The 57,671-nt window shown below is 67.6% G+C and carries 43 protein-coding genes (2 of these 43 only partly in view); 25 read left to right on the plus strand and 18 right to left on the minus strand.

The annotated features are described in order from the left end of the window. Nucleotides 1-56, minus strand: the 5' end (the start) of a protein-coding gene (locus tag BUB76_RS09570; protein ID WP_139250835.1) for a hypothetical protein. The gene continues 2,554 nt to the left of window position 1, outside the view; only the first 56 of its 2,610 coding nucleotides appear in the window; it begins with the start codon at nucleotides 54-56; the stop codon falls past the left edge of the window. Between the two features lie 144 nt (nucleotides 57-200). Between BUB76_RS09570 and BUB76_RS09575 the strand changes: the two genes are divergently transcribed. Next, the gene (locus BUB76_RS09575; RefSeq protein ID WP_073128556.1) at nucleotides 201-854 is read left to right on the plus strand and encodes a thiamine diphosphokinase; all 654 of its coding nucleotides are present in this window, start codon (nucleotides 201-203) and stop codon (nucleotides 852-854) included. On the opposite strand, the gene BUB76_RS09580 is transcribed toward BUB76_RS09575, so the two are convergent. Continuing rightward, nucleotides 851-2,224: an L-serine ammonia-lyase gene (locus BUB76_RS09580; protein ID WP_073128557.1), complete on the minus strand. Its 1,374-nt coding sequence runs from the start codon at nucleotides 2,222-2,224 to the stop codon at nucleotides 851-853. The genes BUB76_RS09575 and BUB76_RS09580 overlap by 4 nt on opposite strands. 133 nt (nucleotides 2,225-2,357) lie before the next feature. On the opposite strand from BUB76_RS09580, the gene rpiA reads away from it, so the two are divergent. The 6 genes from rpiA to BUB76_RS09610 all read left to right on the plus strand — a co-directional run bounded on the left by rpiA (nucleotide 2,358) and on the right by BUB76_RS09610 (nucleotide 8,745). Further along, entirely contained in the window at nucleotides 2,358-3,146 is a 789-nt protein-coding gene (gene rpiA, locus BUB76_RS09585) for a ribose-5-phosphate isomerase RpiA (protein ID WP_073128558.1), read from the plus strand. A gap of 13 nt (nucleotides 3,147-3,159) precedes the next feature. Further along, entirely contained in the window at nucleotides 3,160-4,638 is a 1,479-nt protein-coding gene (locus BUB76_RS09590) for an FAD-dependent oxidoreductase (RefSeq protein WP_073128559.1), read from the plus strand. A gap of 75 nt (nucleotides 4,639-4,713) precedes the next feature. Beyond that, nucleotides 4,714-5,886, plus strand: a complete 1,173-nt coding sequence (gene hflK / locus BUB76_RS09595; protein WP_073128560.1) for an FtsH protease activity modulator HflK — start codon at nucleotides 4,714-4,716, stop codon at nucleotides 5,884-5,886. Next, nucleotides 5,886-6,902, plus strand: coding sequence for a protease modulator HflC (hflC, locus tag BUB76_RS09600; RefSeq protein ID WP_084140613.1), 1,017 nt, complete (start codon nucleotides 5,886-5,888; stop codon nucleotides 6,900-6,902). The genes hflK and hflC overlap by 1 nt, the downstream gene beginning before the upstream one ends. Next, a complete protein-coding gene (locus tag BUB76_RS09605) occupies nucleotides 6,902-7,096 on the plus strand; it encodes a DUF2065 domain-containing protein (protein WP_073128561.1) in 195 nt (64 codons plus the stop codon). Before hflC ends, BUB76_RS09605 begins: the two co-directional genes overlap by 1 nt. 227 nt (nucleotides 7,097-7,323) lie before the next feature. Beyond that, nucleotides 7,324-8,745 (plus strand): DegQ family serine endoprotease, encoded by a 1,422-nt coding sequence (locus tag BUB76_RS09610; RefSeq protein WP_073128562.1) that lies wholly within the window; start codon nucleotides 7,324-7,326, stop codon nucleotides 8,743-8,745. A 74-nt stretch (nucleotides 8,746-8,819) separates the two neighbouring features. On the opposite strand, the gene BUB76_RS09615 is transcribed toward BUB76_RS09610, so the two are convergent. From BUB76_RS09615 to BUB76_RS09625, 3 genes are read right to left on the minus strand one after another with little or no spacing between them, the layout of a single operon-like run. Further along, on the minus strand, nucleotides 8,820-10,199 hold the full coding sequence (locus BUB76_RS09615) for a S8 family serine peptidase (RefSeq protein WP_073128563.1): 1,380 nt from the start codon (nucleotides 10,197-10,199) through the stop codon (nucleotides 8,820-8,822). Beyond that, nucleotides 10,199-11,077 (minus strand): phosphatase PAP2 family protein, encoded by an 879-nt coding sequence (locus BUB76_RS09620; protein WP_073128564.1) that lies wholly within the window; start codon nucleotides 11,075-11,077, stop codon nucleotides 10,199-10,201. The genes BUB76_RS09615 and BUB76_RS09620 overlap by 1 nt, the downstream gene beginning before the upstream one ends. Nucleotides 11,078-11,089: 12 nt before the next feature. Beyond that, nucleotides 11,090-12,814, minus strand: a complete 1,725-nt coding sequence (locus tag BUB76_RS09625; protein ID WP_073128565.1) for an AfsR/SARP family transcriptional regulator — start codon at nucleotides 12,812-12,814, stop codon at nucleotides 11,090-11,092. 405 nt (nucleotides 12,815-13,219) lie between these two features. Here BUB76_RS09625 and BUB76_RS09630 point away from each other — a divergent pair, with 405 nt between their 5' ends. The 4 genes from BUB76_RS09630 (at nucleotide 13,220) to BUB76_RS09645 (ending at nucleotide 17,946) form a co-directional block, all read left to right on the plus strand. After that, entirely contained in the window at nucleotides 13,220-14,995 is a 1,776-nt protein-coding gene (locus tag BUB76_RS09630) for an Ldh family oxidoreductase (protein ID WP_073128566.1), read from the plus strand. 19 nt (nucleotides 14,996-15,014) lie between these two features. Next, entirely contained in the window at nucleotides 15,015-16,007 is a 993-nt protein-coding gene (locus tag BUB76_RS09635) for a sialic acid TRAP transporter substrate-binding protein SiaP (RefSeq protein WP_073128567.1), read from the plus strand. 94 nt (nucleotides 16,008-16,101) lie between these two features. Beyond that, on the plus strand, nucleotides 16,102-16,665 hold the full coding sequence (locus BUB76_RS09640) for a TRAP transporter small permease (protein ID WP_073128568.1): 564 nt from the start codon (nucleotides 16,102-16,104) through the stop codon (nucleotides 16,663-16,665). 3 nt (nucleotides 16,666-16,668) lie between these two features. Then, nucleotides 16,669-17,946: a TRAP transporter large permease gene (locus BUB76_RS09645; protein WP_073128569.1), complete on the plus strand. Its 1,278-nt coding sequence runs from the start codon at nucleotides 16,669-16,671 to the stop codon at nucleotides 17,944-17,946. A gap of 14 nt (nucleotides 17,947-17,960) precedes the next feature. Here BUB76_RS09645 and BUB76_RS09650 read toward each other — a convergent pair whose 3' ends face one another. Further along, nucleotides 17,961-18,728: an SDR family oxidoreductase gene (locus tag BUB76_RS09650; protein ID WP_073128570.1), complete on the minus strand. Its 768-nt coding sequence runs from the start codon at nucleotides 18,726-18,728 to the stop codon at nucleotides 17,961-17,963. Between the two features lie 69 nt (nucleotides 18,729-18,797). On the opposite strand from BUB76_RS09650, the gene kce reads away from it, so the two are divergent. Then, on the plus strand, nucleotides 18,798-19,727 hold the full coding sequence (gene kce / locus BUB76_RS09655; protein ID WP_073128571.1) for a 3,5-dioxohexanoate:acetyl-CoA acetone transferase: 930 nt from the start codon (nucleotides 18,798-18,800) through the stop codon (nucleotides 19,725-19,727). A 14-nt stretch (nucleotides 19,728-19,741) separates the two neighbouring features. Here the strand turns inward: kce and BUB76_RS09660 are convergent, their stop codons facing one another. Beyond that, nucleotides 19,742-20,761 carry a four-carbon acid sugar kinase family protein gene (locus BUB76_RS09660; RefSeq protein ID WP_073128572.1) on the minus strand — a complete coding sequence of 340 codons (1,020 nt, stop codon included), beginning with the start codon at nucleotides 20,759-20,761 and terminating at the stop codon, nucleotides 19,742-19,744. Between the two features lie 95 nt (nucleotides 20,762-20,856). Here BUB76_RS09660 and pdxA point away from each other — a divergent pair, with 95 nt between their 5' ends. From pdxA to BUB76_RS17660, 5 genes are all read left to right on the plus strand, one after another. Beyond that, a complete protein-coding gene (gene pdxA / locus BUB76_RS09665) occupies nucleotides 20,857-21,828 on the plus strand; it encodes a 4-hydroxythreonine-4-phosphate dehydrogenase PdxA (RefSeq protein WP_073128573.1) in 972 nt (323 codons plus the stop codon). Between the two features lie 98 nt (nucleotides 21,829-21,926). Further along, the gene (locus BUB76_RS09670) at nucleotides 21,927-23,207 is read left to right on the plus strand and encodes an MFS transporter (RefSeq protein ID WP_073128574.1); all 1,281 of its coding nucleotides are present in this window, start codon (nucleotides 21,927-21,929) and stop codon (nucleotides 23,205-23,207) included. Nucleotides 23,208-24,046: 839 nt separating this feature from the next. Beyond that, a complete protein-coding gene (locus BUB76_RS09675) occupies nucleotides 24,047-24,553 on the plus strand; it encodes a hypothetical protein (RefSeq protein ID WP_073128575.1) in 507 nt (168 codons plus the stop codon). Between the two features lie 214 nt (nucleotides 24,554-24,767). Continuing rightward, nucleotides 24,768-25,043 (plus strand): hypothetical protein, encoded by a 276-nt coding sequence (locus BUB76_RS09680; protein WP_073128576.1) that lies wholly within the window; start codon nucleotides 24,768-24,770, stop codon nucleotides 25,041-25,043. After that, nucleotides 25,044-34,226: a calcium-binding protein gene (locus BUB76_RS17660; RefSeq protein ID WP_073128577.1), complete on the plus strand. Its 9,183-nt coding sequence runs from the start codon at nucleotides 25,044-25,046 to the stop codon at nucleotides 34,224-34,226. Nucleotides 34,227-34,244: 18 nt separating this feature from the next. Here the strand turns inward: BUB76_RS17660 and BUB76_RS09690 are convergent, their stop codons facing one another. Genes BUB76_RS09690 through BUB76_RS09700 form a run of 3 tightly spaced genes read right to left on the minus strand, consistent with a single transcriptional unit; the run spans nucleotide 34,245 to nucleotide 38,600 of the window. Further along, complete coding sequence (locus BUB76_RS09690) at nucleotides 34,245-36,302, minus strand: NADH:flavin oxidoreductase (protein WP_073128578.1); 2,058 nt, start codon at nucleotides 36,300-36,302, stop codon at nucleotides 34,245-34,247. Further along, a complete protein-coding gene (locus BUB76_RS09695) occupies nucleotides 36,299-37,366 on the minus strand; it encodes an FAD-binding oxidoreductase (RefSeq protein WP_073128579.1) in 1,068 nt (355 codons plus the stop codon). The genes BUB76_RS09690 and BUB76_RS09695 overlap by 4 nt, the downstream gene beginning before the upstream one ends. 4 nt (nucleotides 37,367-37,370) lie before the next feature. Continuing rightward, nucleotides 37,371-38,600: an aromatic ring-hydroxylating oxygenase subunit alpha gene (locus tag BUB76_RS09700; protein ID WP_073128580.1), complete on the minus strand. Its 1,230-nt coding sequence runs from the start codon at nucleotides 38,598-38,600 to the stop codon at nucleotides 37,371-37,373. Between the two features lie 145 nt (nucleotides 38,601-38,745). Between BUB76_RS09700 and BUB76_RS09705 the strand changes: the two genes are divergently transcribed. Both BUB76_RS09705 and BUB76_RS09710 read left to right on the plus strand, forming a co-directional pair. Further along, the gene (locus BUB76_RS09705; RefSeq protein ID WP_073128633.1) at nucleotides 38,746-39,627 is read left to right on the plus strand and encodes a LysR family transcriptional regulator; all 882 of its coding nucleotides are present in this window, start codon (nucleotides 38,746-38,748) and stop codon (nucleotides 39,625-39,627) included. Nucleotides 39,628-39,798: 171 nt separating this feature from the next. Beyond that, on the plus strand, nucleotides 39,799-42,030 hold the full coding sequence (locus BUB76_RS09710; RefSeq protein WP_073128581.1) for a calcium-binding protein: 2,232 nt from the start codon (nucleotides 39,799-39,801) through the stop codon (nucleotides 42,028-42,030). Nucleotides 42,031-42,132: 102 nt separating this feature from the next. Here the strand turns inward: BUB76_RS09710 and BUB76_RS09715 are convergent, their stop codons facing one another. After that, nucleotides 42,133-42,777, minus strand: coding sequence for a response regulator (locus BUB76_RS09715; protein WP_073128582.1), 645 nt, complete (start codon nucleotides 42,775-42,777; stop codon nucleotides 42,133-42,135). 17 nt (nucleotides 42,778-42,794) lie between these two features. Here BUB76_RS09715 and BUB76_RS09720 point away from each other — a divergent pair, with 17 nt between their 5' ends. Beyond that, entirely contained in the window at nucleotides 42,795-44,861 is a 2,067-nt protein-coding gene (locus BUB76_RS09720; protein WP_073128583.1) for a sensor histidine kinase, read from the plus strand. A gap of 52 nt (nucleotides 44,862-44,913) precedes the next feature. On the opposite strand, the gene ligD is transcribed toward BUB76_RS09720, so the two are convergent. The 3 genes from ligD to BUB76_RS09735 form a co-directional block, all read right to left on the minus strand. Next, nucleotides 44,914-47,376, minus strand: a complete 2,463-nt coding sequence (ligD, locus tag BUB76_RS09725; protein WP_073128584.1) for a DNA ligase D — start codon at nucleotides 47,374-47,376, stop codon at nucleotides 44,914-44,916. Next, complete coding sequence (ku, locus tag BUB76_RS09730) at nucleotides 47,376-48,224, minus strand: non-homologous end joining protein Ku (protein WP_073128585.1); 849 nt, start codon at nucleotides 48,222-48,224, stop codon at nucleotides 47,376-47,378. Before ku ends, ligD begins: the two co-directional genes overlap by 1 nt. Before the next feature lie 79 nt (nucleotides 48,225-48,303). Next, entirely contained in the window at nucleotides 48,304-49,332 is a 1,029-nt protein-coding gene (locus BUB76_RS09735) for a LacI family DNA-binding transcriptional regulator (protein WP_073128586.1), read from the minus strand. Nucleotides 49,333-49,523: 191 nt separating this feature from the next. Here BUB76_RS09735 and BUB76_RS09740 point away from each other — a divergent pair, with 191 nt between their 5' ends. The 5 genes from BUB76_RS09740 to BUB76_RS09760 all read left to right on the plus strand — a co-directional run bounded on the left by BUB76_RS09740 (nucleotide 49,524) and on the right by BUB76_RS09760 (nucleotide 55,013). Next, entirely contained in the window at nucleotides 49,524-50,570 is a 1,047-nt protein-coding gene (locus tag BUB76_RS09740) for an ABC transporter substrate-binding protein (RefSeq protein ID WP_073128587.1), read from the plus strand. Nucleotides 50,571-50,632: 62 nt separating this feature from the next. Further along, a complete protein-coding gene (locus BUB76_RS09745) occupies nucleotides 50,633-51,439 on the plus strand; it encodes an ATP-binding cassette domain-containing protein (protein WP_073128588.1) in 807 nt (268 codons plus the stop codon). After that, nucleotides 51,436-52,671 (plus strand): sugar ABC transporter permease, encoded by a 1,236-nt coding sequence (locus BUB76_RS09750; protein ID WP_073128589.1) that lies wholly within the window; start codon nucleotides 51,436-51,438, stop codon nucleotides 52,669-52,671. Before BUB76_RS09745 ends, BUB76_RS09750 begins: the two co-directional genes overlap by 4 nt. A 13-nt stretch (nucleotides 52,672-52,684) precedes the next feature. Then, complete coding sequence (locus BUB76_RS09755) at nucleotides 52,685-53,413, plus strand: SDR family oxidoreductase (protein WP_073128590.1); 729 nt, start codon at nucleotides 52,685-52,687, stop codon at nucleotides 53,411-53,413. A gap of 1 nt (nucleotide 53,414) precedes the next feature. Then, on the plus strand, nucleotides 53,415-55,013 hold the full coding sequence (locus BUB76_RS09760) for an FGGY-family carbohydrate kinase (protein WP_073128591.1): 1,599 nt from the start codon (nucleotides 53,415-53,417) through the stop codon (nucleotides 55,011-55,013). Between the two features lie 21 nt (nucleotides 55,014-55,034). Here the strand turns inward: BUB76_RS09760 and BUB76_RS09765 are convergent, their stop codons facing one another. The 4 genes from BUB76_RS09765 to BUB76_RS09780 all read right to left on the minus strand — a co-directional run. Further along, a complete protein-coding gene (locus BUB76_RS09765; RefSeq protein WP_073128592.1) occupies nucleotides 55,035-55,682 on the minus strand; it encodes an aspartate/glutamate racemase family protein in 648 nt (215 codons plus the stop codon). Further along, nucleotides 55,679-56,515 carry an ABC transporter permease gene (locus BUB76_RS09770; protein WP_073128593.1) on the minus strand — a complete coding sequence of 279 codons (837 nt, stop codon included), beginning with the start codon at nucleotides 56,513-56,515 and terminating at the stop codon, nucleotides 55,679-55,681. The genes BUB76_RS09765 and BUB76_RS09770 overlap by 4 nt, the downstream gene beginning before the upstream one ends. 1 nt (nucleotide 56,516) lies before the next feature. Continuing rightward, entirely contained in the window at nucleotides 56,517-57,374 is an 858-nt protein-coding gene (locus BUB76_RS09775; RefSeq protein ID WP_073128594.1) for an ABC transporter permease, read from the minus strand. A 123-nt stretch (nucleotides 57,375-57,497) separates the two neighbouring features. Further along, nucleotides 57,498-57,671, minus strand: partial view of an ABC transporter substrate-binding protein gene (locus BUB76_RS09780; protein ID WP_073128595.1) — the 3' portion only. 1,107 nt of this gene lie beyond the right edge of the window; 174 of the gene's 1,281 nt are visible here — the last part of the coding sequence; its start codon lies beyond the right edge, outside the window; the stop codon is at nucleotides 57,498-57,500.

Genomic DNA, 57,671 nt, shown 5'->3' on the forward strand with positions numbered 1-57,671 from the left:
AGGGTGCACGAAAACGTGCCGTAGGACACGGTCAGAATTTTGTTCGATCCAGTCATCGGCATCTCGCTTTCTTTCCCGATCAAGCAAGGAAAGGTTTACCACGCATTGGTTCCCAGAAATGAACAGAACCAAGAAAGTTGCGGTATCTTTTCGCGGCCTAAATGTGGCCCTCAATGATGATTTGTAAGTATCGGGCAGGAATGACCGGAAATCGAGATCTTTCGAAAGCCCTTACTTTGCTGGGCGGCGGCGCATCCGATCCCGCCGATCTGGCCGAGTCGCTGGCCCGCGCGCCCGGTCTCGTGGCGCTGGACGGCGGGGCCGACGTGGCGCTGGCCGCGGGTCACACGCCGGCGCTGACCATCGGCGACATGGATTCGATTTCGGGAACGGCGCTCGCGGCGCTGCCGCCCGACAGCGTCATCCGGGTCGACGAGCAGGACACGACCGATTTCGAGAAGGGGCTGAGCCGGGTCTCGGCGCCGCTGATCCTGGGCGTTGGGTTCACGGGCGGGCGGCACGACCACATGCTGGCGGCGCTGTCGGTGCTGGTCCGGCTGCGCCCGCCCTGCGTTCTGCTGGGGGGCGAGGACGTGATCTTCGCCGCGCCGCGCCGGGTGATGCTGGACCTCGCGCCCGGGACCCGGGTGTCACTGTTTCCGCTTGCGCCGGTCACCGGGCGGTCGCGGGGGCTGGAATGGCCCATCGACGGTCTGACCCTGTCGCCCGTGGGCCGCGTCGGGACATCGAACCGCGCGCTGGGCCCGGTCGAGCTGTCCTTCGACGGGCCGGGGCCGATCGTGCTGCTGCCGCGCAGCTGTCTCGACCAGGCCATCGCGGCCGTGACGGCCTAGCAATTCGGGACGTTCACCGCGAGGCCGCCCAGGGACGTTTCCTTGTACTTCTCGCTCATGTCGTTGCCGGTCTGGCGCATGGTCTCGATCGCGGCGTCCAGCGGCACCAGGTGCACACCGTCGCCGCGCAGGGCCAGCGACGCGGCGCTGACGGCCTTGATGGTGCCAAGCCCGTTGCGTTCGATGCAGGGCACCTGGACCAGCCCGCGAATGGGGTCGCAGGTCATGCCCAGGTGATGCTCCAACGCGATCTCGGCCGCGTTCTCGATCTGCCGGGGCGTGCCGCCCAGCACGGCGCACAGCCCCGCGGCGGCCATGGCCGACGCGCTGCCCACCTCGGCCTGGCAGCCGCATTCGGCGCCCGAGATCGAGGCGTTGTGCTTGACCAGTCCGCCGATGGCCGCGGCGGTGAGCAGGAACTCGGGCACCTGCCGCCGCGACGCCCCGGGCATGTGGTCCAGCCAGTAGCGGATCGTCGCAGGCACCACGCCCGCCGCGCCGTTCGTGGGCGCGGTGACGACCTGGCCGCCGGCGGCGTTCTCCTCGTTCACCGCCATGGCATAGGCGCTCATCCAGTCCAGCATGACGTGGGGCGCGGCCTGGTTGCGCCCGTGCTCGGCCTTCAGCGCATCGAAGATGCCCGCCGCGCGCCGCCGCACGTTCAGCCCGCCGGGCAGCGTGCCGTCGGTTGTCAGACCCCGGTCGATGCACGCGGCCATGACCTGCCAGATCCGGTCGAGCCCGCGGTCCAGATCGCCCCCGCTGCGGCGTGACAGCTCGTTCTTGCGTTTCATGGCGGCGATGGAGAGGCCCGAGCTCTCGGCCATCTCGACCATCTGTGCGGCGGTCTTGAACGGGTAGGGCACGGGCGGTCCGGTGTCGGTATCCGCACCCTCGGCCAGTTCGCGGTCGGTCAGCACGAAGCCCCCGCCGACCGAGTAGAAGACCTGCTGCACCAGCGTGTCGCCCTGCGCGTCACGGGCCAGCAGGACCATGCCGTTGGCGTGGCCGGGCAGGGCGGTTTCATAGTCGAAGCGCAGATCCTTCTCGGGATCGAATCCCATGCGCGGCAGCCCCTCGGGCGCGACGGAGCGGCGTGCGGCGATATCGGACAGGGTCGCCTCGGCGGCGTCGGCGTCGAAGTCCTCGGGCGTGAAGCCGGCCAGCCCGAGGATCACCGCCCGGTCCGTGGCGTGGCCCTTGCCGGTGAACGCAAGGCTGCCGTGCAGAACCGCCCCCACCGACGCCGGCGTGAACGGCCCCGCGCGCAACTGGTCGAGGAAACGCGCGGCGGCCACCATGGGCCCCATGGTGTGCGAGGACGACGGGCCGATCCCCACCTTGAACATCTCGAAGACCGACAGGAACATGGCGGCTCCTTCTGATTTGGCACGCGGCCAGATTGATCCATGGGGCCGCGCGCGCAAGGGGGCGCGGCTTTGCCATGGCCCCGGCGGGCGTCACCGCTTATAAGGCCGGCGAACCATCCGAGAGGTCCCGCCCATGTCCGCACAGCTTTCGCCCATCGACACCGCGAAATTCGTCGCTGCAAAGCGCGCTTGCGACTTCGTCGAGAACGGGATGCGCGTCGGGCTCGGTACCGGGTCGACCGCCGCGTGGCTGGTGCGCTGCCTGGGCGAGATGGTCGAGAAGGACGGCCTGCGCATCAAGGGCGTGCCGACGTCGACCCGCACGGCCGAGCTGGCACGCAGCGTCGGCATCGACGTCATCGCGCTGGACGAGGCCAAGTGGCTGGACCTGACCATCGACGGCGCGGACGAGTTCGACAACGAGCTGAACCTCATCAAGGGCGGCGGCGGCGCGCTGCTGCAGGAGAAGATCGTCGCCACCGCGTCGGACCGGATGATCGTCATCGCCGACAAGTCCAAGCATGTCGAGACGCTGGGCGCCTTTCCCCTGCCGGTCGAGGTGATCCCGTTCGGCTGGCAGACCACCAAGGCGCTGGTCGAGGAGACCGTAAGCGCGCTGGACGTTCTGGGCGACCAGGTGAGCCTGCGCATGGATGGTGCCCGGCCCTACGTCACCGATGAAGGCAACCACATTCTCGACCTGCACCTGAACCGCATCGGCAATGCCCGGCAACTGGCGCTGGTCATCAACCAGATCCCCGGCGTCGTCGAGAATGGCCTGTTCATCGACATCTGCGACGTGGTGGTGCTGGGCCATGGCGACGGGCGGGTCGAGGTGCGGGACATCAACGATGGCACCACGCAGGAGGACCGGATCGATTTCGTCGATACCGAGAACCTCTTTTCCGACCTGAACGACTGAGCGCGGAGTAACCATGTCTGAATTCGACTACGACCTGTTCGTGATCGGCGGCGGCTCGGGCGGGGTGCGCGCCGCACGCACCGCCGCCGCGACCGGCGCCCGCGTGGCCCTGGCCGAGGAAAGCCGCATGGGGGGCACCTGTGTGATCCGCGGCTGCGTGCCCAAGAAGATCATGGTCTTCGCCTCGGAATACCCCGAGGCCATTGCCAACGCGCAGGCCTACGGCTGGGACGCCAGCATCGGCGCCTTCGACTGGCCCGACTTCCGCACGCGCCTGCACAAGGAGCTGAACCGGCTGGAAGAGGTGTATCGCTCGATGCTGAAGAAGTCGGAGGTCGAGATCTACGACAGCCGCGCGACACTGGCCGATCCGCACACCGTGAAGCTGGCGGACGGCGGGACGAAGACCGCCAAGCACATCCTGATCGCCACCGGCGGCCACCCCGTGCGCCCCGAGGTCCCGAATGCCGACCTGGGGCTCGTGTCCAACGACATCTTCCTTCTCGAACAGCTGCCCGAGCGCATCCTGATCGTCGGCGGCGGCTACATCGCCTGCGAATTCGCCTGCATCCTGCACGGGCTGGGGGTCGAGGTCGAAATGTACCTGCGCGGCGCCCAGGTGCTGCGCGGCTTCGACGAAGAGGCGCGCGGCCTCGTGGCCGAGATGATGCGCGACCGCGGGATCGGCATCCACACCGGCACCAATATCGCCGAGATGGACCTGGCCGAGAACGCCGACCACCGGCCCAAGGGCACGCAATCGGACGCCGCCATGGGGGCGCCCGCCAATGACGGGATGTCCCGCACCCTGGGCGAGAACCCCAAGTCGCGCACCGAGGATGCCGCCGGCAAGAAGATCTGGGTGAAATCGACGTCGGGGCGCGAGAACGTCTATGACCACGTCTTCTTCGCCACCGGCCGCAAGCCGTCGACGGATGGCCTCGGGCTCGAGGATCTGGGCGTGAAGCTGGGCCGGTCCGGCAATATCGAGGTGGACGAGTATTCCCAGACCTCGGTGCCGTCGATCTATGCCATCGGTGACGTGACCGGCCGGGTCGAGCTGACCCCGGTCGCCATCCGCGAGGGCATGGCCTTCACCGAAACCGTGTTCAAGGGCAACCCGACCCCCGTGGACCACGAGATGATCCCGTCGGCCGTGTTCACGCAACCCGAGCTGGGCACCGTCGGGATGACCGAAGAAGAGGCGCGCGAGGATCGCGAGATCGAGGTCTACTGCACCTCGTTCCGTCCCATGCAGACCGCCTTCATCGACCGGCCCGAGCGCACGCTGCTGAAGCTGGTGGTGGACCGCGAGACCCGCGTGGTGCTGGGCTGTCACATCGTCGCAGATACCGCGGGCGAGATGATCCAGCTGGCCGGCATCGCCGTGAAGGCGGGCCTTACCAAAGAGCAGTTCGACGCCACTTGCGCGGTTCATCCGACCATCGGTGAAGAACTCGTGACCATGCGCGAGCCGACGCGAACGGGTTGAAGTTTGGCCCCGATTGCCCAATTGGATACGATACCCATACGACCGAAGACGATCGACAAGAAGGCGACAGCAAGCATGGCGAACAATAACGGCGGCCCCTGGGGAGGCGGCTCGGGTGGCTCGGGCGGCGGCAATCGCGGAAACGGCGATGACCGGCGGCCCGGCAATCGGCGCCCGGGCGATGGACCGCAAGTTCCCGACATCGACGAAATCGTGCGCAAGGGCCAGCAGCAGCTGAAGGTGCTGATGGGCGGCCGTGGCGGCAACAATCGCCCGAATGGCTCAGGCGGCGACGGCGGTCCCGGCATGGGGCGCAACGGCTTCGTGATCGGCGGGCTCGTCCTGATCGGTCTCTGGCTCTTCGCCAGCTTCTACACGGTCCGCCCCGAAGAGCAGTCGGTGGAATTGTTCCTCGGCGAATATTCCTCAACCGGCAATCCTGGCCTGAACTTCGCGCCGTGGCCCGTCGTCACCGCCGAGGTGATCCCGGTCACCCGCGAACAAACCGAGGAACTCGGTATCGGCCGCGGATCGAACCAGGATGACGGCTTGATGCTGACCACCGACGAGAACATCGTCGACATCGACTTCGAGGTCGTCTGGAACATCCGCGACCCCGCCCAGTTCCTGTTCAACCTGGCCGAGCCGCAGGCGACCATCCGCGCCGTGTCCGAATCGGCCATGCGCGAGGTCATCGCCCAGTCCGAGCTGGCGCCGATCCTGAACCGCGACCGCGACCTGATCGCCAACACCGTGCAGGAGCTGATCCAGTCGACGCTCGACAGCTACGACTCGGGCGTGAACATCGTGCGTCTGAACCTCGACAAGGCCGACCCGCCCGCCGAGGTGATCGACGCCTTCCGCGACGTGCAGGCCGCCGAGCAGGAGCGCGACCGGCTTGAGCGTCAGGCCGACGCCTACGCCAACCAGGCGCTGGCCGATGCCCGCGGTGAAGCCGCGCAGATCCTGGAAGAGGCCGAAGCCTACCGCGCCCAGACCGTCAACGAGGCGCAGGGTGAGGCAAGCCGCTTCACGGCCGTGCTGGGCGAGTACCAGAAGGCACCCGAGGTGACGCGCAAGCGGCTGTATCTTGAAACGATGGAGCAGGTTCTGGGACGGGTCGACAAGGTGATCCTCGATGAGCAGGCCGGTGGTGGCGCCGGGCAGGGTGTCGTGCCCTACCTGCCGCTCAATGATCTGAACCGCCGTTCCGGCAACCAGACCCAGACCAACGGAGAGTCGAACTGATGCGTAAATCCTATGTGGCCCTCGCCCTTGCGGCCCTTGCCCTCGTTGGTATCAGCGGCGCGGTCTTTATCGTGGACGAGCGTGAAAAGGCGCTTGTGCTCCAGTTCGGTCAGATCCGCGCCGTGAAGGAAGAGCCCGGGCTGGCGTTCAAGCTGCCGATCATCCAGGAGGTCGTGCGCTACGACGACCGTATCCTGTCGCTGGACACCGACCCGATCGAGGTCACGCCCAGCGATGACCGCCGTCTCGTGGTCGATGCCTTCGCGCGCTATCGCATCGCCGATGTCGAGCAGTTCCGCCGCGCCGTGGGCGTGGGCGGCGTGCGCTCGGCCGAAAGCCGGCTGGCGTCGATCCTGACCACTCAGACCCGCGCCGTGCTGGGTTCGGACGGTGTCACGTCGAACACCATCCTGTCCTCGGACCGCGCCGCGCTGATGACGCGGATCCGCGACCAGGCCCGGCTGCGCGCCAACGCGCTGGGGCTCGAGGTGATCGACGTGCGGCTGAAGCAGACCGCGCTGCCCGACCAGAACCTCGCCGCGACGTTCGACCGGATGCGCGCCGAGCGGGAACGCGAAGCCACCGACGAGCGGGCCCGCGGTGAAGAAGCCGCGCAGCGTGTCCGCGCGCAGGCCGACCGGACCCGGGTCGAGCTGGTCTCCGAGGCCGAGCGCGAAGCGCAGATCGCCCGCGGTGAGGCCGACGCCGAGCGCAACGCGATCTTCGCCGAGGCGTTCGGATCGGACCCGGAGTTCTTCCAGTTCTATCGCTCGCTCACGGCCTACGACCGTTCGCTGCAGGGGCAGAATTCGACGCTGGTCCTGTCGCCCGACAGCGAGTTCTTCGACTACCTCAAGTCGGACAATCCGCGCGACGTGAACATTCAGGCCGTCGCGTCCGCGCCGTCGGAGGCGTCCGATGAAAGCGGGTCCACGGACGAGGCCGGTGCCGGCCCCACGGTCGAGCTGCCCGCCACGACGGATGACGACGCTTCCGAGGAAACGGCCACCAACTGATGGCGACGATCCTCCTGGCCATAGGCCTTGTACTGATTATCGAGGGGCTGGTGTTCGCACTGGCCCCTTCGCGTCTAGAGGACCTTCTGGCGGCCCTGAAACAGATGCCGATCGAGACGCGGCGCCTGGTGGGGTTCGGGGCGCTGACGCTGGGCGTGATCCTGGTGGCGTGGGCACGGTCGCTGGGCGCCTGAGCACCGTCGGACTGTCCGCCGGCGCCATGTTACGGTCTGTCACGCTGCTTTGAGAGCGCGTCATCGCCCGTTGTGTTGAACAAATCACAGCCTACATTCTAAGCACATGACATCTTGCGCGGCCCGCCGCTTTTTCCGTGGCCCCGCGACAGGCGACATTCTCAACCCGTAAGGAGAGACGACGCGTGACGTCCCAAGCAATCACATTCAGGCCCGTCCGCAGCACCATGCGGCAATGGCTGTCCGCCCTCATGCTGGGCGGCGCCCTGGTTCTGACCCAGACGGTCACGGCCAAGGCAACCCCCGAAACCTTTGCACCGCTGGCCGAACAGATCTCGGACTCGGTCGTGAACATCACCACGTCCACCACCGTCGCGGCCCGTTCGGGACCCGCGCCGCAGATCCCCGAGGGTTCGCCCTTCGAGGACTTCTTCCGCGACTTCATGGACCGCGCCCCCGGGGGCGAGGGTCAGCGTCCGCGCCGCAGCCAGGCGCTGGGCTCGGGCTTCGTGATCTCGGAAGACGGCTTTATCGTGACGAACAACCACGTCATCGAAGGCGCCGACGAGATCAATATCGAGTTCTTCAACGGCGAAGAGCTTCCGGCCGAGGTGATCGGCACGGACCCCAAGACGGACATCGCGCTTCTGAAGGTCGACAGCGATGCGCCCCTTCAGCCGGTTCCGTTCGGCAACAGCGACGAGGCGCAGGTCGGCGACTGGGTCATGGCCATGGGCAACCCGCTGGGTCAGGGCTTCTCGGTCTCGGCCGGTATCGTGTCGGCCCGCAACCGTGCGCTTAGCGGCACCTATGACGACTACATCCAGACCGACGCCGCCATCAACCGCGGCAACTCGGGCGGACCGCTGTTCAACATGGACGGCGAAGTCGTCGGCGTGAACACCGCGATCCTGTCGCCCAACGGCGGCTCCATCGGCATTGGCTTCGCCATGTCGTCGAACGTGGTGACCAAGGTCGTCGACCAGCTGAAAGAGTTCGGCGAGACCCGCCGCGGCTGGCTGGGCGTGCGCATCCAGGACGTGACCGACGATATCGCTGAAAGCATCGGTCTCGAAACCGCCGAGGGCGCGCTGGTCACCGACGTGCCCGAAGGTCCCGCGATGGAAGCCGGCATGGAAGCGGGCGACGTGATCGTGTCGTTCAACGGCAATGACATCGAGGATACCCGCGAGCTTGTCCGCCGCGTGGGCGATGCCGCGGTCGGCGCCGAGGTCCCCGTCACCGTGTTCCGTGAAGGCGACGAGGTCGAGCTGACCGTCGTCCTGGGACGCCGGGAAGAGGCCGAGGCCGTGCCCGCCGCCATGAGCAGCGACGACGCGGAAGAGCTGTCCGAGACCGAGCTTCTGGGCATCACGGTCGCCCCCCTGACCGACGAGATGCGCGAAGAGCTGGGCGTGTCGAACGGCATGGACGGCCTCGCCGTGACCGAGGTCTCCGAGGACAGCGACGCGTTCGAGAAGGGCATCCGTGCCGGTGACGTCATCACCGAGGCGGGCCAGGAAAAGGTCGCATCGGCCTCGGATCTCGAGGCGCGTGTCGAAGCCGCGCAGGAAGCCGGCCGCAAGTCGATCCTGCTGCTGATCCGCCGCGGCGGCGAGCCGCGCTTCGTGGCCCTGCCGATCGAATGATCCGCGTGACCTGATCCGGAACACCAAAACGGCCCCCTCGGGGGCCGTTTCTCGTTTTCGGGTCGCGGGACAGGTCAGGCGTCCGGGAAGGTCGGCTTGCCGTCCCAACACGGCATCGAGAGTGGCGCATCCGGGTCGCCCACCGCGTGGCATTTTCCCAGAAGCCAGCCCTTCGCCTCGACGCCCGAGCGTCCCGTCATCGCACCGGTCGACATTCCCAACGACAGGAAACCGGCCACCAGGGCCGAGGCCGCCGACGTGCCGCCGAACCGGCTGAAATAAGACCCGAACTCGCTGATCGGGGCGCCAACCGGGTCGGTCGGAACCGAGCCGCCCGAATACCCCGCCGGCCCCGGCACATCGGTGCTGATGATGTCGAACCGCGAATACTTGGCGTTGTCGTTGTCGGCCGGGACGCCGGTGGGATCGTAGTCCGGTGCGCTTTCGTCCAGGCGGATCTCGGTCGCGTCGAAGACCTCGGCGTCGTTGCTGGGCGCCGCCACGGTGACACCGCGCGCGGGGGCGAAGCCGCTGCGCTGCCCCTTGGCATTCACGGCGCCGACCGAGATGATCCCGTTATGATCCGTGGCCAGGTTCGCGGGGTAGATCCCGCCATCCTCGGCGGCGTTCCCCGCCGCGCACACCACCGGGCGGCGGTGCGACACGGCGACGATCAGGGCGGCCAGTTCGCTCCAGAGATCGGCCTCGCCCTCGACGGGGGCGACCTGCCGCACCATGTCACCGAGACTGCGGTCGCCGATCTTGATGTCGTCCAGTTCGGGCACGGTGCGGCCCGGGTCGGCGATCACCCGGGGCAGCAGGACGACATCCGCGCCCACGAGGTCGGCATAGAGGAACGCGAGGATCAGGCTTTCCGGCGCCGGGTCGAAATTGGTCGACACCTGGATGATCCGGCACATGGGATCGACACCGCTGTAGGGCAGCGGCAGGTCGGCGGTTCCGCCGCCGGGCAGGGCCTGCTTGGCGATGGCGGGGCGGGCGCCGACCAGCCCGGCGATGTTGGTGCCATGGGCCGAGAACAGCGGGGACACGCAGGGCTGAACGCCAAGGTGGTGCGCCGCCGAGCCCGAGGACAGCCGGTCCACCAGCTCGGCCAGCAAGCCCGAACTGCGGGGCAGTCCGTCGGCGATCGTCGTCGTCCAGTCCAGCGGCAGCGCGCCGATCTGGTCCTGCCCCTCGGGCAGGTAGGGAAAGGATCCCAGCCGCGCCGAGAACAGGTCCAGCGAAAGGTCGCGGTCGATCACGTCGACAAGGTTCGGATGGTCCGGCGCGGCCGAGGTGTCGATGATGACGACCTTCGTGGGTCTCTCGGGCTTGGACGGCGCCCAGCCGCGCGGGGCATGATCCGCGTCCAGCACGCCGAGGGTGACCAGGTGCCACAGCGCATCGTAATGCAGCGCGGCGGGGGCGGGGGCCGGCGTTGTCGCGGTCATCACAGCCACTCCGCCTGGGCGGCCAGCATCTGTTCGGCGCAGACCTGTTCCAGCACCGGCGCCACCATGCGGGCCAGCGCATATCCGGCCGCCGTGTCCGAGGCATAGTGCAACCCGGCCCATTCGCGGTTCTCGGCGATGCGGCGCGCTGTCACGAACATCTCGGAGCTTGCCGGGTGTTCGGGCAGCACGCGCGAGAACAGGAACGCGACCGAGAATGACTGGAACGAATGGTTCGACGGGTACGACTGGTGCGCCGGGTTCGGCAGCAGGGGTCGCAGCCGCGGCTCGACCTGGTTCGGTCGGAGCACGCCGAAGCGATCCTTGTAGCGCAAGCCGATCTCGTCCGTCAGGGCGAGGATCAGGTAGAACAGGCTTTCGGTCGCGCCGTAGTCACCCAGCTCCTCGATCCCCAAAGGCCGAAGATAGCCCGACAGCTCCAGCCCGGCTTCGCGGTGGATCTCTTCGTGGCGTTGGGCCTCGGCCGGGCTGCGGCGCAGCGCCTGCTTGATCAGCAGGTCCACCGCCTCGCGCCGCAGATCGTCCAGCCCGGGCGGCGGCGCCAGCGGCAGCGCCATCCACTGGTCGGCCAGCTCGTGCAGTTTCCGGCGTTCGCGCCAGGGTTCCTGCATCCCGCCGTCGGGCGCGGCGTCGAGCATCCGGTTCCGGTTCCTGTTGCGGTTCCGGTTCCTGTTGCGATTGCGGTTCCTGTTGCGGTTGCGGTTGCGGTTGCGGTTCAGTGCCAGCACCGACAGCACACCGCCCGCCCCGGCGGCGACCTGCGGATCGGCGACCGGTTGCGCCGAGGTGTCGTTCAGCAACAGCCCGGTCGGCGTGACGGTAAAGCGGTTCGCCGCGAGAATGTCGTGTAGTCCCATGGATGGCCCCCCTCAGCCGGAAATGCGCCGAACCGCGGCGATCAGGTCATCCTCGCGGTCGGACTGGGAAATGCGGAAGCGGGCTTTCTGCACCGCGGGATCGGTGAAATCGGGATCGCGCAGCAAAAGCCCGTCATAGACCTGGCGCGCCTCGTCCGCGCGGTCGGTCTTGGACAGGTTGACCACGAGGTATCGCATGGCCGCCGCGAAGCGCGGCTGCTTCGACAGGGCGGCCCGGCTGGCGGCGATGGCCTGCCCGTGCTGGCCCGCCATCGTGGCCGCCATGGCCAGCGTCGTGTCGTAGCTGTAGCTGAGCGGGCTGTAGGCCCCGATCGACACCGCGCGGCGGGCGGACTCGATGGCCGTCGCGTAATCCCCCGCGTACAGCCGGTTGAGCGCGTAGTGATCCCACACGAAGGCCTGGTGCGGGTTCAGTTGCAAGGCGCGTTCCAGCAGGCCGCGCGCCTGTTCGTGGTCGCGCAGAACGTAGCCGACCGCGTGCCCGAGACAGGCCAGCGCGATCGCGTTGAAGGGCGAATCGCGCAGCACGTCGGCGACGATGGCCCGGGTCTCGTCCTCGCCGGTCTTCGCCAGCGAGCCCAGGTTCTCGCCCACGCGAAAGCTGGTGGCATAGGCCGAGAGCGCGGGCATCAGGACGCCGCCCTGGCTGTCCTGCGCCCCGGCCAGCAACGTCTCGGCATTGTGCAGCGCGTTGCGGTCCAGGCGGAACATCATGTTCAGCGCGGTGTAGCCGGTCAGCAGCGTCGAGGCGCCCTGCTGCGCGGGGGCGGGCCGGCGCCGCTCGATCTCGCGCGACAGGCGGTCGGCGTTCTGGGTGACGAAGCCCGCCAGGATCTGGCTGTCGGGGGTCAGCACCTCGGACCGGTCGGCCTGGATCGACTGGCTCCAGGCCAGGGTCATCGTCTCGGCCAGGTGGAAAAAGAAGGTCAGCGTCAGCGAGCCGTGCACCTGTAGGGTGCGCACGCGCAGGAAGTACTCGGTATCGCCCGCACCGATCAGCCGGTCCGATGGCCCGCCCGCATCGCGGAAATCGTAGACGGCGATGGGATGAAGCTCGCCCAGGTTGCGCACGACGGATTCGATCAGGTGGTCGGCAACGAAGGCCGTCTGGTCGTCGCAGCCCTGCTGGATATGCGGCATGAGGCCGAGCGAAATGCGCCCGGCCTGCGGCATGGCGGGGGTGGCCGGCGGGGTGCTTTTCGGGGTGGGGACGGTTGCCGGCGACCGGGCGGCCCGTTCGGCCAGCCGCTCACGCGTCTCGTACCACCCCTGGCGCTCCATGAGCAGCCAGTCCTCGAACTCGGGGTCGCCGATATCGATGCCTTCCAGGAGGTCGACCTCTTCCGAAAGGCGGGCCGATGACAGCGTCGAAGGATCCTCTTCGACGGCATGGACATCGATCCACAGCGCGCCGGTGCGCAGGCCGAGGGTGTGGCGGTCGACCTCGAGGATCTGGTCGAACAAATCGCCCAGGTCGCGGCGCAGCTCGAAGATCGTCTGCCGCAGGCTGGTCGAGGCGTTCCGGTCGCTGCTGTCGGACCAGAGCTTGTCGCGCAGCCACACGCGTGTGCGCTGCCGCCGGGGCGCGAGCGCGAGAAGGGCGAGAAGCGCGCCCGCCTTCTGCCCCCGGGGCGTACGGGTCGCACCGTCGGCATCGGTCAGCGACAGCGGGCCGATCAGGTGGAGCCTAGCGACGGGGTGCGACAAGCCCAGCATATCCGAACCATAGAAAGGCGCGGGCGCATTTGGAAGAAAAGCGGAACTATGGTCCCGCGGTTCGGGCCACCGATCGGTCCCATGGCGAGCCATGGATGCCCTTCGGACGACCCTCCCGAGGGTCTCGCTTTCTATGAATGGATCAAAGCCTTCGGTAATCAAATGAATTTCCCACTTTCCTCCAAATGCACGAATCATCCTAGGAAGCCGGGCGTTAGCCGCGCGTTAGGCCTTTTCCGCGCGGGCGTTAACCTTGCGTCAACTCGCGGAATTTGCGAGGTTCGCGGGTATGGGAGCCGCCCGCCGCGCGGGCTGCGGATCCCGTTTTCCCTTGTCACGGCCCGTCGCGTCGCTGCCCTTGCGTCAGATGATATATGATATATCGTCGAGATCGGGAGGATTCGAATGAGCATGGCACTCGATAGCCGCGAGGCGACCGGGCGGCAGAAACTGTCCGAGATCGCGCGCGACCTCATTCGCGAGAAGATCGTCTATGACGAGTTCGGTTTCGGGCGCGTCCTGCGCGAATCCGAACTTTCTCAGATGCTGAACATGAGCAAGAGCCCCATCCGCGAGGCGCTGTCCGAGCTGGCCTACGAGGGGCTCGTGGTGATGTCGCCGAACCGGTCGGCCCGGGTCATGCAGTTGAGCGCGGGGGACATGGGGGACCTCGCTCACCTGCGCGAGATGCTTGAGGTCGACGGGCTGCGCATGGCGATGGCGTCCGACGCCGCCGGGTTGGCCGCCGCGCTCGATGCCCAGGTCCAGGCCGGTGCCGCCGCGCTCGAGGCTGACGATATCGAGGGGTTCAGCCGGTCGGACAACGAATTCCACCTCGAGATCTTCCGCCACTGCGGCAACCGCTACCTTGAACAGACATTCATTCAGTTCGCGCCGCGTATCCAGGCCATGCGTACCCGCCTGGCCCGCGAACGCGACCGCATCCGGACGTCGCACGCCACCCACACGGCCATCGTCGCCGCCGTGCAGGCGGGCGAATTGGAGCGCGCCATAGACCTGCTGCGCGATCACGTGCGCGACAATGCGGATGCCTATACCGATTTCTGCTCCACGAGCCGCGACATCGGCGCTCCGCCCCGCGTCATCCTGGCCGAGATGGAACGCTTCGCCCGCGCCGCGCTGGAGAAAGTGGGCGCCGACGCCGACACGACGGAGGCGGTCGTGCGCGCGCTGGCCCATGCGTCGGGCCTGGGCGTGGACACCCACGGCTACCGGCTGCTGCCCCACTACCTGCGGGGCTTCGCCGGGGGGCGGCTGAACCCCACGCCCAAGTTGAGCTTCCCGCGCGGCACCGGCGGGGCCGCTGTGCTGGACGCCGACGATGCCCACGGGGCGCGCGCCGGCTATGCCGCGGTCGATCGCGCCATCGAACTGGCCCGGGAATACGGTGTCGGGGCCGTCGCTATCCGCGCGTCGTCGCATTTCGGGGCCGCCGGGGCCTATGCCACCGCCATCGCCGAGGCCGGCATGGCGGGGCTGGCCGTCTGCAACTCGGACGCCTTTGTCCGTCTGCATGGCGGGGCCGAGCGGTTCCACGGCACCAATCCGATCGCCTTCGCCGCGCCGGCCGGGCCGGGGCAGGCGCCGTGGCTCCTGGACATGGCGACCAGCGCGATCCCTTACAACAAGGTGCTGCTGTCGCGGTCGCTGAACAAGGCCCTGCCCGAGGGCACGGCTTCGGACGCGAACGGCGTCGACACCACCGCGCCCGGTATCGCCGAGATGCTGGCCCCGCTCGGGGCGGCCTTCGGCTACAAGGGCGCCGGGCTTGCCGGGATCTCCGAGATCCTGTCGTCGGCCCTGTCGGACGCGCCGCTCAGCCGCGAAATCGCGCCGATGGTCTCGGACGACATGGCCACGCCGCGCGGTCTGGGCGCCTTCGTCCTGGCCATCGACCCCGACGCCTTCATGGGGCGCGACGTGTTCCAGCAGGTCGTGTCACGCTACCGCGCCGCCATCCGCGCGTCGGATGCGGCGCCGGGGCAGTCGGTCATGGCCGCAGGCGACCGCGAATGGGAGGAGGGCCGTCGCCGCCGCGCGCACGGGATCACGCTGGACCCGACCACGATCAAGGAGCTGGCGGAGTTTGCCGCCACGCACGAAATCGCCCCGCTCGGACTCGATGAAGACATCGACCGGGCGGATCAGAACGGTCATTGAACAAAAGGGAGAGAGATTAATGACCAAGACCACCATGAAAATCGCACTGGCGGCCACCACCGCCATCGGGATCGCCGCGCCGGCCTTCGCACAGGATGCCGACCGCGTTCTGAAGTGGGCCCACGTCTACGAGGCGAGCGAGCCCTACCACACCTGCGCCGTCGAGGCCGGCGACAAGCTGGCCGAGCAGACCGACAACCGCCTGGGCATCGAGGTCTTCCCGGCCTCGTCGCTGGGCAAGGAAGTCGACATCAACGAAGGACTTGGGCTGGGCACCGTGGACATCATCTGGACGGGCCAGCTTTTTGCCGGCCGCTCCTACGGGCCGATCGCCATCGGCGGCGCGCCGTTCATGTTCCGCGACTATGATCACTGGGATGCCTACCGTAACAGCGACCTGTTCCAGGAGATGCTGAACGGCTACGAAGAGGCCACGGGCAACCACCCGATCACGCTGGCCTATTACGGCGCCCGGCACACGACCTCGAACGGTCCGATCCAGACCCCCGCGGACATGGAAGGCATGAAGCTGCGCGTGCCGAATGCGCCGCTTTACATGATGTTCCCGCGTGCGGTCGACGCCAACCCGACGCCCATCGCCTTCGCCGAGGTCTACCTCGCGCTGCAGCAGGGCACAGTCGACGGGCAGGAGAACCCGCTTCCGACGATCCAGGCCAAGAAGTTCTACGAGGTCCAGACGGATATCAACCTGACCGGCCATATCGTCGACAGCCTCCTGGGCATCGTCGGCGGGCCGACCTGGGGTAGCCTCGACGAGGCCGACCAGGAAACGCTGGCCACGATCATCGAGGAAACCTCGGACTGCGTGACGAGCCAGATCCGCGACGCCGAGGCCGAGTTGGCCGACTGGTTCCGCGAGCAGGGCGTGAACGTCAACGAGGTCGACATCACGCCCTTCCGCGAGGCGGTGATGGAAATGCACAACGGCGACATGGCGACCTGGGACCAGGAAACCTACGATCGCCTGCAAGCCATCGGCGCCGACAGCTAAGCTGTTCGCATAAGCGAAGGATGCGCGCGCGGCCCGGGGTCGCGCGCGCATCCCGCATGACAGCACCGACGCCACGCCAGCCAGGGGGACCGCGATGACCGACAAGCGCTACACGGACGAGCCCGAAGCCATCGTCTTCGAGGAAGACGAGATCAATCTCGATGACATTGCCTGGCTCGATTACCTGGTGCTGGTCATCTTCTGGGTGCTGGCCTTCGTCGTCTTCCTGCAGTTCTTCACCCGCTACGTGCTGAACGACTCGCTGGGCTGGACCGAGGAGATCGCACGATTCCTGCTGATCGCCGTGACCTTCACCGGCTCGATGCTGGCCGCGCGCAAGAACAGCCATATCGCGGTCGAATTCTTCTACCGCTGGATCCCGCGATCGCTGCGGCGCGTGGCGCAACTTGTCATCGACCTTATAACCACGGCGGCCTTCGCCGGGATGACCTGGCTCTGTATCCAGCTGGCGGGTCGGACGAACCAGCTGATGGTGTCCATCGAGGTCCCGAAATCCACCGTCTATTACTACGTCGCGGCATGCTTCGTCGGCATGACCCTGTTCGCGGCCTGGAACACCTGGCGCCACCTTCGCGACGGAACCAGCCGACTGATCGACCCCGACGCCCACGAAGACGCAACCCTGGGAGCCGATTGAGCCATGACCATCGGAATCATGTTCGCCATCCTGTTCGGACTGCTGGTCATCGGCGTGCCGGTCGCCGTCGCGCTGGCCGGAGCCTCGGCGATCTTCATCCTGTCGGGCACGGTGCCGCCGATGGTGGTGGCGCACCGCGTCATCAACGGCGTGGACAGCTTCCCGCTGCTGGCGGTGCCGTTCTTCATCCTCGCCGGCAACCTGATGAACACCGCCGGCATCACCGAACGGATCTTCAATTTCGCGCTCGCCCTGGTGGGCTGGATGCGCGGCGGCCTGGGCCACGTGAACGTGGGCGCCTCGGTGATCTTCGCCGGCATGTCCGGCGCCGCGGTGGCGGATGCCGGGGGCCTCGGCTCGATCGAGATCAAGGCCATGCGCGATGCGGGCTACGATCCCGGGTTCTCCGTCGGCATCACGGCGGCGTCCTCGACCATCGGGCCGATCATCCCGCCGTCGCTGCCCATGGTGATCTACGGCGTCGTCTCGGGCGCCTCGATCGGGCAGCTGTTCGCGGCAGGGTTCATCCCGGGCCTCGTCATGGCGCTGAGCCTGATGCTGATGATCTTCTTCTTCGCCGGCCGCTATGGCTTCAAGCGCGACCAGCCCTTCGCCTGGGGCGTTCTGGCGATCACCTTCAAGCGCGCGTTCCTGTCGCTGCTGACGCCGGTCATCATCGTGGGCGGCATCCTGTCGGGCGCGTTCACCCCGACCGAGGCCGCCGTGGCCGCCTGCGCCTATGCCATGTTCCTGGGCCTGATCGTCTATCGCACGCTGACGCTGAAGCGGTTCCTGCGCGTGAGCTTCGACACCATCGAGACGACGGCGGTGGTTCTGTTCGTCGTCGCGGGCGCAGCGATCTTCGCCTGGATCCTGACATCGAACCGGGTGCCCGAAATGGCGGCGTCGCTTCTGTTGGGCGTGTCGGACCGGCCCTGGGTGATCCTGCTGATGATCAACCTGGTGCTGCTGGTGGTGGGCTGCTTCATGGAAACGGTGGCGGCCATCACCATCCTGACGCCCGTGCTTCTGCCCGTGGCGGTCGAGCTGGGGATCGACCCGGTGCATTTCGGGGTCATCATGGTTCTGAACCTGATGCTGGGCCTGCTGACCCCGCCGGTGGGCATGGTGCTTTACGTGCTCAGCCGGGTGTCGGGCGTGCCGTTCGAACGCTGTGTCGTTGCGACGTCGCCCTTCCTGATCCCGCTGGTGGCCTGCCTGCTGCTGATGACCTTCGTGCCTGCCATCGCCATGTGGCTGCCGACGCTGATCTACCGATAGGCGCAGTGCCGGGGTCAGGTCAGCATCTGCGTGTCGCCGCAAACCGATATGGCCTGCCCCGATACCGCACGGCCCAGCGGGCTGGCGAGGTACAGCGCCTGGTGGGCGATATCCTCGGGCGCGACATAGGCGCCGGTGGAGGTATAGCGCAGGGCGTCGGCCTCGACCTCGGCAAAGCTGCGGCCCTGCCGCTCGGCCTTCTGGGTCAGGACGCGCACCTGCCGGTCACCCGACACGATGCCCGGCAGGATCGCGTTGGCGCGCACCCCGTCCGAGCCCATTTCGATGGCCAGCGACTTGGTGAAGCCGATGACGCCCCACTTGGCCGCCGCGTAGGGCGTGCGCAGGCCGAACCCCAGCCGCCCCGCCAGGGACGAGATGTTGACGATGCTCGCGTTGTCGCTGTCCCGCAGCGCGGCGGCGGCGTGGCGGGTGGCGCGGAATTGGCTGGTCAGGCAGATCTCGAGCGTGGCGGCCCAGTCGGCATCGTCGATCTCGTCCACCGGCGCGGTCGGCCCGGCGATACCGGCGTTGTTCACCAGCGTGTCCAGCCCGCCCATGGCCGCGATGGCGCCCGAGACGAAGGCCTCGATCTGGACCGCGTCGCCCATGTCGGCGCGCGTGCCGGTGATGCCATCGGGCAGGGCGTCCAGCGCCGCCTGGTCGATGTCGCAGACATGCACCACCGCGCCCGCATCGGCGAAGGCCCGCGCGGTGGCCAGGCCGATGCCCGCCGCGCCACCCGTCACGATCACCCGTGCGCCCTTCAGTCCCCAGTCCATCTGCAACTCCTTCCCTGATTTTCATCCCTTCCTAGCGCGCCCCGCGACCGAACCGAAAGAGGACAGCCCATGCGAAGCTCCCGTAAAGTCATCCTGACCTGCGCCGTGACAGGCGCGATCCACACGCCCTCGATGTCCGACGCGCTGCCCGTCACCGCGCACGAGATCGCCGAGGCGGCGCTGGGCGCGGCCGAGGCGGGCGCCTCCATCGTCCACCTGCACGCCCGCGACCCCGAGGACGGCCGCCCCGACCAGACGCCCGAGGCCTTCGCCCCCTTTCTTAAGGTCATCAAGCAGCGCAGCGACGTGGTCGTGAACATCACCACCGGCGGCGCGCCCACCATGAGCGTCGAGGAACGGATGCAACCCGCCGCCATACACGCGCCGGAACTCGCGTCGCTGAACATGGGGTCGATGAATTTCGGCCTGTTCCCGATGCTGGGGCGGTTCCCCGACCTCAAGCACCAGTGGGAGCGGGACTACCTGGGCAACAAGGACATCCTGTTCAACAACACCTTCGGCCAGATCGAGAAGATCATCACCACGCTGTCGGAGAACGGCACCCGGTTCGAGTTCGAATGCTACGACACCGCGCATCTGTATAACCTGAAGTATTTCCTGGACGCGGGGCTGGTGAAGCCGCCGCTGTTCATCCAGACGGTGTTCGGGCTGATGGGCGGGATCGGCGCCCATCCCGACGACGTGGCCCACATGAAGCGCACGGCCGACCGGCTGTTCGGCGACGACTGGCGCTGGTCGGTGCTGGGCGCGGGGCGCAACCAGATGAACATCGCCGCCATGGCCGCCGCGCAGGGCGGGCACGTGCGCGTCGGGCTCGAAGACTCGCTCTGGATCGGACCGGGCGAGGCGGCCACGTCCAACGCCCAGCAGGTCGCCAAGGCCCGCCGGCTGATCGAGACGCTGGGGCTGGAGGTCGCCACCCCTGACGAGGCGCGCGAATTGCTGGATCTTAAGGGCGCCGACCGGGTCGGGTTTTGACCGGGGCTGGCGCCCTAGTCGCCGCGCGCGATCCGGCGCAGCAGGTCGGGGTCGCCGAAGCCGCCGGACTTGGTGGCGATCTGCAACGTGCCCCATGTCACGCGGGCCTCGCTGACGGGCAGGCCCGGGGCCAGCTCGGCGCGGACGTCCAGCACGCCGATGCCCAGCCTGTCGAGGATGGCCTGCGCCGTTTCGCCCCCGGTGGCGAGAAGCCCGTCGGGCCGGGTGGCGCGCAAGTGGTCCGCGACCGCGTCGGCGAAATCGCGAGCGGCGTCCTCCGGCGTCCGGCCCGCGCCGCTCTCGGTCATCTGGAAGACGGTGGTCCCACTGGCGGGGACGTCCCCGGCCGCCCGCCCGTCGGGCAACGCGGCGATGGGCAGCGCGCCGCGCAGCGCCTCGACCTGCTCAACGGTGATCGGGTCGCGCGAGCCGACGGCGAAGACCAGCGGATGCGCCAGTTGCCAATCCACCGGATCGAGCGGACCGAACAGTCGCCGCGCCAGGGCAAAGCACAGACCCCGCGCCCCCACCCACAGCACGCGGCCCTCGGCGGCGACGCAGGCGTCCATCTGCGCGTCCGTCGTGGCCTCGGGGATCGTCACGGGCCGGTCGAACAGCGGCGACAGCGCGATGGGGGCGTCGATGCCGTCACCCGTCACGGCGCCGTCCTTCTGGACCCGCCCCATTTGCGGAACGGCCGGCAGAGCGACGATCCGCTCGGGCGCCATGGCATCGGCCAGCGCGGCGCACTCCACGCCGACATGGCCCTTGAGCCGCGAGTCCACTTTCTTGATCACGACCGGCACCGCGCCCAGGTCGAGCTGGTCGACGCACGCCCGCATCCGCGCCCGCGCGGTGTCGGCATCGCCCTCGCGGCACGCCAGGTTGACCGACAGCACATCCGGCGCACGCTCCAGCGCCTCGGGGATGCGGGCCACGTCGCGGGCCACCACCACGCGGCGCCCGCCACCGGTGAAGGCGACGGCGCTGTCCAGCGCCCCGGTCAGGTCGTCGGCGATGATGAGAACTTGCACGCGAACCTCGGCACTCGGACGCCGTTGATGCTATGCGCCGGACCGAAGGGGTGCAACGCCCGCACCGGGACCGCCAAGACGAAAGGAAAGACCCGATGACTGCTCCGATCCTGCTGACCATGGGCGATCCCGCCGGTGTCGGCCCCGAGATCACCGTAAAGGCGCTGGCCGAGCGCGACCCCACACTCCGCCGGCGCGTGGCCGTCATCGGGGACCGCGACGTGCTGGTCCGCGCTGCCGAGGTCTCGGGCGTCGATCTGCCGGTGATCGACGTGGGCGCGGAGGGCGACGGACTGCAGGTCGATCACGTCGCGACCGACGGCCTGCCGGGCCGGTTCGGTGTGCAGGACCCGGCCTGCGGCGAGGCGTGCTTCCGCTACATCTCGCGCGCCGTGGACCTGGCGCTGGAGGATCCGGCGCGCTGCATCGTGACCGCGCCCATCAACAAGGCGGCGCTGAACGCGGCGGGCCACCACTATGACGGGCACACGGGGATGTTGGCGCATTTGACCGGCTCCAGGTCGTCCTGGATGCTGCTGGCGTCGGAAAAGCTGAGCGTGCTGCACGTCTCGACCCATGTCTCCCTGCGCGAGGCCATCGGGCGGGCCACGACGGAAAGGGTGCTCGAGACGATCCGCATCGGGAATGCGCACCTCAAGAAGATGGGTAACCCCGAGCCGCGCATCGCCGTGGCCGGCATCAATCCCCATTGCGGCGAGGGGGGGCTTTTCGGCACCGAGGATGACGAGGCCATCGCCCCCGCCGTCGCCGCCGCAAGGGACGAGGGCATCGCCGTCGAAGGGCCGGTGCCCGCCGATACGGTCTATCACCGGGCCTATCGCGGCGCCTTCGACCTGGTCATCGCGCAGTACCACGACCAGGGACACATCCCGATCAAGCTGGTGGCCTTCGATACGGCGGTGAACGTGTCGCTGGGCCTGCCGATCAACCGCTGTTCGGTGGATCACGGCACCGCCTTCGACATCGCGGGGACCGGGAAGGCGGATCATGGCAACATGCTGTCGGCGCTCGACTACGCCGAGAAAATCATCTCGGCCGGGCGCTGACCGGCAACGGGCCGAGCCTTTGCCCGTCGCCCGATCCGGTGTAGGGGTTCCCCGTGACCCGCCCTGACCCGTAAACCAAGACGCGCCACGGTGCCGCCATGATCCGAAGCCTGTTCTCGCTCGCCGCCCTGCTGATGGGCTCGGCCTTTCTCCTGTTCGCCGGTGGTCTGAACAGCCTGATCCTGCCAATCCGGGGCGAAGCCGAGGGATTCACCGCCGCATCGCTGGGTCTGCTCGGCACGGGCTGGGCGCTGGGCTATGTTGTCGGGTGCCTGCGGACGCCGACGCTGGTGGCGCGGGTGGGGCACATCCGTGCCTTCGGCGCCATGTGCGCTATCGCGGCTATCGCGGTTCTGCTGTCGCTCATCCTCATCACGCCATGGGTCTGGATCCCGGTGCGCGCGCTGTCGGGGTTCTGCTTCGCCGGCGCCGCGATGATCGTGGAAAGCTGGCTGAACGAACGCACCGAAGCGTCGTCGCGCGGACGGGTGTTCGGCGTCTACACGATGGTGAACCTGGCGGCGACAACGGCGGGCCAGCTGATCCTGACGCTGGGCGACGCGACCGGCTACGTCTTCTTCGCGCTGGCGGCCATCGTCTATTGCATGGCGCTGCTGCCCACGGCGATCAGCGCGACGACCACGCCAGCGCCGCTGACCCAGGTCTCGCTGAACCTGCGCGCGCTGTGGCGAAATTCGCCCATCGCCGTCTTCGCGGTCATGATGGTCGGGGTGTCGAACGCGTCCTTCGGCACGCTGGCCGCCGTCTATGCCGCGCGCATCGGCATGAGCCTGAGCGAGATCGCGCTGTTCGCCAGCATCCCGATCCTGGCGGGGGCGGTGTCGCAGATTCCCGTGGGGATCGCGTCGGACCGCTTCGACCGGCGCAAGGTCCTGATCGCCGTCAGCCTGCTGGCCCTGGTCGCCGACGGTCTTTTCATAGCGCTGGGATCCATGGGGCCGCCGGTGGTGATGGCGCTGGCCGCGCTGTTCGGGGCGACCGTTTTCGCCATGTATCCCGTCATCGTGGCCCATGCCAACGACCACGCCGAGCCGGGATCTTTCATCCAGGTCAGCGGCGGGCTGTTGCTGGTCTTCGGGATCGGCTCGATCTTCGGGCCGACGGTGGCCGGTTTCGCCATGACGTCCTACGGGGCGGCCACCCTGTTCGCGGTGACCGGGGGCGCCCACGCGCTGCTGATCGCCTTCGCCATCCTGCGCATCGCGACCGCGCCAGCCGTCAGCCCCGAGAACAAGACGCGCTTCCGGGCCAGACCGCTGGCGCGGGGTTCGACGCCCGAGACCCTGGCCATGGCGGCCAACCAGAAGGAATTCGACGCGCGGGACAAGGCCGCCGCACCCGGCAAGCCGCAGGGCTAGGCCGACGCGGTGCCAACCGGACCGTTTGCACCGGTTGACGGTCCCTTCTCGTTTCCGCAGCGCCGTGCTGTTCCTGGTGATCCGCGCGCGATCGAGATCGGCGAAAGCCGATGGACCTTGGGTGATCTCTTTTCAGGATTGTGCCGCGCGGGTGCGACGAATTGTCCAATTTTGGTACTGTTTCGCCTCCAGGCTGGTCGCGCCGGCTCCGCTTTCCGGCCGTGGGCGGTCGGACAATACGCCGAACGGATCGATGATATTCGAATTCGATGATTCTTTGCGCGCCCGGCCCCGTCGACGCCCGATTTGCCCGGGGCAAGCGCTGTGTGCCGCTGGATATTTTCGCCGCAGCCAGACGCGGGGATGGGACGCCAACCGCTCGGATGGCGGTCATGGGGTCAGGTAGAACATTGTTACGACAGGAGTCTCACCGCCGCGTGGGATGCGTTGAGCGGCGGAAATGGAGATGAGTGGAGGCCGGATTGAATTGCGAGCCTTCCGAGGTTGAATTCGATCTGTGCCGGATTGGATTAATGTGAGGAAACCATACGTTTCATGAGCGCATAGCCTCAAATTCTGCTTTTCATTAAATATTGGGTGCCCGTCCGCATGGTGGTGATATTTTTTTCGCTCCGCTAATTGTAGTGGCTGCTTGACCTCCCCGCTTTTGATCGGATCGGCTCTGTGTGTTCCGTCGGTGCCGGAAAGGGAATTGCGAGTCCGGTGGTTTTGTTCCGGCGAAGCGGCGACCCGAAAAGTTCTGTGGTTTTAACGGTCCGGTCCGCATAACCTTACGGTGGGGTCGCCCTTGGGCGGTGGCCGGACGGGACCGGGGACGCATGACGATCGCTCTGAAATTGGCCGTGTTGCTGACGGCGCTGTTCCTGCTGCAGATCAGCATCGCGCAAGGCGTGGCCGGGGCCGCGGGTGGCGCGATGGTGATGCTGGGCGGTGCGGGGATGCTGCTCTCGAAGGGGCTCCGCACGCCGCTTAGCGCGGCCGAGGCGGCGATTTGCGTGGCCCTGACATTCGGTGTCCTGCTGGGCAGCCTGCCCCATCTCTTCGAGACCTGCGGGTTCGGCCGGTCGGCGTTGCTCTGGCTTGTGGGCGCTGCGCTGTCCACCGCCGCGACCCTGGCGACCGCGCGCCTCTGGCAGCCGTCCCTTGTTCTGAAGCCGGTGCCGCGCGCCTGGCTGCTGTGGTCGGGTGTGACCGTCATCCTGCTGGCGGGAACCGGGGTTGCGCTGGCAACGCGAACCTGTGGAGGCTTTTCAATCATGCCGGGATTATCGGCTGGACTGATCGCCCTTTTTATCGTTTTCCAGGTCAGTCAGCGACAGGATTGAGATCCGCGCGCGACATCGGCTGGCAGGGCGAGGCGGGAATTGACGTAACCCACTATAACCATTGTTCTTAGGGTCCGGCTGGGCCCGCCGGAGATCGGAAACTTCGTGTGGCGGGCGCTTCGAAACTTGATTCGAAGCAACTTTCAGGCGAAACTTTCTTGTAGGCGTATTTTCGTTCAACCTTATCGGTTTTCATTTTCGGGATATATTTCAAATGGAAAACGAAACCCCCCGTCCGCCCGACGCGATCGATTATGCCACCTCGAACGAGGCCGGAGTCGTTACCGGCGCGCTTCAGACAGCGGCCAAGGGGGAAGCGGCGCGCTATTCCTCGACCATCAATCGGTACCTGATCGAACTGTACGAGCAGGGCGGCAATGACGCGATCGCGCGCTGGGCGCCGTTCCTCGATGATGCCGCGCGATCCAGCAACCAGTATCTCGCCGCCCTGCAGAAGGGCGGGTCCGAGCTGTCCGGCGCGCTTGGCTAGTTGAACAAGATCCCCGGAGCCAAGGCGCTCAGCAAGGTCGGTGCCGGTCCGCTGGACGTCGTGCTGGGGGGCGCGTCCGTCGTCAACGATTACCGCAACGGCGACAACTGGGTGTCCGAGTTGGGCAAGCAGGCCACCAGCATCACGCTCAGCGGCCTGGCGGGGGGCGCGGCGACGGCCGCCGTGGCCACGGCCCTGGGCGTGGCGACGACCGCGGCGGCGCCGATCATCATCGGCGGTGCGGTCGCCGTCGGTGTCGGCTACGGCATTTCCACGGCCTGGGACTACGTGGAAGAGAACTGGGACGACATCACCGAATGGACATCGGACAAGCTGGATGCCGCCGGAACGGCGATCTCGGAAGCGGCGAGCGAGTTCGGCGATGCCGTCGACGCGGGCCTGAACAAGCTGGGCGAATGGGCGGATGACGGGATCGAGGCCTTCGACAAGTGGGCCGAGGAGACCAAGCAGCGCCTGACCGACCTTGCGAAAGAGGCCCGCGACGGCGTGGCCCAGTTCGGCGAGGATGTGGCCACCTTCCTCGAGGAAGCGCGCGACGCTGCCGAAGCGAAGCTGGCCGAGGCGCGCGACGCGCTGCTGGACGGGATGCAGAAGGTCAAGGACGCCGCCGAGGAGTTCTGGAACGACGGCAAGCAATGGGCGAACGATGCCTTCGACTATGCCGTCGAGAACCTTCAGGATTTCGGCAGCGCGGCGCAGGAATGGCTGGGCGACCGCTGGAACGACCTGCGCGACCTGTCGGACCGCTATGTCGAGGGGGTCCGGGACCTGTGGGAAGACGGCCGCGACGTGGCCGAGTACCTGGGCGGCAAGACCGTCGATTTCGTCAACTACCTGCGTGGCTTCTTCGACGAGGCCGCCGTCACGCGCAGCCCGATCATCCTCGATCTCGACGGCAACGGCGTGACGACCCGCACCATCGCGCTGGGCACGTATTTCGACCTGGACGGCAACCGCTTTGCCGAGGCGACGGGCTGGGCCGACGCGAATGACGGAATCCTGGTCGTCGACCGCAACGGCGACGGCCAGATCGATTCGGGCAGCGAGCTGTTCGGCAACTTCACCGAGCTGGGCAGCGGCGGCACCGCCGCGCACGGGTTCGAGGCGCTGGTCGACATGGATGCCAACCGCGACGGCGTGGTGGACGACCAGGATGCCCTGTTCTCGGATCTCAGGATCTGGCAGGACGCCAATTCCGACGGCGTCGCGCAAGAGGGCGAAGTCGTCGCGTTGGGCCTGGCCGGGGTGGCCAGCCTGTCGACCGATTTCGTCACCTCGACCGATGTCGATGACGGCGGCAACGAGCATCGCCAGCAGGGGTCCTATACGACCACCGGTGGCGAAACCCGCGACATGACGGACGTCTGGTTCAAGACGGACAGCGCGGACACCCGGTTCATGGACGAGATCGAGGTGCCGCTGGATATCCTCGAGGAGCTGCCCGACATCTCGGGCGCTGGGAACGTGATGAGCCTGCACCAGGCCATGGCGCATGACGCCGACGGCCCGCTCGAAACGGCGGTGCGTGCCTACATGGCGTCGGAAAGCGAGGTTGAGCGCGAGGGGCTGCTGCTGGATATCGTCTATCACTGGGCCGGTGTCTTCGACGTCGATCCCCTGTCGCGCGCCGCCACCCAGATCTACGGCAACGTCATCGGGGACGCCCGCAAGCTCGAGGCGATCATCGGCGAAGGCTATGTCGGCATCTGGTGCTGGGGTGAGCTGGACCGCAACCCGCACGGACCCGCCGCGGCCATCCTGCTGGATGCCTTCAACGGTTTCGTGTCCTACGTGCGCGGGCAGCTGGATGCGCAGACGATCTACGAGGACTGGTACGATCTGCTGTCCTTCGCGTGGGATGACGCAAGCTCGCGCCTGGTGATCGACGTCACCGCGCTCGTCGCCGAGTTCGAGCTTCTCTACGAGGCCGACCAGGCCGCGTTCCAGGTCGAGTTCGTCCGCTTCGTCACCGGAATTTCCCACGGTGGCGCCTATGGCGAGGACCTGCTCGCCATGCTGCGCGCGGCAGGGGACCCCGAGGGTGCGGGGCTGGACCTGGTCCTGGCCTCGGCCGGGGCGCCGAACTTTACCGGGACGCCCGGCCGTGACGCGCTGCGGGGCGACAATGACGCCAACGTGCTGATCGGGCTCGAGGGGGACGACACCCTGACCGGCGGCAGCGGGGACGATACCCTGATCGGGGGCACCGGGAACGACGTGCTGACCGGCAGCGCCGGGGCCGACGTCTACCAGTTCAACCTCGGGGACGGGGCCGACACCATCAACAACTTCGACAACCAGATCGATCCGGCGCAGCCGGACGTGCTGGTGCTGGGGGCGGGCATCGTGCCGTCGCAGGTGTCGATCAGCCGGAATTACTTCGACCTGGTGCTGACCATCGAGGGCACAACGGACTCCATCACGATCAGCAGTTTCCTCGACCGGGCGGGGGAAAGCTCGTTCGCGATCGACGAGGTCCGTTTCGCCGACGGGACGATCTGGACCCGCGCCGACATCATGGACACGCTGAACACGCCGACCGAGGGCGACGACTATATCTTCGGCGGGTCCGGCGCGGACGATGTGGATGCTCTTGGCGGGATCGACAACATCCGCCTGGGCGGCGGCAACGATACCGGTGTGGGCGGCGCGGGCGACGACTTCCTGTACGGCGATGAAGGTGCCGACGACCTGTCGGGCGGTGCCGACAACGACAAGATCTACGGCGGCGAGGGCGACGACACGCTGCAGGGCGGGTCCGGCGACGACCTGCTGGATGGTGGCGACGGGGCGAACACCTACGTTTTCGACCCCGGCTGGGGAGACGACACTGTCGAAAGCTACAACCGTTCGGGCGACGCGGCGCTGGACATCCTGTCCTTTGGCCCCGGAACCACGCCCGCCAACCTGATGGTCCGGCGTGTCGGGTCCGACCTGGTCTTGTCCCATTCCAACGACACGGACGAGGTGCGTGTCCGCAATCACTTCGCCCGGGACAATTACGGGATCTCCGAGGTGCAGTTCTCGGACGGCACATCCTGGGACCGGGCCGCGCTTCAGCTGCTGTCGCAGGCGGGGACCGAAGGTGACGACACCCTCCACGGTGCCGATGGAAACGATACCCTTACGGGCCTGGGCGGCGAAGACTCCATCTATGGCGGCGAGGGCGCCGACAGTATCTCGGGCGGGGCCGACGACGACCGGCTGTTCGGCGGAGATGGCGAGGACACCCTGAACGGCGATGCCGGGGACGACCGGCTCGAAGGGGGCAACGGCACCGACACGTATCTGTTCGATGCGGGTTGGGGCAGCGACACGGTCAACAACTACGACTGGACCAACGACGGCACGGCGACCCCGGACGTGGTGAGCTTCGGCATCGGCGTCGATCCCGCGGACCTGGTGGTGTCGCGCGTCTCGAACGACCTTCTGCTGACCCATGCCAACGGCACGGACGCTGTGCGGATCACCAACCATTTCTCCGGTGACCGCTACCAGGTGGCCGAGGTCCGGTTCGCTGATGGCACGACCTGGAGCCCGGCGCAGCTTCAGCTGATGACCCAGCAGGGCACGGGCGGGGACGACACGCTTTACGGCTCGGACCTGGCCGACACGCTCAGCGGTCTGGGCGGGCGCGACGTCATCTACGGCGAGGATGGCGCGGATTCGCTGCTGGGCGGGGCCGAGTACGATCGCCTGTTCGGCGGCAACGGCGATGACACGCTGAACGGTGGCGCCGGGGATGACCGGTTGGAGGGGGACAACGGCACCGATCTCTACGTGTTCGACGCGGGATGGGGCGACGACACGATCAACAACTACGACTGGACCAACGACGGCACGGCGACCCCGGACGTGGTCAGCTTCGGCATCGGCGTCGATCCCGCGGACCTGACGGTCTCGCGCGTCTCGAACGATCTGGTCCTGACCCATTCGAACGGAACCGATAGTCTTCGGATCGGCAGCCATTTCTCGGGCGAACGCTACGAGGTGGCCGAGGTGCGCTTTGCCGACGGCACGATCTGGACGCCGGCACAGATCCAGGTGATGACGCAGCAGGGCACGGCGGGCAACGACACGCTCTACGGCACCGACATCGACGAAACGCTGCAGGGCCTGGGCGGAAACGACTACATCTACGGCGAAGGTGGCGCCGATGATCTGTCGGGCGGTGCAGGTAACGACCGTCTTTACGGCGGCGACGGCGCGGACACGCTGACCGGCGGCGTCGGGGACGACAGGCTCGAGGGCGGGAACGGCACGGACGTCTACATGCTGGGCGCCGGCTGGGGCAGCGACACGATCAGCAATTACGACTACTCCAGCGACGGAGCGGCGACCCCGGATGTGGTGATCTTCGGGGCGGGCGTCGATGCGGGCGACATCCAGGTGTCGCGCGTCTTGTCGGACCTGATGCTCGAGCGCGCGAACGGCGTGGACGCGTTGCGGATCAGCCGGCACTTCTCGGGAGACCGCTACGCGGTCTCGGAGGTGCGTTTCGCCAGCGGGACCGTCTGGACCGCCGCCATGCTTCAGGCGATGGCGCAACAGGGAACGGCCGGGGACGACTCGCTGTTCGGAACAGACGTCGCGGACACGCTCACGGGTCTGGCCGGGGACGACTATCTCTACGGTGAGGGCGCCGAGGACAGCCTGTCGGGCGGGGCCGACAACGACCGGATCTATGGCGGCGATGCCGACGATACCCTCGACGGCGGGTCGGGCAACGATCGCCTGGAAGGCGAGGCGGGAACGGATACCTACGTGTTCGAAGCCGGTTGGGGCAACGACACGGTCGCGAACTACGACTATTCCGGTGGGGGCGATGCGACGCCGGACGTGATCGTCTTCGGCGTCGGGGTGGCGCCCGCTGACCTGGCGGTCTCGCGGCTGCGGTCCGACCTGGTGATCGAGCATTCGAACGGCACTGACTCGCTCCGGGTCATCAACCATTTCTCGGGCCCGAGCTACGAGGTCTTCCAGATCCGCTTTGCCGACGGCACGATCTGGAGCCTTGCCGAAATCGAGCGGATGACCCAGCAGGGCACTTCCGGCAACGACTCGCTCTACGGGACGGACGGTGCGGATACGCTCGATGGCCTGGCCGGGGATGACTATCTCTACGGCGAAGACGGCGCCGACGATCTGTCGGGCGGCGCCGACCAGGACCGGCTTTATGGCGGTGCGGGCGACGATACCCTCGAAGGGGGCGCCGGGAACGACCGGCTGGACGGTGGCAATGACACCGGTACCTATGTCTTCCAGGCCGGCTGGGGCAACGACACCATCGAGAACTATGACCGGTCCAGCGCTGACGCCCCGACCCCGGATGTCGTGATCTTCGGCGCGGGTGTGAACCCGGCGGACCTGTCCGCGTCGCGGACGGGCAACAACCTGGTCCTGACCCATGCGAATGGCAGCGATTCCCTGCGGATCTCCAGCCATTTCTCGGGCGAACGATACCAGGTCAACGAAGTCCGCTTCGACGACGGCACGGTCTGGGACCTGGCGCAGCTGCTGCTGATGACCCAGCAGGGAACCGCGGGGAACGACTCGCTCATCGGGACCGAGGGCGCCGATACGCTCGATGGTCTGGCGGGCGCGGACTACATCGACGGGCAGGCCGGCGCCGACGACCTCTCCGGCGGCGACGACAACGACCGCCTGTACGGTCGGGCCGGCAACGACACGCTGGACGGGGGCGATGGCAACGACCGGCTGGAGGGCGGCGATGGCGCCGACAGCTACGTTTTCGCCCAGGGCTGGGGCCAGGATACCGTTTCCGACTACGACAACTCGGACGACCCGGCCGCGACGCCCGACCCGCTGACCTTCGGCGCCGGCGTTCTGGCCGGCGATATCACGGCCAAGCGGATCTCGAACGACCTGTACCTTATCCACGCCAACGGCACCGACGAGGTGCGCATCACTAGCCATTTCGCCGGCACCCGCTACGAGATCGCCGAGGTGCGGTTCGACGACGGGACGGTCTGGACGCCAGCCCAGATCGCGCTGATGACGCAACAGGGCACGGCCGGTAACGACACGCTCTACGGGACCGAGGGAGCGGACACGCTCGATGGTCTGGACGGGAACGATTACATTTACGGCGACGTCGGCGCGGACCGGTTGGTCGGCGGGGAAGGCAATGACCGGCTCTACGGCGAAGAGGACAACGACACCCTGCACGGCGGGGCCGGCAATGACCGCCTGGATGGTGGAAGCGGCACCGATGCCTATCTCTTCGCCGCGGGCTGGGGTGACGACACGATCTACAATTACGACCGGTCCGGCGACGGGGCCGTGACGCCGGATGTCGCGATCTTCGCGGCCGGCATCGATCCCGGTGACATCGCCGCGTCACGGTCCGGCTCGAACCTGATCCTGACGCATTCCAACGGGACGGACCGGATCATCGTCTCGAACCATTTCTCGAACGAGAACTACCAGGTGTCGCAGGTCCGTTTCTCCGACGGCACGACCTGGGATCCCGCGCAGCTGCTGCTGATGACGCAGCAGGGCACGGCGGGCAACGATTCGCTTTTCGGCACCGACGGAGATGACACCTTGGACGCACTGGGCGGGGCCGACAGCGTCTACGGCGAGGACGGGGCGGACGATCTGTCGGGCGGTGCCGACAATGACCGGGTCTTCGGCGGAGACGGCAACGACACGCTGAACGGCGGGTCCGGGAACGACCGGCTCGAAGGGCAGAACGGCATCGACACCTACGTCTTCGATGCGGGCTGGGGCAATGACACGATCGGCAACTACGACTGGTCCAGTGACGGGGCCGCCACGCCCGACGTCGTGATCTTCGGCGCCGGCGTCGCGGCGGGCGACATCGCGGTGTCGCGCATCGGGTCCAACCTGTACCTGACGCATTCCAACGGCACGGACATCCTGCGGATTGACAACCACTTCTCGGACGAACGCTACGAGATGGCCGAGATCCGGTTCGCCGATGGCACGATTTGGACACCGGCGCAGCTGCAATCAATGACCCAGCAGGGCACGTCCGGCAACGACACGCTCTATGGCACCGAGGGGGCTGACACGCTCGACGGTCTGGACGGCAACGATTACCTCTACGGCGAAGAGGGCGCGGACCGTCTGGTTGGCGGGCCGGGCAACGACCGGCTCTACGGCGGTGACGGCGACGATACGCTCTACAGCGGGACGGGCGACGACCGGATCGAGGGCGGGAATGGCACCGACGCCTATCTCTTCGTCGCGGGTTGGGGCAGCGATACGATCAGCAATTATGACTATTCCGGTGACGGAACGCCCACACCGGATGCGGTCATCTTCGGCTACGGCGTGGACGCCGCGGACATGACCGTCTCGCGCGTGTCGTCTGACATGATCCTGCGCCATTCCAATGGAACCGACGCGCTTCGCGTCACCAGTCACTTCTCGGGCGAACGTTACCAGGTGGACAGCGTGCGCTTCGGTGACGGCACGGTCTGGACCGCGGCCGAGCTCTTCGCGATGTCGCAGCGGGGCACCGCCGGCGACGACTCGCTCTACGGGACCGACGCGGCCGACGATACGCTGCGGGGGCTCGACGGGAACGATTACCTCTATGGAGAGGACGGGAACGACCTTCTCTACGGCGACGGGGATGACGACCGGCTCTACGGCGATAACGGCATGGACACGTTGCATGCCGGCACCGGCGACGACCGGCTCGAAGGTGGATACGACACGGACACCTACGTCTTCGAGGCCGGCTGGGGCAGCGACACGATCTACAACTACGACTGGTCCAGTGACGGATCCGAAACGCCGGACCGCATCCTGTTCGGCGCGGGCGTCCGTGCCGCGGACATCACGGCGTCGCGGCAGTTCTCGGATCTCTACCTGACCCACGCGAACGGCACCGATGTCGTCCGGCTCGTCAGTCATTTCTCGGGTGAACGCTACCGGATCGAGGAGGTCCGTTTCGACGACAGCACGGTGTGGCTGCTCGACGAGGACGCGGAACTGACCGATCGCCGGGTCGAGGGCGGCGCCCCCAACGACGTGCTCTACGGCTCGTCCGAGGCCGATCTGATCAACGGCTATGCCGGTTTCGACTGGATCGTGCCGGGGCGGGGCAACGACACGGTGGATGGCGGGGCGGATCGGGACATGGTGTCCTACTCCGACCAGCCCGAGGTCGCCGGGCGGCGCGTGGTGGACTTCATGCTCGACCTCGACCTCGGCGCGGGCACGGCCGAGATCTTCGGCGGCGAGGTGGACCAGATCACCAATTTCGAGCGGGCGACCGGCACGATCTTCGCCGACGTCATGCGCGGGTCGGACGGCGACGACGAGCTGCGGGGCCTCGGCGATTACGACTGGTTCATCGCCACGGACGGCCAGGACACGATCGACGGCGGCAACGGCCAGGACATGATCACCTTCCTGGAATGGGGCGGCAGCGGCGCGCCGGTGGTGCTCGACATCTTCTCGGACGCGGGCGCGCCGCCCGCGCCGGCCGCGGTCGGGGGGATCCTTCTCGACCTTGCCAACCCCGCCAGCGCCACCGGCTATGCCGCGGGGCTGGACATGACCAGCATCGAGCGGGTCACCGGCTCGTCCTACCAGGACGTGTTCTACGGCGACGCGAACCAGAACGACTTCCGCGGGCTGGGGGGCTACGACTGGTTCGTGGGCTCCACCGGCGGGCGCGAGCGCTATTACGGCGGCGACGGGATCGACACGGTCACCTATTTCCAGTCGTCCACCGGCGTCATCGCGTCGCTGCGCAACGGCGCGGGGGAGTTCAACGGCCAGGAGACGGGCTACGGCTCGGGCGGGGACGCGATCCGCGACCTCTATTTCGAGATCGAGAACCTGGTGGGCACGCAGCATCGCGACCGGCTCGAGGGGAATTCCGAGCGCAACCAGCTCGCGGGCCTTGGCGACGACGATTTCCTCTACGGCTACGGCGGGATCGACTACATCGAGGGCGGCGACGGCAACGACTACATCGACGGCGGCGCGGCGTCGGACTACGCGCTCTACGACGGCACGCTGTCGGAGTACACGATCACCCGCACCTCGGCCACCGACGTGACCATCACCGGCCGCGGCTACACCGACACGCTGACCAACGTCGAGTACTTCCAGTTCGACGACGCCACCGCGAATATCTGGGAACAGACCATCGTGTGAGGGGGGCGACCGCCGCCGTCAGAGCGTCCGGACCAGCCTGAGCGCGTCGTAGATCGCGGCGTGGGTGTTGCGGGCTGCGACCGCGTCGCCGATGCGGAACAGCTGGTAGCGACCGTCGGGGTTTCGCGTCACGGTCTGCGGACGCCCTACGATCAGCGCCTCGTGGTCCACCTCGCCACGGTTGCTCGAACCCTCGCGCAGGTCGAAATACAAGTCGTCCAGCGGCCGGGTGCCGTGGTTGACCACCACCTGGTCGACGCGACGTTCGCGGGTGAAGGCGCCGTAGTCGCTGCCCAGCGTGGCCACCACTTGGTTGCCGTCGCGCCTCACGGCATCCACGCGCCAGGTGGGCGTGAAGGTCACGTCGTGGTCCTGCAGGATCCGCAACGACGGCGTCAGCGACATCGCCATGACCTCGGAGACGATGTTGCGGTCGCGGGTCACGATCTCGACCCGCGCGCCGGTTTTGGCGATGCGCTCGGCGGCTTGCAAGGCCGGGTAGTCGCCCGCGTCGTCGTAGATCAGGACGTTTTCGCCGGGCGCCACGTCGCCCGACAGGATGTCCCAGGCCGAAACGACCAGGTCGTTGCCGCTCTCCAGCACCTCGGTATGGGGCAGGCCGCCCGTGGCGATGATGACGGCATCGGGGCCATCGGCCAGCACGTCCTCGGGGCCGGCGAAGCTGTTGTAGTGGAACCGCACGCCCGCGCGGTCGCACTCGGCCACGCGCCAGTCGATGATCTGGATCATCTCGCGCCGCCGCTCGGTCTGCGCGGTCAGGCGGATCTGGCCGCCGGGATGGTTCGCGGCCTCGTGCACCACGACGTCGTGCCCGCGCGCCGCCGCGACGCGCGCGGCCTCAAGCCCGGCGGGGCCGGCGCCGATCACCACGATCTTGCGGGGCTTCTCGGCCCTGGCGATCTCGTGTGGCTGTTCCAGCTCGCGCCCCGTGGACGGGTTGTGCACGCACAGGGCCATGCCGCCCTGGTAGATCCGGTCGAGGCAGTAGTTCGCACCGACGCAGGGGCGGATGCGCGCCTCGTCCCCGCGCTGGATCTTGGCGACGATATGGGGGTCGGCCATGTGCGCGCGGGTCATGCCGACAAGGTCCAGCTTGCCCGATCCGATGGCGTGGCGCGCGGTGGCCACATCCTGGATCTTTGCGGCGTGGAAGGTCGGGAAGGCCGTGGCCTTGCGGATCTCGCCCGCGAAATCCAGATGCGGCGCCGACCGCATCCCCTGCACCGGGATCACGTCGGTCAGGCCCGCGTCTGTGTCGATATGGCCCTTCACCACGTTCAGGAAATCCACCAGCCCGCTGTCCTTCAGGCGGCGCGAGATCTCGAGGCCGTCCTCGTTGGTCAGCCCGCCCGCCAGGTCCTCGTCGCCCGTGTAGCGCACGCCGACGATGAAGTCGGGGCCGCAGGCCTCGCGGATCTTGCGCAGCACGTCGAAGGTGAAGCGCAGGCGGTTGTCGAGGCTCGGCCCGCCGTAGGGCCCGTCGAGATCGTTGGTGAGCGGCGACCAGAACTGGTCCATCAGGTGGCCGTAGGCCTGCAGCTCGATCCCGTCGAGGCCAGCCGCCTGCATCCGCTGCGCGGCCGAGGCGTAGTCGGCGACAAGGCGGGCGATGTCCCAGTCCTCGGCCTTCTTCGGGAAGGCCTTGTGCGACGGCTCGCGCTCGTGCCCCGGCGACACCACGGGCAGCCAGTCGCCCTTGTCCCAGCGCGTCCGGCGACCGAGATGGGTAAGCTGGATCATCACCGCGCAGTCGTGATCGTGGCATTCGTCTGTGAGGGCTTTCATCCAGTCCACGACCTCGTCCTTCCAGGCGAGGATGTTGTTGAAGACCGGCGGGCTGTCGCGCGACACGCTGGCCGACCCTGCGGTCATCGTCAGGCCGACGCCCGCGCGCGCCCGCTCCACATGGTAGGCGCGATAGCGGTCCTTCGGCATGCCATCCTCGGGATAGGCCGGTTCATGCGACGAGATCATCAGCCGGTTCTTCAGGGTCAGGTGCTTCAGCTGGTAGGGCTGGAAAAGCGGATCCCGCGCTGTGGACGTTTGCGTGTTCATGCCTCGATCTTCACCTTGCCGATGGGGTTGGAGCAGCAGGCGAGGATGTATCCCGCCGCGATGTCGTCTTCGGTGATCCCGCCATTGTGGACCATGTGAACGTGACCCTCGGCCTTCTTCACCTTGCAGGTCCCGCAGACCCCGAAGGTGCAGCCCGCCGGAAGGAGGGCGCCGGCCGCGCGGGCCGCGGCCAGCAGCGTCTCGGTCTGCGCGACCTTCACCTGCTTGCCCGAGACCGTGAACTCGACCTCGGCCATCTCGGCGTCGTCCAGCGTGACGTCCTCGGGCACCTGCGAGGTGTCGGGCAGGGGGGCATGGAAGCTTTCCTGGTGGTAGCGGTCCATGTCGTAGCCGAGACCGTAAAGCGCCTCGCGCACGGCCTGCATGAACGGCTCGGGGCCGCAGCAGAACACCTCGCGGTCCAGGTAATCGGGCGCGGCGAGGCCCAGGATCAGCTGGTTGAACGTGCCGCGATAGCCGGTCCAGGGCTGGTAGGGGTCCGTGCCCTCGACCACCCACGCCAGCTCGATCCCGGTGCTGCGGGACGCGATATGCTCCAGCCGCTCGCGGAAGATGATCTCCGACGGCCGCCGGGCGCAGTTGACGAAGACGATGTCCGGATCGCGCCCGGCATCGTACATATGCGCGGTCATCGACATCATCGGCGTGATGCCCGACCCGGCCGAGATGAACAGGTATTTCTGGGCCGGATGGTTCAGGTACGAAAACGTCCCGCCCGGCCCGGTCGCGCGCAGCCGCATGCCGGGCCGCAGGTGGTCGAGCATCCAGCGCGTGCCCAGCGACGCGTCCTGCGCCTTGACTGTGATCGTCAGCGAGGTGGGCCGCGAGGGCGAGGACGAGATCGTGTAGGTCCGGTGCAGGGGGCCGCCGGCCACCGGCAGTTCCAGCGTGACGAACTGGCCCGGCTTGAACGAGAACAGCGCACCCGACGGCGCCTGGAAGGTGAAGGTCACCACGTTCGGCGCCTCGGGCAGGGTCGAGACGCATTCGAGCGGTTCGTCGTCGTTCCAGAAGGCGAGGCGGGGCTGGCTGTGGGTGTTCATCGCGTCACTCCGCCGCGACGGCGCGGGGGCCGCGCGCGCGTCCCATGGTCGCCGCGTACCAGTCCACGAACTGGATCACGCCCGATTCCTCGAGACTGCTGTAAGGGCCGGGGGTGTAGGCGGGGGAATTGATGCCTTGCTGGTTCGCCTCGACGATCTCGCGGTCCTCGTCGTTGGTGTGCAGCCAGACCTCGGTCAGGGTCTTCAGATCGTAATCGACGCCCTCCACCGCGTCGCGATCCACCAGCCACGTAGTGGTCACCTCGGTTTCCTGCGGGCCGACCGGCGTCACGCGGAAGGTCAGCGAGTGATCGGGCAGGAAGTGGCACCAGGTCGAGGGATAGTTGAACATCAGCAAAGATCCCGCGTCGGGGATGGCGACCCGGCCCAGCGGACGGCGCACCGCGGGCTGGCCCGTCAGGGTATAGCTGACCGCCCCCTCGTTCAGCGGCATCCGTGCGACGCGGTACTGACCGTCGCCTTCCATCCGGAACTGGGCGGGGGCCCCGGCGGCGGCGCACTTGTCGAAATGCGCCTGAAGCTTGGGCGAGGCGCCGCCATCCGCCGTCACGCCGCCGATCTCGGGGTCGATGGGGAAGGACTGGCACAGCGACGGATGCGCGCCGCCGCAGTGATAGCATTCGCGGTTGTTCTCCCACACCAGCTTCCAGTTGCCCTTCTCGGTGATGGTCGTGGTGTGGGCCACCTTGGCGCGGTGCAGGTCGTGCACCTCGAGATACGGGCGGGCCAGTTCGGCGAAACCGTCGAAATCGGGCGGCGTCTCGGCCAGGCAGATGAAGACCAGCCCGCACAATTCGCGCAGGTGGACGGGGCGCAGGCCCCATTTCGCGGCGTCGAAATCGTCGCCCATGCCGCGTGCCCACAACAGCCGGCCGTCCAACTCGTAGGTCCACTGGTGATAGGGGCAGACCAGCTTGGCCACCTGCCCCTGCGATGCCGCGCACAGGATCGAGCCGCGGTGGCGGCAGGAGTTGTGGAAGGCCCGGACCTGGCCATCCGCGCCCTTGACCACGACCACGTCGTAGGCGCCGATCCTGAGCCGGACATAGGATCCTGTCTTGACCAGCTGGCAGGCGGGCAAGGCAAAAAGCCATTCGCGGTAGAAGATATCCTGAAGGTCCGCGACGTAGATCGCGGGGTCGGTGTAGAACGGCCGCTCCAGCGAGAAGCCCGGCTGGCGGCGGTCCAGAAGGTCGGAAAGTGCGTGCGGCATGGGGCGGCCTCGGTGGCGGATCGGTTTACCTGATCTTGCCTGTTGGGCGCAAATGCGGCTAACGCTCAATAGCAGTAATTCTCAACTTGGGTTGAGATCAGGTAACCTGATGCACATGCGGCATCCCGAAGTCGAAAAGCGACCCGTGTCCCGACCCTACGCCCTGCCGTCCTTCACCTCGCTCAGCTGCTTCGAGGCGGCCGCGCGCAACAACAGCTTCAAGGCCGCCGCGGCCGAGCTGAACGTGACGCCCGCCGCCGTGAGCCACCAGATCAAGGCGCTGGAGGCCGAGATGGCCCAGCCGTTGTTCCGCCGCCAGCACCGCGGGGTCGAACTGACCGAGGCGGGCGCCTTCCTGTTCGTGGCCGTCCAGCGCGGGTTCGAAGGGATCTCGGGCGCCGTGCGCGAAATCCGTGGCCGCCCCGAGGGCGAGGATGTCATCATTCACGCGACCACGGCGGTCAGCGCCTTCTGGCTGACGCCGCAGATCTCGCATTTCTGGAGCCATCATCCCGAGACGGTCGTCTCGCAGGTCGTCAGCGACGTCGAGCCGATGGAGGATCGCGTTGACCTGAGCATCCGGTATGGCCCGATCCCCGACGATGACGGCACCTATGTCACGCTCTTCACCGACAACATCGTCGCGGTCGGCTCGAAGGAATTCGCGCGGCGATATGCCGTCGCGTCGGTCGCCGATCTCGCCGCCGCGCCGCTGGTGCATGTCACGACCCGGCGGGTGGAATGGACCGGCTGGAAGGACTGGCTGGGCGCCTTCGGCGTCGAGGCGCAGACCGGCAAGCGGACGACCGTGAACAACTTCATGATCGCGCTGCAACTGGCGCAGGACGGCGTCGGCGCCGTGCTGGGCTGGGAACGGCTGATCGGCACGCTGCTGGAGCAGGAGGCGCTGGTCCCGCTGGTGCCCGATCACCTGGTGTCGCCGCATCCCTTCTACCTTCAGATCCATCCCCGCGCCTCGGCCGAGGCGCGGTTCGTGGCCGAGTGGATCGCCCGGCAAGCCGGCTGATCCGCGCCGGTTCCCGGGACCGGCTTCTCCGACCTCCTCGCCGATCGCCGGACCGCGCCGCAGGGCCAATTGAGGGATCCACCCCATAACCCCCGCCACCGGGGCACCGGTAGACCTGTCTGCATCGGATCACGAAGCAGGCGCGGGGCGCCACGGACAGGAGGAAAGATCATGGGTTGGACAACTTTCGGCAAGGTCGCGGACGTCATCGGCGTGGTGGTCAGCGGCATCGGCACTGGCATGACCGCGAAGGACATCATCGAGAACATCCTCGACCCCAGCGCCGGCCTGAACGACGCGGTCGCGGAACTCAGCGCCGAGATCGCCGAGCTGGGTCGCAAGATCGACGACCTGGCCGAGCAGCAGCGGATCGAGGCCCTGAACGACGGGCTGCAACTGTCGAAGCAGGCGTTCGACCGGGTCAAGGATTACCCCGAACTGGGCCCCAGCGAAATCCAGTCGGTCATCCGCGACGCCTTCAACGGGCTGGACGACGTGGTGAACACGGCGACGGGGATCATGGACCGCGATCCGACCCCCGAAGAGGTCCTGTCGGTCGGCAGCGCAGTGTCCTTCGCGATGCTGGTGCAGATCCAGTCCGCCACGCTGTTCTCGGAGGGGGAATACCTGGGCCCCGACGCCTCGACCCAGGGGGGCGAACGTCAGCACGGCGGCCATCGCCGCGACTCGATCCGCGACAACCTGATCGAAGGGGTCCAGATCCTTCAGGCGCTGGACGAGGTCGCCGAACAGGCGCTGGACCTCGATGTCTCGCAGTCCACCACCACCTACTACGCCACCGACACTACGCTGGATTACAATGAATGGTGGACCCGGGCCGACGACGGCGCGCTGATCGACTTCCTCGAGTTCGCGGGCAACTTCAGCTTCGGCGGTGGCGGCAGCACCTACCGCGTTCCGTCCAAGACCATCACCACCTACACCATCAATGTCGACGGCGATGCGGATGGCGCCAAGATCAAGGCCGTCCTCGAGACCTTTTTCGGGGACGACTATCAGCTGCACGGTTCGACGCCCGATGCGCCGATGACGGCCTGGGTGCCGACGGGCACCACCGTGACCATCCCGGCCGAGGCGACCGGCGGCGCCCCGCTGACGCTGACCAGCGGTTCGCATACGGCCCACACCATCTCCAACTACCTGGAAGACGCCATAACCCACGCGATTTACGGGGGGACGCCGCTGGACGGCACGGGCGAGACCTCCGCCGAACTGATCGCGCCGGTGATCGACCTGATCGACGGCCAGATGATCCGCAAGCACGACGGCGACGGCACCTTCCACGGCACGCGGTCGTCCACGGACCAGCGCGGCGAAAGCGACAACCCGTTCCTCAGCGCCGACGGCGACGATTTCATCACCAATGTCGGCAGCTACGACGGGGCGACCCTGCTGGGCTATGGCGGTTCCGACTACCTCAAGGGCGGGATCAACACCGACATCATGAAGGGCGGAAGCGGTAACGACGTCTATTTCGGCGGCACCGGCAACGACACGCTCTTCGACGACGAGGGCGGCCTGGACCGGGCGATCTTCGTCGGCGACAAGCAGGACTACACGCTGACCCTCGAGGTGGTCGACGACGCGCTCAGCGTGGTCGTCAGCGGGCAGGAGACGACCGTCGATGGCGAGACCTTCTACGCGCTCGACGGTCGGGATAGCCTCTACGGGATCGAGAGCGTCACTTTCGACGACGTTACGGTCGACCTGCGCACCGAAGACTTCGGAACCGACAAGATCGCCGATGGCGTGGCGACCTGGACCCTGGCCGAGGGCAGCACCAACCTGTTCGGCTGGATCGGCGACAACGATCTGACGGGCCGCGCGACGGATGACCGGCTGGTCGGACAGGACGGCCAGGACACGCTGTCCGGCCAGGGCGGGGACGACGACCTCGCGGGCAATGGCGGCGACGACGTGCTGCGCGGTGACAGCGGCAACGACCTGCTGCTGGGCGGCGCCGGGGCCGATACGCTGGAAGGCGGGCAGGGCAACGACACCCTGAACGGCGGCGACGGGGTCGACTGGCTGGAGGGTGGCGACGGCGCGGATGTGTTCGTCTTCGACAACATGGACGATGTCGACGTCATCACCGACTTCCAATCCGGCACGGACAAGATCCAACTGGACGGCGATGTCTTCTTCGGGTTCGACGGCGGCTTCGGCACGGACGACCTGGTCTTCGGAATGGACGTGAACCCCTCGTATTACGCGATGGCCCCGTGGATGTGGGGCATGATGGGCGCGTTCGACAACTCGATGGTCTACCGCGACGGGGCGCTCTTCTACGACGACAACGGCGGGATGTACGGGGGCGAGACGCTGATCGCTTTCCTGGAAGGCGCGCCCACCCTGGCGGCCAGCGATTTCGAGATCATCTGAGACGGTGCTGGCAACAGCGAGCGACCAATTCCGGGCGGCATGACACCTGAAGGTCATGCCGCCCGGATCGTGTCGCACGCCCGCATCCCGGTGCGGCCCCGTTCAAAGCTGCGACGACGGGTTCAGCAGCCCTTCCTTCAGAGCATAGGACAGAAGTTGCGCCACCGAATGAACTTCCAGTTTCGCCATCAGCCGCGTGCGGTGGTTGTCGACGGTCTTGACGCTGACCGACAGCCGCTCGGCGATCGCCGCGTTCGAGCATCCTTCCGCGATCAGGTGCAGGACCTGCCGCTCGCGCGGGCTGAGCTCGGGCTTGCCCGCATCGCGTTCCAGCCGCATCAGCACTTCCCGCGCGACGTAGGGTTCTCCCTGCAGCAGGATGCGAAACCCCTCGGCCATCTCGTCGGGGGGCGTGGTCTTCAGGAAGATCCCGTCCACCCCCGCCGCGACCCAGTCCGCCAGCACGCCAGTGGCATTGAACCCTGTTACCACGGCGATGCGCGTTTCGGGCACCCAGCGGCGCACCTCGCCGTAGACTTCCATGCCGCGCGCCTTGGGCATTCCGCTGTCCAGCAGCAGCAGGGTGGGCCGAAGCTCTCGCGTCAGGGCGATGGCTTCCAGCCCGTCCTGCGCCTCGCCCACCACGCTTGCACCGTCGAGAGACTCAATGATGCTCTTCAATCCGTTGCGGACGAGTGCATGATCGTCGGCGATAACCACGGTGGCGTCAGGACATGGCTGTGACATTCTCACCCTCCCGGAGCATGACCCTGTTGGCGGTGCTGTTCTTCAGTGCCGTGTTGCTGCTCGCCGTTCAAGTTCTGGACGAGGACGATGATGACGACCCGCTTCCGGGTCTCGCGGGCCGGGGGGCGGTCCTGTCCCTGCATCCGGGCGAAACGGTCGAGGACCTGTTCCGGGTGATGCGCCTTGCCGAGGATGCCGCGGGGCCTTGCGTGGCAGGCGACGCGGTGCCCCCGCTTGTGGACGCCGCCGTCGCGCCGGGCGCTTTGGGCTGCGTGCGGTTGCGCAACGCGCGCGATGCACCCGGCCTCTGGCGGATCGACTTCGAGGGGCCGTTTTCGGCAGGCTATACCTTCGAGCTGGAAGGGGAAGACGGCGCGCAGGTCGTGCTGGACCAGCCCCCGGTGGGCGGGCCGGCGGGTCGCCCGGTCCTGGCGGACAGCAAGAGGGTGGCGTCCCTGCCGATCGTCCTTCCACCCGGGGGCGCGTCGGTCCTGCGCGTGCGGATCGACGATCCTGCGGACCTGGCGGATGCCGATCCCGTCCTGCGGCCCGAGGCGGAATTCGACCGGGCGATGCGCCGGGACGCACAGGGCATGGGGGCACTGCTGGGCGCGGGCGTGTTGCTGCTGGCGGTCCTAGCGACCACGGCCCGGCTGGTTCGGTCGCGCCCCGCGGGACATTTCGCGGCCTATCTCGGGGCGACCCTGCTCGCCGCCGCCGTCAATGCCGGGTACCTGAACGGGGTGTTTCCCGGGAATCCCGCCCTGCCGGCCGGGGCGTTGGGCAGGTTGTTCGGGGCGGCGCAGCTTGCCGCGCACATGTCGTTCATGGCGGCCTTCGTGGACGAAGCGTTGCCCGGTGCGGCGCTCGCTGGACGGTTGCGGCGTGCAGGTCTCATGGGCGGCGCGGTGCTTGTGCTGCTGGCCGGTGGCGCCCTGGCGCTGTCGGATCCGGCGGAGGCCGCCCGGTTCCTGGACCTGGGGTTCGAGCTGGACCCGCTGATCGAAGATCCCCTGGCATCACTGCCCGCGCTGATTGCAGCCGCCATCACCCTTGCTTGGATCGGCGCCATCATCGGCGTGTCGGCCCACCTGCTGAGACGCGATGTGTCGGGCAGCCGTCTGTTCGCCCTTGGTGGCGGGATCCTGTCCTTCGGGCTGCTGTCGGCCGGCTTGGGGATCGACGCCTTCGACCCGTTCGACGACAACCCGTTCGGACTGCAATTCGTGCTGCTGCTGGACGGGCTGATCTTCGCGGCCGCGATGACGCGGCAGGCCTTCGGCTTGAGGGGCGAGCGGGACCGCGCGCTGCGCAAGGAGCTGGAGGCCACGCGCGAAAGGCAGGCCATGGCCGAGCGCCTGCTGAAGGCGCGCAAGGATGCCGACCGCAGCCGCACGCTGGCCGAGACCCATCGCAACCGCCTTGCGCTGACCGGTCACGACCTGCGCCAACCCCTGACCTCGCTCCACCTGGCGGTGCGCGAGGTCGAGCGGACCAACCCCCCGCTCAGCAAGACCCTGCGGACCAGTCTCGACTATATCGGCTCGGTTCTGAACGCGACGGTCGACGACACCAGGCCCGATGACCTGTCCGAGGATGAGGGGCAGTTCCACACCGAGACGGACCCCCGCGAAACCATCGAGGTCGCGCTGCTGCTGCACAACGCCGTGCGCATGTTCGCCGACGAGGCGGCGGCGAAGGGGCTGACGCTGACGCACGAGTCGTCGGATCTGGTCGTGGAGACCGTTCCCGTGACTATTATCCGGATCCTGTCGAACCTCGTGTCGAACGCGGTGAAATATACCCAGAATGGCGGCGTGGTGGTGCGCGCCCGGATGCAGGGCGACACGGCGACGATCGAGGTGCAGGATACGGGCGCCGGTCTGAGTCCCGATGAAATCGAACGGATCCAGCAGGACTATACCCGAGGATCGGCTGCCGCGGGGGTGCACGGCGACGGGCTTGGCCTTTCCAGCGCCCGCGACTTCGCCGCCGAGCTGGGGCTGTCGCTGAAGATCCGCAGCACCGTCGGCGAAGGGACCTGCGTTTCGGTCGAGGGGCTTCCCCTGGCGCGGGCCGACTGATGAAACGTCCGCCTCCTTTTTGGAGGCGCCCGGATCGGGCGGAGCCGGCGGCCTAGTCCTCCAGCCACGCCTCCAGCCGCGCGACCGTGTCCTTCGTGATCGATTGCAGGTCACCCGACAGGTCCAGGTAGGGGCAGGGATCTTCGAGCCGCTCGCGGGCGTCGCCCATCGAGAAGGCATTGGCCGCGTCCAGCCGCTTGAGCTCGGACCACGTGACCGGCATCGCCACGGCGGCCCCGTCGCGGGCGCGCAGGGAATAGGGCGCGATGGCCGTCTGGCCGCGGGCGTTGCGGAACCAGTCGATGAAAATCCGGTCCTTGCGCTTGGACTTCGACATGGTCGCGGTGAAGCGGTCGGGCTCGGCCTCGGACATGGCGTGGGCCAGGGTCTGGGTGAAGCCGCGCACCGTGTCCCAGCCGTGGCTGCGCCGCAGCGGCACCCACACATGCAGCCCCTTGCCGCCGGTCGCCAGAGCGCCGGACGCGATGCCCAGGTCGGCCAGCCGGTCGCGCAGGTCGAAGGCGGCGGACCTGGTATCGTCCCAGCCCAGCCCTTCGTCGGGATCCAGGTCGAAAACCATGCGGTCCGGCCGGTCCAACCGGTCGGTCCGGCTGCCCCAGATGTGGAACTCGATCGTCCCCATCTGCGCCGCGGCCACGAAGGACTCGGGGCGCGTGGCGTACATGTAGGTCGCGGTCTCGCCGTCCTCTTCCTCGATCTCGATCTCCTGGATCGCGTCGGGGAACCCGTCGCCCGCGTGCTTCTGGAAGAAGGTCTGCCCGCCGATGCCCTTGGGTGCGCGCAACAGCGACAGGGGACGGTTCCCGGCGATCTCGGTCATCCGCTCGCCCACCCGTTCGTAATGCCGCGCCACGTCCAGCTTGGTGCAGCCCATGCCGGGAAAGACCTCGCGATCGGGCGAGCTGATGCGCTGGCCGGCGACTTTGCCGGGGCTCTCATCGCCCGTCCCGGCGCTGTCGGTCTGCTTGGGCGTCTCCAGCCGGACCGCCTCGGCGGCCTTGTCCTTGCGTGTGCCCTGGTAGGCGCCATGCCGGATGTGGCCATCGGCTGTGAACTCGGTGAACTCGACCTCGATCACGGTGTCGGGCGTGACCCATCGGGCGTCCCGTTCGATGTCGCGCGGCACCTCGGCGAAGGGTGATGTCTTCCGCTCGTTGAAACCGTTGGACAGCGAGTCGAGGGCGTCCTGCGCGAACCCGGTGCCGACCCGACCGCGATAGCGCAGCGCGCCATCGGACCCATATTCGCCGACCAGCAGCGAGGCGAACGGCCGGTTCTTCTCGGACGGGGCGAAGCCGCCGACGACGAATTCCTGCCGGTTCGTGCATTTCACCTTGCGCCATGCCTTCACGCGGCGGCCCTTGTAGGCGGCCGACAGTTTTTTCGAGATGATGCCTTCGGCCCCGCGTTCGCAGGCGGCCTGGAACACCTCGGGGCCGCGGCCCACGACCTGGTCGGTCAGGCGCAGGGGGCCATCCTTCGGGACGCCGCGGAACAGCTTCTCAAGCGCCGCGCGCCGGTCCGACTGGCTTTCGCCCGTCATGTCGGTGCCGTCCAGCGACAGGATGTCGAAGCAGTAGAACACCAGGTCGCCCCCATTCGACAGCGCGCGCTGGAGCGAGGAAAAGGGCGAGCCGTCGATCTTCGCCGCCATCACCTCGCCGTCCAGCAGGCATGCATCGCAGGGCAGGGGATCGAACGCCCCCGCGAGCGCGAAGAACTTCTCGGTCCAGTCCTTGCCGTTGCGGGTCCAGAGGGTCACGCCGCCCTTTCCGATGGCCGCAAGCGCGCGATAGCCGTCGAACTTGGTCTCGTGCACCCAGTCGTCGCCCTCGGGCGCGTCCTCGACCAGGGTCGCAAGCTGCGGCTTGCGGAACTTCGGCGCGCGCCGGTCGCGGTCGGGGCTGGCGCTGTCCGTCGCCTCGGGGTCGGCGTTCTCGGCGATCGCCTCCATGTCGCGCCCGGTGGCGACGCTGGTCGTGAACGCCCCGGTCAGGGTGTCGCTGTCGTCGGTATAGCCGTCCTTCTCCTTGATCAGCAGCCACGCGCGGTCGCCGCCCTTCTTGAAGCGCACCAGGGCATAGCCACCGCGCATCCGCTCGCCCGCGATGTCCATTTTGAGATTGCCGTTCTCCAGCATCTCCGCCACGTCGCCGCGCGGGCTCCAGGTCCCGCGGTCCCACAGCATGACGGTGCCGCCGCCGTATTCGTCCTCGGGGATCGTGCCCTCGAAATCGCCGTAGTCCAGCGGGTGATCCTCGGTCCGCTGCGCCAGCCGCTTGTCGCCGGGGTCGGGCGACGGGCCTTTCGGGATCGCCCAGGACAGAAGCGCGCCGTCCCATTCCAGCCGCAGATCGTAGTGCAGCGACGACGCGTCATGCTTCTGCACCGAGAACCAAAGCGCGTCCTCGCGGCTTTCGCCCACGACGCCCTTGGGCTCGCTGGTTTTTCGGAAGTCGCGCTTGTCGTTGTAGTCCTTCAGCCGGTCCGCCATCACGACGCCTTCTTCTTCTTGCCGGAACCCTTCTTCTTCGAAGGTCCGCCGCTGGCCTTCTCGTCCTTGTCGAGGCTGGCCTTCAGCGCGCTCATCAGGTCGACCACGTTCTCGCCGCCCCCGCTGTCCCCGTCATCGGCCAGGATGCGGTCGGTGTCGCCATCCTCGCGCTTGGTTTCGATCAACTCGCGCAGCGCCTGGTAGTAGCTGTCGGAATAGGCCGAGGCGTCGAAGGGCTTGGTCTTCTTCTCGATCAGCTGGGTCGCCAGTTCCAGCATGTCCTCGTCGGTCTCGTCATCCGAGATTTCCGAGAACATCGGGTCGGCCTCGCGGATCTCCTCGGCGTAGCGCAAGGTCTCGAGCAGCAGGCCGTCGCCGCAGGGCCGGATGGCGGCCAGGTGTTCCTTGCCGCGCAGGGTGATCTGGCACAGGCCCGACTTGCGCTCGGACCGCAGGGCGTCGCGGATGACGCGATAGGCGTCCTCGGTCCCGCTGTCCTTGGGCACCATGTAATAGGGCCGGTCGTAGTACAGCGGCGCGATCTCGTCCTGCGCCACGAACTGCACCAGCTCCAGCCGCTTGGACGTCTCGACCTTCAGCTGGTCGATCTCGTCGGGATCAAGAAGGATGTATTCGCCGTCATCGGTCTCGTAGCCCTTCACGATGTCGTCGCGGTCGACCGGTCCGACGCCTTCGACGACCTTCTCGTAGCGCACGCGCTTGCCGCTGGGCTTGTGGATCTGCCGCAGCGACAGGCGCGGCCCCGAACTGGTCGCGGCGTAGAGCTCGACGGAAATGGCGACCAGCGACAGGCGAAGCTGTCCGGTCCAGACGGCACGTGGGGCCATGGCAATCCCTCCTTGACGCGGGGATAACGGGCAGGCCGGCCAAGAGTTGCAGCGGCGCGGCGCGGAGGCGCGCCGGCGGTCAGCCCGCGTCGGTGATGTTGCAGGGGATCAGGGTGACCTTTTCCTCAGGCTGATCCGACCCGAGCACCCGGAAGACCTCGTCCATCATGGCGTTCACGTCCTGGCGCGCCATGCCGACATTGCCGGGGATGAGCGCCCCGAACGGGTCCCAGTCGAAGCAGCCGAACAGGGTCCGGTCCGCGCCGAGGGCGCCCCGGTCGCCCAGCCAGCGGATCACGCCCTCGAGCGAGATGGTCGAGTTCACGAAAATCCCGCGCGGCAGGTCGCCGGTCCACGCGTCGAGCGCGGCATAGGCTTTCGCGCCGGCATAGCCGCAGGCGAGGATGTTGCTTTCGGGCACCTCGATGCCCCGGTCCGCGTGACCGTCGCGAAAGCCCGCGATCCGCGCGGCGGTGTTGTGATCCGTTGCGCGGCCGCCCACGAACAGCAGCGGCTGCCCCGGCGCCGTCCCGTGGCAGGCATCCAGCAGCTTCAGGGTCAGGTCGCGCGCGCCGCCTCGGTTGTCCGACACGATCGAGGGGGCGGCGCTGCCCGGCAGGTCGAGGTTCAGGCTGCGCACGCCCGCCGCGCGGCAGATGTCGGTGATTCCATCCGGATCGGTCGCGCCGGTCGCGATGATCGTCTCGACCTGGTAGGACACGAGCTCGCGCGCGGCGGCCGCTTCGAGCTCGGGATCGCGCTGGGCACAGGTGATGACCGGGAACAGGCCGTGGTTGCGCGCGGTGGCTTCGAACCGCTCGGCGATGGCCCCGAAATAGCGGTTGTCGTATTTCGGGATGATCATCCCGATGATCTTGGATCGCGCGCTGCGCAGGACACTTGCCTGGATATTGCGGGAATAGCCGTGCGCTTCGGCCAGTGCCTTCACCCTTTCGGCGGTCTTTCGACTGATCCTGCGCTTTTCCCAGCTTCCGTTCAGGACGGCGCTCACGGCGCTGGGCGATGCGTTCGCTAGCTCCGCGATGTCGTAGATCGTCTTGCGTCGTGTCACCCGCGATACCCCGGCCCTTTTTGATGCGTCCATCATTGCACTTGACGCGGCGAAGGCAATCTCGTTAGCCTTGCTACATCGGTTGAGCAATTTTGCGCAATCGGTTGTGCGGCTCGCGGGCCGCGGGAGGAAGAGGACAGGTCGATGCTGATCGCGCGCCGTGGCGTGCGAGCGGAGGACCCGCACGACTCCCGCTGCCGGTGCGCCACCGGATCGTGGAGGAACATATGACCAAGCAGACCCTGACCCTGACGACGGCCATAGCGGTCGCAACCGCCGCGTTCGCGGCCGGCGGCGCCGCGGCGCAGACTGTGGGTTTCCTGATGCCCGACCAGGCGTCGACCCGTTACGAGGAACGCGACTATCCCGGCTTTCGCGACGCGATGGCCGAGTTGAACCCCGATGTCGAGGTCGTCTACCAGAACGCCAATGCCGACGCCCAGCTGCAACAGCAGCAGTTCAACTCGCTGATCTCGCAGGGCGCGACGGTGATCGTGCTCGACCCCGTCGACAGCTCGGCGGCCGCGTCGCTCGTCAACCAGGCGCAGGCGCAGGACGTCCGCGTCATCGCCTATGACCGCCCCATCCCCGATATCCCGGCGGACTTCTACGTGTCCTTCGACAACGAGGGGATCGGCCGTGCCATCGCCCAGTCGCTGGTCGACCATCTCCAGGCCGAAGGCGTCGCCGAGGGCTCGGGCGTCCTGCAGGTCAACGGCTCGCCCACCGACGCGGCGGCGGGTCTGATCCGGGACGGGATCGACAGCGCGCTGGACAGCTCGGCCTACGAGACGCTGGCCGAGTTCGACACGCCGAACTGGGCGCCGCCCGAGGCGCAGCGTTGGGTGGCCGGCCAGATCCAGCGGTTCGGTCCGGATATCGTGGGCGTCGTGGCCGCGAATGACGGCACCGCCGGCGGCACCATCGCCGCCTTCAACGCCGCGGGTGTCGACCCCATTCCGCCGGTCACTGGCAACGACGCGACTGTCGCGGCCCTGCAACGCATTATCGCGGGCACCCAGTACAACACGATCTCGAAACCGTCCGAGATCGTGGCCGAGGCGGCGGCCGAGATCGCCAACACCTTCCTGCAAGGCGAAACGCCCGAGGCCGAGACCACGCTCTACGACACGCCCTCGCAGCTCTTCGTGCCCGAGGTCGTGACCCGCGACAACATCGTCGAGATCATCTTCGACGGGGGGATCAATTCGCCCGACGAGATCTGCACGGCCGAGTTCGTCGACGCGTGCCGCGAACTCGGGATCGTGGACTAGGCTGAACGCAAGGCGTCCGCCCCCGACCGTGGGGCGGGCGCACGACGCCGAGGGAGGATGGAATGACAGGGGCCACATCGGACAAGGAGCTGATCCTGAAGCTCAGCAACGTGTCGAAGCAGTTCGGCGCGGTGACGGCGCTCGACGGGATCGACATGGAGGTCCACAAGGGCGAGGTCGTCGCGCTGGTGGGCGACAACGGCGCGGGGAAATCGACCCTGGTCAAGATCCTGGCCGGTGTCCACGCCAAGACCTCCGGCACCATCGAGTTCGAGGGCCGAGAGGTCGAGATCGGCACGCCCGGTCGCGCGCTGGAACTGGGCATCGCCACCGTCTTCCAGGACCTGGCGCTGTGCGAGAACCTCGACGTGGTGGCCAACCTGTTCCTGGGCCAGGAAATGAACCCCTGGCGGCTGAACGAGATCGAGATGGAGGTCCGCGCCTGGAAATTGCTGGGCGAGCTCGCCGCGCGCATCCCGTCGGTCCGCGAACCCATCGCGTCCTTGTCGGGCGGCCAGCGCCAGACGGTGGCCATCGCCCGGTCGCTGCTGCTGGACCCCGAGATCATCATGCTGGACGAGCCCACCGCCGCGTTGGGCGTGGCGCAAACCGCCGAAGTGCTGAACCTGATCGAGCGGGTGCGCGACCGGGGGCACGGCGTGATCCTGATCTCTCACAACATGGAAGACGTCCGGGCCGTCGCGGACCGGATCGTGGTCCTGCGGCTGGGCAAGAACAACGGCACCTTCGGGCCCGATGCCAGCCAAGAGGAACTGGTCTCGGCCATCACCGGCGCGACCGACAACTCGGTCTCGCGCCGCGCGAAGGCGCGCGACGCGGCAAGCAGCGTCGAGGAGGGCGCGAAATGAGCGATACGCAGAAATTCGACCGCGCCGACAGCCGCGTGCGCGAGGATACGGGCCTTGCCGGCGCGGCGCGGGCCTTCGTCGATCGCGTGCGGTCCGGCGACCTGGGCATGATCCCGGTGATCCTCGGGCTGATCGTGATCGCCGTGGTCTTCACGTCGCTGAACCCGGTCTTCATGCGGCCGCAGAACCTGACGAACCTGCTGTTCGACGCGGCGGCGGTGGGCCTCATCTCGCTCGGGGTGGTCTTCTGCCTGCTGCTGGGCGAGATCGACCTGTCCATCGGCTCCATGTCCGGTGTCGCGTCAGCGATCCTTGGGGTGCTGTGGGTGTCCGTCGGCATCCCGTGGCCGCTGGCTATCCTGGCGGCGCTCGCGGCGGGGGCGTTCACGGGACTGGTCTATGCCGCCCTGCTGAACCGGTTCGGCATGCCGAGCTTCGTATCCACGCTCGCCGGTTTGCTGGCGCTGCTCGGGCTTCAGCTTTTCCTTCTCGGCAACTCGGGCTCGATCAACCTGCCGTTCCAGTCCTTCCTGATCCGCTTCGGGCAGATCCTGGTGATGCCGGGCTGGCTCAGCTACCTGTTGGCGCTGGTGCCCGGACTGGTGATCTTCGTCTTCGGCATGCAGACCCGGTCCGAGCGTGCCGCCGCGAACCTGTCCGTTCCCGCCATGAGCGTCCTGGTCGCCAAGGCGGCCAGCCTCACGGCGGTGATCCTGATCGCCGTTTGGTATCTGAACCAGGGGCGGGGCGTGCCCTACATGTTCGTCTTCTTCGTCCTGCTGGTCACGGGGATGGAGTACATCCTGACCCGCACCCAGTTCGGGCGGTCGATCTTCGCCGTCGGCGGCAACCGCGAGGCGGCCCGCCGCGCGGGGATCAAGGTCGAGCGGATCCGCATCTACGCCTTCATGATCTGTTCGACCTTCGCCGCGGCGGGGGGCATCCTGGCCGCGTCGCGCCTGGCCTCGGCCAGCCGCCAGGCGGGGACGGGCGACGTAAACCTCAACGCCATCGCGGCGGCGGTGATCGGCGGCACGTCCCTTTTCGGCGGGCGCGGATCGGCATGGTCGGCGCTGCTGGGCGTGCTGGTCATCCAGGCGATCTCGAACGGCCTGACGCTGCTCAATCTCAGCTCGTCGCTGCGCTACATGATCCTCGGCGCCGTGCTGGCGCTTGCCGTGATCGTCGACAGCCTTGCACGCCAATCCCGCGCCAGCCACGGTCGCGCCTGAGCAGGAGAGTCCCATGGCAGAAAGTTTGAACGGCAAGATCGCGGCGGTGACCGGCGCGGCCTCGGGGATCGGGCTCGCCTGTGCGAAGATCCTGCACGAAAGCGGTGCCCGGGTCGTGCTGGTGGACCGCAACGCCGAGGCGCTGGAGAAGATCACCGGCGAGATGGGCGACGGCGCCTTCGGCCTGGAACTGGATCTTTTCGACGGCGATGCCGTGATGGAGATGCCGGGGCGGATCCAGGAGATGGTGGGCCCGCTCGACATCTTCCACGCCAATGCGGGCGCCTACGCCGGCGGCCCGGCGGCCGAGGGCGATCCGGATCACTGGGACCGTGTCCTGCACCTGAACTGCAACGCCGCCTTCCGCTGCGTGCGCGCGGTCCTGCCCGGCATGATCGAGCGCAAGACCGGCGACATCGTCTTCACCTCGTCGATCTCGGGCGTCGTGCCGGTGGTGTGGGAGCCGATCTACACCGCCTCGAAATACGCGGTGCAGGCCTTCCTGCATTCCACCCGCAGGCAGGTGGCCCCCCACGGCATCCGCATGGGCGCGGTGCTGCCCGGGCCGGTCGTGACCGCGCTTCTGGACGACTGGCCTAAGGCCAAGATGGACGAGGCGCTGGCCAACGGGTCGCTCATGCAGCCGCGCGAGGTGGCCGAGGCGGTGCAGTTCATGCTGACCCGGCCACGCGGCGTCGTGGTGCGCGACCTTGTCCTGCTGCCCAACAGCGTGGACCTGTAGGATGGGGCAGCACGTGATCGGCGTCGATGTCGGAACCGGGTCGGCCCGCGCCGGGGTCTTCGACCTGTCGGGAAATCTCGCCGGGACCGCGAGCGCGTCCATCGCGGTGCACCGCGAAGGCGGCGACATCGTCGAGCAGTCGTCCGAGGACATCTGGCAAGCGATCTGCACCGCCGTCCGGGGCGCGGTGAAGGCCGCGAATGTTTCTGGGCCTGACATCGCCGGGATCGGCTTCGATGCCACCTGTTCGCTTGTCGTCCTCGGCGACGAGGACGGCACGCCACTTCCCATCGGTGATAACAACCACCCCGAGCGCAACGTCATCGTCTGGATGGACCACCGCGCCACCGACCAGGCCTGCCGCATCAACGCGACCGAGCACCCCGTTCTGCGCTACGTTGGCGGCCAGATCTCGCCCGAGATGCAGACGCCGAAGCTTCTGTGGCTGAAGGAAAACCGCCCCGAGATCTTCGCGGGCGCCTGGCAGTTCTTCGACCTCACCGATTTCTTCACCTGGCGCGCGACCGGCAGCACGGCCCGGTCCAGCTGCACGGTCACCTGCAAGTGGACCTACCTCGCGCACGAGGATCGGTGGGATCAGACCTATTTCGACGAGATCGGTCTCGGGGCGTTGGCCAACGAGGGGTTCGCCAGGATCGGAACGCAAATCGTCGCGCCGGGCACCGCGCTGGGCGACGGGTTGACCGAGCGGGCCGCCGGGGAACTGGGTCTCGCCCCCGGAACGCCGGTCGGTGCCGGGCTGATCGACGCCCATGCCGGTGGCATCGGCACCGTCGGCGCCGAGGGCGCGCCGACCGGGACGCTCGGCTATGTCTTTGGCACGTCATCCTGCACCATGACCTCGACGACCGATCCAGCCTTCGTGCCGGGCGTGTGGGGGCCGTATTACTCGGCCATGGTGCCGGGGCTGTGGCTCAACGAAGGGGGGCAGTCGGCGGCCGGCGCGGCGATCGACCAACTCCTGAGCCTTCATCCCGCGGCGGAAGACGCACGCGCCTTGGCGGGCGACCAGAGCCTGCCGGCCTTCCTGTCCAAGCGCGCGCTGGACGCGGTCGCCGGACCATCGGACACCGTCGAACTGGCGCGCGGCCTGCACGTTGTGCCCGAATTCCTGGGCAACCGCGCGCCGCATGCCGACCCGCACACCCGCGCCGTGATCGCGGGGCTGGGCATGGAGCGCGACGTCGACAGCCTCGTGGCGCTTTACATGGCCGGGTTGTGCGGGATCGGCTACGGCTTGCGGCAGATCTGCGCGGCGCAGAACGACGCTGGCGTGTCCCCAGAGCGGATCGCCATATCGGGCGGGGCAGGGCGCAGCGACCTGGTGCGCCAGATCCTCGCCGATGCCACCGGGCTCGAGGTCGTGGCGCCGGAGACCGACGAGCCGGTGCTCCTCGGCTCGGCGATCCTGGGCGCGGTCGCGGCGGGGGTGAAACCGTCGATCGGTGATGCCATGACCACCATGACCAACGTGGCGCGCCGGTATGCCCCGACCGTCGCGGTGCAGGCCGTCCACGACAAGCGGTTCCGTCATTTCACGGAGTTGCAGAAGCTCGCTCGGATCGGCGGATCGCTCTGAGATCTGCGCGATCGGGTGCTTTCACCGCCCCGCGACGGCCAGCGAAAGACGGGCCGAGGCGGCCACGCCGTCGATCAGCGGGATGCGGGACCGCGCGGACAATTCCGGCGCGATATGCGCCATCCCGGCGCATCCCAGCAGGGCGCAGGCCGCGCCGTCGCTTTCGTTCGCGGTGGCGATCTCATCGGTCAGCCGGTCGATCACATCGGTCCCGCCCGCGTCGATGGTCAGGACCGGAAGCCCGCTCGCGCGCACCGAGGCGCAGGCCCCGGCGAACCCCTGCTGGCGGATATTCTCCTCGATCACCGGCACGGAAACCGGCAGCGAGGTGATGACCGAGAACCGCAGCCCCAGAAGTTGCGCCATGACGAAGCTCGATTGGCCGATCCCCAGCACGGGGCACCCCGCGATCGCGCGCGCCTCGGCCAGGCCGGTATCGTCGAAGCAGGCGATCACGATGACGTCGGCGCCCCGCGCCTCGGCCACCGGCACCAGCGCCAGCAGGCCGGGCACGGCCGCGTCCCCGTCCGCCTTGCCCTGGATCGCGGCCGGGGCGGAGGCGTTGGTCAGGCCGAAGATCTCGACGTCGGGCAGGGCCTCGCGCGCCGTGGCGACGATACTGTCGGTCATGCCTTCGGTCGAATTGGGGTTGATATAGGCGATCTTCATACGCCCTTCCCGGCATCAGAGCCCAGCCGCGCCCGGCGCTTGCCCAAGATCCAGACGCCCAGCAGGCAGGCCGCGATGATGGCGAAGGAGAACAGCGTGGTCAGCGTGCCCAGCGCATAGATCACCGGGGTCGTGACGTTGGTCGTCATCCCGAAGATCTCGAGCGGGAGGGTGTTGTAGCTGCCCGCGGTCAGCAGCGTCCGAGCGAATTCGTCATAGCTGAGCGTGAACCCGAACAGGGCCACCCCGATCAGCGACGGCGCGATGATCGGCAGCACCACGAAGCGGATCGTCTGCCACGAGGTGGCGCCCTGGTCGCGGGCGGCTTCCTCGTAGCTTTTGTCGAAGCGGTTGAAGACCGCGAACATGATCAGCAGGCCGAAGGGCAGCGTCCATGTCAGCTGCGACCCGAAGCCGGACGTCGCCCAGTGGATCTTGAGCCCCAGCTGGTTGAAGATCAGCCCGACGCCCAGCGAGATCAGGATCGACGGGATCACCAGCGACGTGATGGCCGCGTAGAACAGCAAGGCCGACCCCGCGAAACGCTTGCGGAACGCCAGGCCGGCCATGACCGACACGACCACCGTGGTCGCCATCACCATCAGCCCCAGCGCGAAACTGCGTCGGAACGCGCCCCAGATGTCGCCGACCGCCTGCTCCTGGAACAGGTCGCGAAACCAGTGCAGCGAGACGCCGTTCATCGGGAAGGTCAGCCCGCCCTGCGGCCCCTGAAAGCTCAGGATGCCGATGGTCAGGATCGGGCCGTAGAGAAACAGCACGAACAGCGCGAAGAAGGCGGCCAGAACGTAGAAGCTGCGGGGGCGACGCTCCATCTCAGAGCTCCTTGCGGATGTTGACGAAGCGCAGCAGGATCGCGATAACGATCAGCACGGTGCACAGCAGAACGACGGCGGTCGCGGCGGCCGACGGGTATTGCAGAAGCCCGATATCGTTCGAGATCAGCCGCCCCACGTTGGCGCGCTGCGAGCCGGACATGAACCGCACGGTGATGAAATCGCCCATCACCAGGGTCACCACGAAAATGGTGCCGATCATGATGCCGGGCTTGGTGAGCGGCAGGATCACGTGCACCAGCGTTTGAAGCCCCGAGGCGCCGTTGTCCCGCGCGGCCTCGAGCAGGGATTTGTCGATGCGCATCATGGTGTTGAAGATCGGGACGACCATGAACAGCGTGTAGAGGTGCACGAAGGCCAGGATCACCGCGAAATCGGAATAGAGCAGCCATTCCAGCGGCTCGTCGATCACCCCCCACGAGATCAGCGTCTGGTTGGCGATGCCGTTGCGCCCCAGGAACGGGATCCACGAGATCATGCGGATGATGTTCGAGGTCCAGAACGGGATCGTGCAGACCAGGAACAGCGCGATCTGCATGGTCAGGCTGCGCACGTGGAACGCCAGGAAATACGCGACCGTGAACCCGATCGCCAGGGTCAGCGCCCAGGTGATGAAGGCGTATTTCAGCGTCGCGAGAAAGACGCGGTAGGTGACGGGCGAGCCGAAAAGGAACTCGTAATTGTCGAACTGGAAGGCCGGGTAGATCGAGAACTCGGTCGCGCCCCAGAAACTGACGATCACGATCATGACGATCGGCGCGACCAGGAACAGCAGCAGGACCAGCGCCAGCGGCGATGCCTCGAGCCATCCCAGGACGTGGCGGTTCTTTAGCCGCATGTGCTCTCCTCGATCCGGTCCGCGCGCGTCGGCGCGCCGGTCGTCAGGTCGTTGAAATCGGGAGGTGGCGGGGGGCGTCGCGCCCCCCGGCCGGGTGCCCCGCGCGGGCGGGGCGATATCGGGTCAGGCCGCGATGAACTCGTTCCACTTGCGGACCATGTACTGATTCTCGTCCATGACGGCGTTCCAGCAGGCGACCGAGCCCATGCGCTCTTCGAAGGAACCGCCGTCGCGGACCTCGCCGGCCTGTGCCAGCTCGTCGCCGGTGGGCGAGGTGATCACGTCGGTGGCTTCCTT

The organism is Palleronia salina (genome assembly GCF_900141995.1).
GTDB classification, from domain to species: domain Bacteria; phylum Pseudomonadota; class Alphaproteobacteria; order Rhodobacterales; family Rhodobacteraceae; genus Palleronia; species Palleronia salina.

Excerpts from the sequence above, each read along its gene's own strand:
- kce (WP_073128571.1), top strand. The coding sequence starts at position 18,798 with ATGCGAAGCTCCCGTAAAGTCATCCTGACCTGCGCCGTGACAGGCGCG.
- BUB76_RS09695 (WP_073128579.1), bottom strand. The coding sequence starts at position 37,366 with ATGAACACCCACAGCCAGCCCCGCCTCGCCTTCTGGAACGACGACGAA.
- BUB76_RS09750 (WP_073128589.1), top strand. The coding sequence starts at position 51,436 with ATGAGCGATACGCAGAAATTCGACCGCGCCGACAGCCGCGTGCGCGAG.
- BUB76_RS09610 (WP_073128562.1), top strand. The coding sequence starts at position 7,324 with ATGCGGCAATGGCTGTCCGCCCTCATGCTGGGCGGCGCCCTGGTTCTG.
- BUB76_RS09605 (WP_073128561.1), top strand. The coding sequence starts at position 6,902 with ATGGCGACGATCCTCCTGGCCATAGGCCTTGTACTGATTATCGAGGGG.
- BUB76_RS09720 (WP_073128583.1), top strand. The coding sequence starts at position 42,795 with ATGACCCTGTTGGCGGTGCTGTTCTTCAGTGCCGTGTTGCTGCTCGCC.
- BUB76_RS09645 (WP_073128569.1), top strand. The coding sequence starts at position 16,669 with ATGACCATCGGAATCATGTTCGCCATCCTGTTCGGACTGCTGGTCATC.
- BUB76_RS09675 (WP_073128575.1), top strand. The coding sequence starts at position 24,047 with ATGACGATCGCTCTGAAATTGGCCGTGTTGCTGACGGCGCTGTTCCTG.
- BUB76_RS09590 (WP_073128559.1), top strand. The coding sequence starts at position 3,160 with ATGTCTGAATTCGACTACGACCTGTTCGTGATCGGCGGCGGCTCGGGC.
- hflC (WP_084140613.1), top strand. The coding sequence starts at position 5,886 with ATGCGTAAATCCTATGTGGCCCTCGCCCTTGCGGCCCTTGCCCTCGTT.
- BUB76_RS09775 (WP_073128594.1), bottom strand. The coding sequence starts at position 57,374 with ATGCGGCTAAAGAACCGCCACGTCCTGGGATGGCTCGAGGCATCGCCG.
- BUB76_RS09755 (WP_073128590.1), top strand. The coding sequence starts at position 52,685 with ATGGCAGAAAGTTTGAACGGCAAGATCGCGGCGGTGACCGGCGCGGCC.
- BUB76_RS09620 (WP_073128564.1), bottom strand. The coding sequence starts at position 11,077 with ATGGGACTACACGACATTCTCGCGGCGAACCGCTTTACCGTCACGCCG.
- BUB76_RS09680 (WP_073128576.1), top strand. The coding sequence starts at position 24,768 with ATGGAAAACGAAACCCCCCGTCCGCCCGACGCGATCGATTATGCCACC.
- rpiA (WP_073128558.1), top strand. The coding sequence starts at position 2,358 with ATGTCCGCACAGCTTTCGCCCATCGACACCGCGAAATTCGTCGCTGCA.
- BUB76_RS09635 (WP_073128567.1), top strand. The coding sequence starts at position 15,015 with ATGACCAAGACCACCATGAAAATCGCACTGGCGGCCACCACCGCCATC.
- BUB76_RS09640 (WP_073128568.1), top strand. The coding sequence starts at position 16,102 with ATGACCGACAAGCGCTACACGGACGAGCCCGAAGCCATCGTCTTCGAG.
- BUB76_RS09580 (WP_073128557.1), bottom strand. The coding sequence starts at position 2,224 with ATGTTCCTGTCGGTCTTCGAGATGTTCAAGGTGGGGATCGGCCCGTCG.
- hflK (WP_073128560.1), top strand. The coding sequence starts at position 4,714 with ATGGCGAACAATAACGGCGGCCCCTGGGGAGGCGGCTCGGGTGGCTCG.
- pdxA (WP_073128573.1), top strand. The coding sequence starts at position 20,857 with ATGACTGCTCCGATCCTGCTGACCATGGGCGATCCCGCCGGTGTCGGC.
- BUB76_RS09770 (WP_073128593.1), bottom strand. The coding sequence starts at position 56,515 with ATGGAGCGTCGCCCCCGCAGCTTCTACGTTCTGGCCGCCTTCTTCGCG.
- BUB76_RS09650 (WP_073128570.1), bottom strand. The coding sequence starts at position 18,728 with ATGGACTGGGGACTGAAGGGCGCACGGGTGATCGTGACGGGTGGCGCG.
- BUB76_RS09740 (WP_073128587.1), top strand. The coding sequence starts at position 49,524 with ATGACCAAGCAGACCCTGACCCTGACGACGGCCATAGCGGTCGCAACC.
- BUB76_RS09690 (WP_073128578.1), bottom strand. The coding sequence starts at position 36,302 with ATGAACACGCAAACGTCCACAGCGCGGGATCCGCTTTTCCAGCCCTAC.
- BUB76_RS09735 (WP_073128586.1), bottom strand. The coding sequence starts at position 49,332 with ATGATGGACGCATCAAAAAGGGCCGGGGTATCGCGGGTGACACGACGC.
- BUB76_RS09625 (WP_073128565.1), bottom strand. The coding sequence starts at position 12,814 with ATGCTGGGCTTGTCGCACCCCGTCGCTAGGCTCCACCTGATCGGCCCG.
- BUB76_RS09615 (WP_073128563.1), bottom strand. The coding sequence starts at position 10,199 with ATGACCGCGACAACGCCGGCCCCCGCCCCCGCCGCGCTGCATTACGAT.
- BUB76_RS09700 (WP_073128580.1), bottom strand. The coding sequence starts at position 38,600 with ATGCCGCACGCACTTTCCGACCTTCTGGACCGCCGCCAGCCGGGCTTC.
- BUB76_RS09630 (WP_073128566.1), top strand. The coding sequence starts at position 13,220 with ATGAGCATGGCACTCGATAGCCGCGAGGCGACCGGGCGGCAGAAACTG.
- BUB76_RS09760 (WP_073128591.1), top strand. The coding sequence starts at position 53,415 with ATGGGGCAGCACGTGATCGGCGTCGATGTCGGAACCGGGTCGGCCCGC.
- BUB76_RS09575 (WP_073128556.1), top strand. The coding sequence starts at position 201 with ATGACCGGAAATCGAGATCTTTCGAAAGCCCTTACTTTGCTGGGCGGC.
- BUB76_RS09715 (WP_073128582.1), bottom strand. The coding sequence starts at position 42,777 with ATGTCACAGCCATGTCCTGACGCCACCGTGGTTATCGCCGACGATCAT.
- ligD (WP_073128584.1), bottom strand. The coding sequence starts at position 47,376 with ATGGCGGACCGGCTGAAGGACTACAACGACAAGCGCGACTTCCGAAAA.
- BUB76_RS09765 (WP_073128592.1), bottom strand. The coding sequence starts at position 55,682 with ATGAAGATCGCCTATATCAACCCCAATTCGACCGAAGGCATGACCGAC.
- BUB76_RS09745 (WP_073128588.1), top strand. The coding sequence starts at position 50,633 with ATGACAGGGGCCACATCGGACAAGGAGCTGATCCTGAAGCTCAGCAAC.
- BUB76_RS09670 (WP_073128574.1), top strand. The coding sequence starts at position 21,927 with ATGATCCGAAGCCTGTTCTCGCTCGCCGCCCTGCTGATGGGCTCGGCC.
- BUB76_RS09710 (WP_073128581.1), top strand. The coding sequence starts at position 39,799 with ATGGGTTGGACAACTTTCGGCAAGGTCGCGGACGTCATCGGCGTGGTG.
- ku (WP_073128585.1), bottom strand. The coding sequence starts at position 48,224 with ATGGCCCCACGTGCCGTCTGGACCGGACAGCTTCGCCTGTCGCTGGTC.